This window comes from Enterobacter sp. CGMCC 5087, from assembly GCF_003144775.1.
Lineage (GTDB): Bacteria > Pseudomonadota > Gammaproteobacteria > Enterobacterales > Enterobacteriaceae > Enterobacter > Enterobacter cloacae_M.
Genome location: NZ_QFXN01000196.1, coordinates 1 through 57,500 on the forward strand (window position 1 = coordinate 1; position 57,500 = coordinate 57,500).

General features: G+C 56.4%; 52 protein-coding genes (1 of these 52 running past the window's edge). 35 read left to right on the top strand and 17 right to left on the bottom strand.

From position 1 onward, the window contains the following. Positions 1-268 precede the first annotated feature (268 nt). Positions 269-1,408, bottom strand: coding sequence for a tRNA epoxyqueuosine(34) reductase QueG (gene queG / locus DEO48_RS15905; RefSeq protein ID WP_109845701.1), 1,140 nt, complete (start codon positions 1,406-1,408; stop codon positions 269-271). Here queG and nnr point away from each other — a divergent pair. From nnr to rlmB, 14 genes are all read left to right on the top strand, one after another. After that, a complete protein-coding gene (gene nnr, locus DEO48_RS15910) occupies positions 1,407-2,930 on the top strand; it encodes a bifunctional ADP-dependent NAD(P)H-hydrate dehydratase/NAD(P)H-hydrate epimerase (protein WP_109845702.1) in 1,524 nt (507 codons plus the stop codon). The genes queG and nnr overlap by 2 nt on opposite strands. Continuing rightward, complete coding sequence (gene tsaE, locus DEO48_RS15915) at positions 2,923-3,384, top strand: tRNA (adenosine(37)-N6)-threonylcarbamoyltransferase complex ATPase subunit type 1 TsaE (RefSeq protein ID WP_013095283.1); 462 nt, start codon at positions 2,923-2,925, stop codon at positions 3,382-3,384. The genes nnr and tsaE overlap by 8 nt, the downstream gene beginning before the upstream one ends. Positions 3,385-3,400: 16 nt before the next feature. Next, complete coding sequence (amiB, locus tag DEO48_RS15920) at positions 3,401-4,741, top strand: N-acetylmuramoyl-L-alanine amidase AmiB (protein ID WP_048979085.1); 1,341 nt, start codon at positions 3,401-3,403, stop codon at positions 4,739-4,741. Between the two features lie 9 nt (positions 4,742-4,750). Next, the gene (gene mutL, locus DEO48_RS15925; RefSeq protein ID WP_109845703.1) at positions 4,751-6,595 is read left to right on the top strand and encodes a DNA mismatch repair endonuclease MutL; all 1,845 of its coding nucleotides are present in this window, start codon (positions 4,751-4,753) and stop codon (positions 6,593-6,595) included. Then, a complete protein-coding gene (gene miaA / locus DEO48_RS15930; RefSeq protein WP_023310135.1) occupies positions 6,588-7,538 on the top strand; it encodes a tRNA (adenosine(37)-N6)-dimethylallyltransferase MiaA in 951 nt (316 codons plus the stop codon). The genes mutL and miaA overlap by 8 nt, the downstream gene beginning before the upstream one ends. Positions 7,539-7,623: 85 nt before the next feature. Next, positions 7,624-7,935, top strand: a complete 312-nt coding sequence (hfq, locus tag DEO48_RS15935; protein WP_008502919.1) for an RNA chaperone Hfq — start codon at positions 7,624-7,626, stop codon at positions 7,933-7,935. 74 nt (positions 7,936-8,009) lie between these two features. Next, positions 8,010-9,290 (top strand): ribosome rescue GTPase HflX, encoded by a 1,281-nt coding sequence (gene hflX, locus DEO48_RS15940; RefSeq protein ID WP_109845704.1) that lies wholly within the window; start codon positions 8,010-8,012, stop codon positions 9,288-9,290. Between the two features lie 56 nt (positions 9,291-9,346). Continuing rightward, the gene (gene hflK, locus DEO48_RS15945) at positions 9,347-10,606 is read left to right on the top strand and encodes an FtsH protease activity modulator HflK (protein ID WP_048977329.1); all 1,260 of its coding nucleotides are present in this window, start codon (positions 9,347-9,349) and stop codon (positions 10,604-10,606) included. A 2-nt stretch (positions 10,607-10,608) separates the two neighbouring features. Further along, positions 10,609-11,613 (top strand): protease modulator HflC, encoded by a 1,005-nt coding sequence (gene hflC / locus DEO48_RS15950; RefSeq protein ID WP_023334250.1) that lies wholly within the window; start codon positions 10,609-10,611, stop codon positions 11,611-11,613. 71 nt (positions 11,614-11,684) lie between these two features. Beyond that, positions 11,685-11,882 carry a DUF2065 domain-containing protein gene (locus tag DEO48_RS15955; protein ID WP_003855996.1) on the top strand — a complete coding sequence of 66 codons (198 nt, stop codon included), beginning with the start codon at positions 11,685-11,687 and terminating at the stop codon, positions 11,880-11,882. Between the two features lie 104 nt (positions 11,883-11,986). Then, positions 11,987-13,285, top strand: a complete 1,299-nt coding sequence (locus tag DEO48_RS15960; protein ID WP_006178975.1) for an adenylosuccinate synthase — start codon at positions 11,987-11,989, stop codon at positions 13,283-13,285. A gap of 192 nt (positions 13,286-13,477) precedes the next feature. Further along, a complete protein-coding gene (nsrR, locus tag DEO48_RS15965; RefSeq protein ID WP_023310139.1) occupies positions 13,478-13,903 on the top strand; it encodes a nitric oxide-sensing transcriptional repressor NsrR in 426 nt (141 codons plus the stop codon). A gap of 38 nt (positions 13,904-13,941) precedes the next feature. Next, positions 13,942-16,386 (top strand): ribonuclease R, encoded by a 2,445-nt coding sequence (gene rnr, locus DEO48_RS15970; protein ID WP_109845705.1) that lies wholly within the window; start codon positions 13,942-13,944, stop codon positions 16,384-16,386. Between the two features lie 65 nt (positions 16,387-16,451). Next, a complete protein-coding gene (gene rlmB, locus DEO48_RS15975; protein ID WP_028015258.1) occupies positions 16,452-17,186 on the top strand; it encodes a 23S rRNA (guanosine(2251)-2'-O)-methyltransferase RlmB in 735 nt (244 codons plus the stop codon). A gap of 78 nt (positions 17,187-17,264) precedes the next feature. Here the strand turns inward: rlmB and DEO48_RS15980 are convergent, their stop codons facing one another. After that, positions 17,265-18,539, bottom strand: coding sequence for an MFS transporter (locus DEO48_RS15980; protein WP_109845706.1), 1,275 nt, complete (start codon positions 18,537-18,539; stop codon positions 17,265-17,267). A gap of 193 nt (positions 18,540-18,732) precedes the next feature. Here DEO48_RS15980 and DEO48_RS15985 point away from each other — a divergent pair, with 193 nt between their 5' ends. Beyond that, complete coding sequence (locus DEO48_RS15985) at positions 18,733-20,355, top strand: isovaleryl-CoA dehydrogenase (protein ID WP_109845707.1); 1,623 nt, start codon at positions 18,733-18,735, stop codon at positions 20,353-20,355. Here the strand turns inward: DEO48_RS15985 and DEO48_RS15990 are convergent. The 3 genes from DEO48_RS15990 to bsmA all read right to left on the bottom strand — a co-directional run bounded on the left by DEO48_RS15990 (position 20,352) and on the right by bsmA (position 23,209). Further along, positions 20,352-22,283: a methyl-accepting chemotaxis protein gene (locus DEO48_RS15990; RefSeq protein ID WP_109845708.1), complete on the bottom strand. Its 1,932-nt coding sequence runs from the start codon at positions 22,281-22,283 to the stop codon at positions 20,352-20,354. The two genes, DEO48_RS15985 and DEO48_RS15990, sit on opposite strands and share 4 nt — an antisense overlap. 172 nt (positions 22,284-22,455) lie before the next feature. Beyond that, positions 22,456-22,743, bottom strand: a complete 288-nt coding sequence (yjfN, locus tag DEO48_RS15995; RefSeq protein ID WP_032645202.1) for a DUF1471 family protease activator YjfN — start codon at positions 22,741-22,743, stop codon at positions 22,456-22,458. A gap of 136 nt (positions 22,744-22,879) precedes the next feature. Next, positions 22,880-23,209 (bottom strand): biofilm peroxide resistance protein BsmA, encoded by a 330-nt coding sequence (gene bsmA / locus DEO48_RS16000; RefSeq protein WP_109845709.1) that lies wholly within the window; start codon positions 23,207-23,209, stop codon positions 22,880-22,882. Between the two features lie 137 nt (positions 23,210-23,346). Between bsmA and yjfP the strand changes: the two genes are divergently transcribed. Then, a complete protein-coding gene (yjfP, locus tag DEO48_RS16005) occupies positions 23,347-24,069 on the top strand; it encodes an esterase (protein WP_109845710.1) in 723 nt (240 codons plus the stop codon). 169 nt (positions 24,070-24,238) lie between these two features. Here yjfP and yjfY read toward each other — a convergent pair whose 3' ends face one another. Then, positions 24,239-24,514, bottom strand: a complete 276-nt coding sequence (gene yjfY, locus DEO48_RS16010; RefSeq protein ID WP_029740378.1) for a DUF1471 family protein YjfY — start codon at positions 24,512-24,514, stop codon at positions 24,239-24,241. Between the two features lie 341 nt (positions 24,515-24,855). On the opposite strand from yjfY, the gene rpsF reads away from it, so the two are divergent. From rpsF to rplI, 4 genes are read left to right on the top strand one after another with little or no spacing between them, the layout of a single operon-like run. After that, positions 24,856-25,251, top strand: coding sequence for a 30S ribosomal protein S6 (gene rpsF, locus DEO48_RS16015; protein WP_014068637.1), 396 nt, complete (start codon positions 24,856-24,858; stop codon positions 25,249-25,251). Between the two features lie 6 nt (positions 25,252-25,257). Next, a complete protein-coding gene (gene priB, locus DEO48_RS16020; RefSeq protein ID WP_008502895.1) occupies positions 25,258-25,572 on the top strand; it encodes a primosomal replication protein N in 315 nt (104 codons plus the stop codon). A gap of 4 nt (positions 25,573-25,576) precedes the next feature. Then, complete coding sequence (gene rpsR / locus DEO48_RS16025; RefSeq protein ID WP_000135199.1) at positions 25,577-25,804, top strand: 30S ribosomal protein S18; 228 nt, start codon at positions 25,577-25,579, stop codon at positions 25,802-25,804. 41 nt (positions 25,805-25,845) lie between these two features. After that, positions 25,846-26,295, top strand: a complete 450-nt coding sequence (gene rplI, locus DEO48_RS16030) for a 50S ribosomal protein L9 (protein ID WP_023310148.1) — start codon at positions 25,846-25,848, stop codon at positions 26,293-26,295. A gap of 67 nt (positions 26,296-26,362) precedes the next feature. Here the strand turns inward: rplI and DEO48_RS16035 are convergent, their stop codons facing one another. Then, positions 26,363-27,007 (bottom strand): OapA family protein, encoded by a 645-nt coding sequence (locus DEO48_RS16035; RefSeq protein WP_109845711.1) that lies wholly within the window; start codon positions 27,005-27,007, stop codon positions 26,363-26,365. Between the two features lie 233 nt (positions 27,008-27,240). Here DEO48_RS16035 and fklB point away from each other — a divergent pair, with 233 nt between their 5' ends. Further along, the gene (fklB, locus tag DEO48_RS16040; protein ID WP_008502892.1) at positions 27,241-27,861 is read left to right on the top strand and encodes an FKBP-type peptidyl-prolyl cis-trans isomerase; all 621 of its coding nucleotides are present in this window, start codon (positions 27,241-27,243) and stop codon (positions 27,859-27,861) included. A gap of 311 nt (positions 27,862-28,172) precedes the next feature. After that, a complete protein-coding gene (gene cycA / locus DEO48_RS16045) occupies positions 28,173-29,582 on the top strand; it encodes a D-serine/D-alanine/glycine transporter (RefSeq protein WP_063440647.1) in 1,410 nt (469 codons plus the stop codon). A 96-nt stretch (positions 29,583-29,678) separates the two neighbouring features. Here the strand turns inward: cycA and ytfE are convergent, their stop codons facing one another. After that, on the bottom strand, positions 29,679-30,341 hold the full coding sequence (gene ytfE / locus DEO48_RS16050; RefSeq protein ID WP_109845712.1) for an iron-sulfur cluster repair protein YtfE: 663 nt from the start codon (positions 30,339-30,341) through the stop codon (positions 29,679-29,681). 243 nt (positions 30,342-30,584) lie between these two features. On the opposite strand from ytfE, the gene DEO48_RS16055 reads away from it, so the two are divergent. Further along, the gene (locus tag DEO48_RS16055) at positions 30,585-32,234 is read left to right on the top strand and encodes a methyl-accepting chemotaxis protein (protein WP_109845713.1); all 1,650 of its coding nucleotides are present in this window, start codon (positions 30,585-30,587) and stop codon (positions 32,232-32,234) included. Between the two features lie 79 nt (positions 32,235-32,313). Here DEO48_RS16055 and DEO48_RS16060 read toward each other — a convergent pair whose 3' ends face one another. The 3 genes from DEO48_RS16060 to DEO48_RS16070 all read right to left on the bottom strand — a co-directional run bounded on the left by DEO48_RS16060 (position 32,314) and on the right by DEO48_RS16070 (position 35,271). Then, complete coding sequence (locus DEO48_RS16060; protein WP_023310153.1) at positions 32,314-33,279, bottom strand: DMT family transporter; 966 nt, start codon at positions 33,277-33,279, stop codon at positions 32,314-32,316. A 75-nt stretch (positions 33,280-33,354) separates the two neighbouring features. Then, the gene (locus DEO48_RS16065; RefSeq protein WP_109845714.1) at positions 33,355-34,179 is read right to left on the bottom strand and encodes an AraC family transcriptional regulator; all 825 of its coding nucleotides are present in this window, start codon (positions 34,177-34,179) and stop codon (positions 33,355-33,357) included. Between the two features lie 48 nt (positions 34,180-34,227). Beyond that, complete coding sequence (locus DEO48_RS16070; protein WP_234651718.1) at positions 34,228-35,271, bottom strand: GlxA family transcriptional regulator; 1,044 nt, start codon at positions 35,269-35,271, stop codon at positions 34,228-34,230. A 413-nt stretch (positions 35,272-35,684) separates the two neighbouring features. On the opposite strand from DEO48_RS16070, the gene DEO48_RS16075 reads away from it, so the two are divergent. Further along, the gene (locus DEO48_RS16075) at positions 35,685-37,346 is read left to right on the top strand and encodes a beta-ketoacyl synthase (RefSeq protein ID WP_309136824.1); all 1,662 of its coding nucleotides are present in this window, start codon (positions 35,685-35,687) and stop codon (positions 37,344-37,346) included. An 85-nt stretch (positions 37,347-37,431) separates the two neighbouring features. Here DEO48_RS16075 and DEO48_RS16080 read toward each other — a convergent pair whose 3' ends face one another. Continuing rightward, positions 37,432-38,280, bottom strand: coding sequence for an SDR family oxidoreductase (locus tag DEO48_RS16080; protein WP_109845716.1), 849 nt, complete (start codon positions 38,278-38,280; stop codon positions 37,432-37,434). Between the two features lie 84 nt (positions 38,281-38,364). On the opposite strand from DEO48_RS16080, the gene DEO48_RS16085 reads away from it, so the two are divergent. Then, entirely contained in the window at positions 38,365-38,751 is a 387-nt protein-coding gene (locus tag DEO48_RS16085) for a helix-turn-helix domain-containing protein (RefSeq protein ID WP_023331869.1), read from the top strand. Between the two features lie 84 nt (positions 38,752-38,835). Here the strand turns inward: DEO48_RS16085 and DEO48_RS16090 are convergent, their stop codons facing one another. Beyond that, the gene (locus DEO48_RS16090; RefSeq protein WP_047749117.1) at positions 38,836-40,779 is read right to left on the bottom strand and encodes a bifunctional 2',3'-cyclic-nucleotide 2'-phosphodiesterase/3'-nucleotidase; all 1,944 of its coding nucleotides are present in this window, start codon (positions 40,777-40,779) and stop codon (positions 38,836-38,838) included. A gap of 190 nt (positions 40,780-40,969) precedes the next feature. On the opposite strand from DEO48_RS16090, the gene cysQ reads away from it, so the two are divergent. Further along, entirely contained in the window at positions 40,970-41,710 is a 741-nt protein-coding gene (gene cysQ / locus DEO48_RS16095) for a 3'(2'),5'-bisphosphate nucleotidase CysQ (protein ID WP_023310160.1), read from the top strand. Here the strand turns inward: cysQ and DEO48_RS16100 are convergent. Then, positions 41,704-42,261 (bottom strand): YtfJ family protein, encoded by a 558-nt coding sequence (locus tag DEO48_RS16100; RefSeq protein WP_109845717.1) that lies wholly within the window; start codon positions 42,259-42,261, stop codon positions 41,704-41,706. The genes cysQ and DEO48_RS16100 overlap by 7 nt on opposite strands. 324 nt (positions 42,262-42,585) lie before the next feature. On the opposite strand from DEO48_RS16100, the gene DEO48_RS16105 reads away from it, so the two are divergent. Further along, positions 42,586-42,792 (top strand): DUF1107 domain-containing protein, encoded by a 207-nt coding sequence (locus DEO48_RS16105; RefSeq protein ID WP_008501430.1) that lies wholly within the window; start codon positions 42,586-42,588, stop codon positions 42,790-42,792. Between the two features lie 71 nt (positions 42,793-42,863). On the opposite strand, the gene DEO48_RS16110 is transcribed toward DEO48_RS16105, so the two are convergent. Then, positions 42,864-44,201 carry a hemolysin family protein gene (locus tag DEO48_RS16110; protein WP_023310162.1) on the bottom strand — a complete coding sequence of 446 codons (1,338 nt, stop codon included), beginning with the start codon at positions 44,199-44,201 and terminating at the stop codon, positions 42,864-42,866. A 253-nt stretch (positions 44,202-44,454) separates the two neighbouring features. Beyond that, positions 44,455-45,096, bottom strand: coding sequence for a peptide-methionine (S)-S-oxide reductase MsrA (gene msrA, locus DEO48_RS16115; RefSeq protein ID WP_023310171.1), 642 nt, complete (start codon positions 45,094-45,096; stop codon positions 44,455-44,457). 223 nt (positions 45,097-45,319) lie between these two features. Between msrA and tamA the strand changes: the two genes are divergently transcribed. Genes tamA through DEO48_RS16130 form a run of 3 tightly spaced genes read left to right on the top strand, consistent with a single transcriptional unit; the run spans position 45,320 to position 51,173 of the window. Beyond that, complete coding sequence (gene tamA / locus DEO48_RS16120; RefSeq protein WP_109845718.1) at positions 45,320-47,053, top strand: autotransporter assembly complex protein TamA; 1,734 nt, start codon at positions 45,320-45,322, stop codon at positions 47,051-47,053. Beyond that, positions 47,050-50,826: an autotransporter assembly complex protein TamB gene (gene tamB, locus DEO48_RS16125; RefSeq protein WP_109845719.1), complete on the top strand. Its 3,777-nt coding sequence runs from the start codon at positions 47,050-47,052 to the stop codon at positions 50,824-50,826. Before tamA ends, tamB begins: the two co-directional genes overlap by 4 nt. A gap of 2 nt (positions 50,827-50,828) precedes the next feature. After that, positions 50,829-51,173 (top strand): gamma-glutamylcyclotransferase, encoded by a 345-nt coding sequence (locus DEO48_RS16130; RefSeq protein WP_014830431.1) that lies wholly within the window; start codon positions 50,829-50,831, stop codon positions 51,171-51,173. A 154-nt stretch (positions 51,174-51,327) separates the two neighbouring features. Here the strand turns inward: DEO48_RS16130 and ppa are convergent, their stop codons facing one another. Continuing rightward, positions 51,328-51,858 carry an inorganic diphosphatase gene (gene ppa, locus DEO48_RS16135; RefSeq protein WP_010427397.1) on the bottom strand — a complete coding sequence of 177 codons (531 nt, stop codon included), beginning with the start codon at positions 51,856-51,858 and terminating at the stop codon, positions 51,328-51,330. Between the two features lie 309 nt (positions 51,859-52,167). On the opposite strand from ppa, the gene ytfQ reads away from it, so the two are divergent. From ytfQ to DEO48_RS16165, 5 genes are all read left to right on the top strand, one after another. Then, entirely contained in the window at positions 52,168-53,124 is a 957-nt protein-coding gene (gene ytfQ, locus DEO48_RS16145; RefSeq protein ID WP_045402315.1) for a galactofuranose ABC transporter substrate-binding protein YtfQ, read from the top strand. Positions 53,125-53,254: 130 nt separating this feature from the next. Further along, positions 53,255-54,757 carry a galactofuranose ABC transporter, ATP-binding protein YtfR gene (gene ytfR, locus DEO48_RS16150; protein ID WP_109845720.1) on the top strand — a complete coding sequence of 501 codons (1,503 nt, stop codon included), beginning with the start codon at positions 53,255-53,257 and terminating at the stop codon, positions 54,755-54,757. Positions 54,758-54,767: 10 nt separating this feature from the next. Next, the gene (ytfT, locus tag DEO48_RS16155) at positions 54,768-55,793 is read left to right on the top strand and encodes a galactofuranose ABC transporter, ATP-binding protein YtfT (RefSeq protein WP_029741734.1); all 1,026 of its coding nucleotides are present in this window, start codon (positions 54,768-54,770) and stop codon (positions 55,791-55,793) included. Then, positions 55,780-56,781 (top strand): galactofuranose ABC transporter, permease protein YjfF, encoded by a 1,002-nt coding sequence (yjfF, locus tag DEO48_RS16160; protein ID WP_023310175.1) that lies wholly within the window; start codon positions 55,780-55,782, stop codon positions 56,779-56,781. The genes ytfT and yjfF overlap by 14 nt, the downstream gene beginning before the upstream one ends. Positions 56,782-56,874: 93 nt before the next feature. Beyond that, positions 56,875-57,500 carry part of the coding region annotated (locus DEO48_RS16165) for a Tar ligand binding domain-containing protein (RefSeq protein WP_181367025.1) on the top strand (this coding region is incomplete at its 3' end). The annotated region continues 125 nt past the right edge of the window, so 626 of the 751 annotated nt are shown.

Here is a 57,500-nt window from a genome sequence, read left to right on the forward strand (position 1 = left end):
TTCTTCTTAATCTCTAAAATATCCACAGCGAAAAGAGTCGTTGGGGACGTTTTCTATCGTCTCTGAAATACTATTGTGAACAGAGTTATCCACAGAAACTACGCTTAACCGTAACAGGGTTAAAGCTTAGCAGGGTGAATAATATCTTTGTAACGTGCTGTATTTAGTAAATAAATTTTCATTTCAAAATGTTATTGAGATCACTTGACCTCTTCTCCAGCCCAGATGGCGCTTGAGTTTGTAATTTTATTCACAGGCTGTGAATAGTTCAGGCATCCCGCGGAAGCCCTTTTTCAATCACCCTCACCAGACGCTGTTTCTTCGGTAGCTGTACCTCGATCGCGCAGGTATTACGCTTATCTATTTGCTGCGCAATCGCCCATTCTATGTGCTCATCAAGAAGTGGGTGCTCACCTCTACGGCTTTCAAGCGCCCGAATATTGGCTTCATCCCACGGGGCATTACCCAGCGCGACGGCAACATTACGCAGCCAGCGCAGATGACCGATACGGCGAATGGCCGAACCTTCCGTCACTTTCAGGAACCATGCTTCGGTCCAGGCGAATAGCTCAACGAGCTGCGGCGCATGCAGCGCCTTACGCGGGCTGAAATCCTCTTCGTCCGTGAGCTGCGAATAGCGGTTCCACGGGCAGATCAGCTGGCAGTCGTCGCAGCCGTAGATGCGGTTGCCGATAAGCGGTCGAAATTCCTCTGGAATGGCCCCTTCCAGTTCGATAGTGAGGTAGGAGATGCAGCGGCGCGCATCAACGGTGTAAGGCTCTACGATGGCACCCGTCGGGCAGATGGTCATGCAGGCCACGCAGCGTCCGCAGCCTTCCTCTACCGGGCCGTCTACCGGCAGCGGTAAATCAATCAGCAGTTCACCCAGGAAGAAGAACGAACCGGCGTCGCGGCTGAGGATAAGTGAGTGCTTACCTGTCCAGCCAAGTCCGGCTTTTTCTGCGATCGGGCGCTCAAGAATAGGCGCAGAATCGACAAAGGGTCTAAAATTCAGCGAAACACAGTGCTGCTGAATAGTTTCCCCGAGTTTTTTTAAACGGTTACGCAAGAGCTTATGGTAATCACGTCCCAGGGCGTACCGGCTGACGTAACCCAGAGAGGGATTTTTTAGCGTGCGCGCAAAGGCCGCGTTGGCGGGCAGATAGTTCATGCGCACGCTGATGACGCGTAATGTGCCCGGCAAAAGCTCGTGAGGGCGGGCGCGCATCATGCCATGACGCGCCATCCACTCCATTTCGCCGTGGTATTGTTTGTCCAGCCAGGCCTGCAGTTTTGGCTCGCTGGCGGAGAGGTCGGTATCGGTAATGCCCACCTTCTGGAAGCCAAGCTCAGCACCCCACTGTTTTATTTTTTGCGCTAATTCATTGAGATCGAGGGGCTGTGACATGACGGACCATACGGTGAAGAAAAACCCCGCAAGTATACCACATTCCATCTGGCATGCGGATGACCTCCGGCGCGCCGAAAAAGAGGCCGCAGACAGCCTCGGGATTACCCTTTATGAACTGATGCTGCGCGCGGGTGAGGCGGCGTTTAACGTTGCCCGCAGCGCGTACCCGCAGGCCGACCACTGGCTGATTCTGTGCGGTCACGGCAATAACGGCGGCGACGGCTACGTTGTCGCCCGTTTGGCGGTTGTGGCAGGTATCCGCGTGACGTTGCTGGCCCTGGAGAGTGATAAACCGCTGCCGGAAGAGGCCAGCGCGGCGCGGGAGGCGTGGCTTAACGCAGGCGGTGTGATTCATGCGCCTGATATCGTCTGGCCGGAAGAGGTGGATCTGATTGTTGACGGTCTGCTGGGTACCGGGCTACGCAGTGCGCCTCGCGAGAACATTGCCGCGCTTATTGAACACGCTAACAGACATTCCGCGCCGGTCGTCGCCCTGGATATTCCCTCAGGCCTGATTGCACAAACCGGCGCGACGCCGGGAGCGGTCATTGAGGCTGCACTTACGGTGACCTTCATCGCCCTCAAGCCGGGGCTACTGACCGGTAAAGCGCGGGATGTGGTCGGCATGTTGCACCACCATGCGCTGGGGCTGGAGAGCTGGCTGGCCGGGCAGGAAACGCACCTCGCGCGTTTTGATGCATCCCAGCTTGCGGCGTGGCTCCCGCCGCGCCGGCCAACGTCCCATAAGGGCGATCACGGCAGGCTGGTGATTATTGGCGGCGATCATGGTACGGCAGGTGCGATTCGCATGACCGGCGAGGCGGCTCTGCGCAGCGGTGCCGGATTAGTGCGAGTACTCACTCGCATTGAGAATATAGCGCCGATCGTTACAGCCCGACCGGAGCTGATGGTCCATGAGCTTACGCCTCAGTCGCTTGAAGAAAGCCTGGAATGGGCGGACGTGGTAGTGATTGGCCCCGGGCTTGGGCAGCAGGCATGGGGCAAACAGGCCCTGCAAAAGGTCGAGAATTTTCGTAAACCGATGCTGTGGGATGCCGACGCGCTTAACCTTCTGGCAATAAACCCCGATAAGCGTCACAATCGCATTCTGACGCCACACCCCGGCGAAGCCGCGCGACTGCTTAACTGCAGCGTGGCAGAAATTGAAAGCGATCGCTTACTTTCTGCTCAGCGTCTGGTAAAACGTTACGGAGGTGTTGCTGTTTTGAAAGGGGCAGGAACCGTTGTCGCCAGTGACGAGACGCAGGGCATTATCGATGCCGGAAATGCGGGCATGGCAAGCGGCGGCATGGGCGATGTGCTTTCCGGCATCATTGGCGCATTGCTTGGACAGAAACTTCCCCTTTATGATGCAGCCTGCGCGGGCTGCGTGGCCCACGGTGTCGCGGCGGATAAACTGGCCGCGCGTTACGGTACACGCGGCATGCTGGCCACCGATCTTTTTTGCACGCTGCGGCGTGTTGTTAACCCGGATGTGATTGACGTAGAAAATGACTAATCGAGCGATTCCTTTACCTGATGAACAAGCCACTTTAGAACTCGGCAAGCGTGTGGCGCAGGCCTGTCAGGGGGCAACCGTCATTTATCTGTATGGTGATTTAGGTGCGGGTAAAACCACCTTCAGCCGGGGTTTTTTGCAGGCGTTAGGGCATAACGGGAATGTGAAAAGCCCAACCTACACGCTGGTAGAACCGTACACCCTTGAAAATCTCATGGTGTATCACTTCGATTTATACCGCCTTGCGGATCCTGAGGAGCTGGAATTTATGGGGATCCGTGATTATTTTGCCAACGACGCCATTTGCCTGGTGGAGTGGCCGCAACAAGGTGCGGGTGTGCTGCCTGACCCGGATGTCGAAATTCACTTAGATTACCAGGCACAAGGGCGTGAGGCACGCATCAGTGCTGTTTCCTCATCAGGCAGTTCCTTACTGGCGCGACTGGCCGGTTAAGCGTAGGGATGACGGGATGATAAATCGCGTTAAAGGTTGGTTGTTGGCTGCCACCGTGCTGCTGTGCGCGCAGGCCGGGGCGGCAAACCTTTCAGATATTCAGGTATCAAACGGCGAAAGCCAGGCCCGGATCACGTTCAGCTTTATGGGCGATCCTGAATATGCGTTTTCACAGCCAGACAGCCACAGCGTGGCGCTGGATATCAAACAAACTGGCGTGATCCAGGGCCTACCGCTGCGGTTCAGCGGTAACAATCTGGTGAAAAGTATCCGTTCGGGAACGCCGCAGGATAGCCAGTCGTTACGCCTGGTGGTCGATCTGACCGAAAAGGGCAAAACGAAGGCGGTGAAGCAGCAAAACGGGGCGAACTATACGGTGGTGTTTACCATCAATGCCGACGCGCCGCCACCGCCTCCACCGCCGCCGGTCGTAGCGAAGCGCGTGGAAGAACCGGTGTATACGCCGCGTCCTTCTGAACCTGCGCGTAATCCGTTTAAATCGCAGAACGACCGCATTACCGCGGCAACCAGCAGCGATACGGTGACGCGCCCTGCGGCCAGCGCGCGACGCGCGACGGTCAGCGGTGACAAAGTGATTATCGCCATTGATGCGGGTCACGGCGGGGAAGACCCCGGGGCGATTGGCCCTGGCGGCACGCGAGAGAAAAACGTCACTATCGCAATCGCGCGTAAACTGCGTTCGCTGCTCAATGACGACCCTATGTTTAAAGGCGTGTTGACCCGCGACGGGGACTACTTTATTTCGGTAATGGGACGCTCGGACGTGGCGCGTAAGCAAAACGCGAACTTCCTGGTCTCCATTCATGCGGACGCCGCACCGAATCGTAGCGCGACCGGCGCCTCGGTTTGGGTGCTGTCGAACCGTCGCGCTAACAGCGAAATGGCCAACTGGCTGGAAGAGCATGAGAAGCAGTCTGAACTGTTAGGCGGCGCGGGCGACGTGCTGGCGAACAGCCAGTCCGATCCGTACCTCAGCCAGGCGGTGCTGGATTTACAGTTCGGTCATTCTCAGCGCGTCGGGTATGATGTCGCCACTAACGTATTGAACCAGCTGCAAAGCGTTGGCGTGCTGCATAAACGCCGTCCAGAACATGCCAGCCTCGGCGTTCTGCGCTCGCCAGATATCCCGTCCATCCTTGTGGAGACGGGCTTTATCAGTAACAACGGTGAAGAGCGTCTGTTGGGAAGCGACAGTTACCAGCAGCAAATTGCCGAAGCGATTTATAACGGTTTACGCAAATATTTTGAGGCGCATCCTCTGCAGTCTGCGCCACAGAGCGGCTCTGCCCAGACGGCCAGCGCAGCGCTGCCGGGTGAGATGACCGCGACCAACTAAGGAGAATTCATGCCGATTCAGGTTCTACCGCCGCAGCTCGCGAACCAAATCGCCGCCGGTGAGGTGGTGGAACGCCCTGCGTCGGTCGTGAAGGAGCTGGTGGAAAACAGCCTCGATGCGGGCGCGACCCGCATCGATATTGATATCGAGCGCGGTGGCGCAAAGCTTATCCGCATTCGCGACAACGGCTGCGGCATTAAAAAAGAGGAGCTGGCGCTGGCGCTGGCCCGTCACGCCACCAGTAAAATAGCTTCTCTGGATGACCTGGAAGCGATTATTAGCCTCGGCTTTCGCGGTGAGGCGCTGGCGAGTATCAGCTCGGTTTCGCGTTTAACGCTGACCTCCCGTACCGCTGAACAGCAGGAAGCCTGGCAGGCTTACGCCGAAGGGCGCGATATGGATGTGACGGTCAAACCCGCGGCGCACCCTGTCGGCACGACGCTTGAAGTATTAGATCTCTTCTACAATACCCCCGCCCGACGCAAGTTTATGCGTACCGAGAAGACCGAGTTCGGCCATATCGACGAGATCATTCGCCGTATTGCGCTGGCCCGCTTCGATGTCGCCATCAACCTCAGCCATAACGGTAAGGTGATGCGCCAGTACCGCGCGGTGGCGGAAGGTGGACAGAAAGAGCGTCGCCTGGGCGCTATCTGCGGGACGCCGTTTCTGGAACAGGCTCTGGCCATTGAGTGGCAGCACGGCGACCTGGCTTTACGCGGCTGGGTTGCCGATCCAAATGCGAGCAGTGCTGCGTTCTCTGAAATTCAGTATTGCTACGTAAACGGCCGCATGATGCGCGACCGCCTCATCAATCACGCGATTCGCCAGGCCTGCGAAGACAAACTCGGGGCCGAGCAGCAGCCTGCTTTCGTCCTTTATCTGGAAATCGCTCCCCATCAGGTGGATGTGAACGTTCATCCTGCCAAACATGAGGTGCGGTTCCACCAGTCGCGTCTGGTTCATGACTTCATTTATCAAGGAGTGGCCACCGTGTTGCAGCAGCAGGCAGAGCCAACGCTGCCGCTTGAAAACGACACTCCTGCGCCGCGTCCGCTGCCTGAAAACCGTGTAGCGGCAGGGCGCAACCATTTTGCGGAGCCTGCCGTCGCGCGTGAACCGGAAGCTCCGCGTTTCTCCCAGGCCGGGAGCGCACCGCGTCCAACGGGTGCGAACTACCCGAATGCCCAGCCTGGCTATCAGAAGCAGCAGGGCGCGTTGTACCGCAAGCTGCTGGAAACGCCAGCCGCGGAGCGTAAAGAGCACATTCCGGCCGCTCAGCCTTCTCTGGACGGGCATAGCCAAAGTTTTGGCCGGGTGCTGACGATTATCGCGCCGGATATGGCACTGCTTGAACGTGACGGCAAATTGATGCTTCTGGCACTGCCGGTCGCCGAACGCTGGCTCAAGCAGGTGCAGCTCACGCCAGGCGAAAATGCAGCCTGCGCGCAGCCGTTGTTAATTCCGGTTCGCCTGAAGATATCCCCTGAAGAAACAAGGGTATTACAGCGCGCCGAGCCGCAGCTGGCGCAAATGGGTATTGAAACTGTGCTCGAACCACAACATGTGACAATTCGTGCAGTGCCTTTACCCTTACGCCAACAAAATTTACAAAACTTGATTCCTGAACTGATAGGCTACCTGGCGCAGCAAACATCGTTTGATGCCGCCAACACCGCGCAGTGGATCGCCCGCCATCTGGCAAGCGAACACGCGCCGTGGAGTATGGCGCAGGCCATTAGCGTGCTGGCGGAGGTGGAACGCCTCTGTCCGCATCTGGTGAAAACGCCGCCGGGTGGGTTATTACAACCTGTTGATTTACAAACGGCGATGAACGCCCTGAAACATGATTGACGCAAGTAAGGCGAGCCTGCCTAAGGCAATTTTTTTAATGGGCCCAACGGCCTCCGGCAAAACGGCGCTAGCCATTGAGTTGCGTAAAGTTTTGCCTGTAGAGTTGATTAGCGTCGACTCCGCCCTCATCTACCGAGGGATGGACATCGGCACGGCGAAGCCTGACGCAGAAGAGCTGCGTGCGGCACCGCACCGTTTGCTGGATATTCTCGACCCGGCTCAGGCGTACTCCGCAGCGGATTTCCGTCGGGATGCCTTAGCCGAGATGGCCGAGATAACGGCGGCGGGACGTATACCGCTGTTGGTTGGCGGAACCATGCTCTATTTCAAGGCGTTGCTGGAGGGGTTGTCACCTCTGCCATCCGCGGATCCGGAAATAAGAGCGAAAATTGAGCAGCAGGCGGCAGAGCAGGGTTGGGACGTTTTGCATCAGCAACTGGCGGAGATTGACCCGGTTGCAGCAGCACGGATCCATCCAAATGATCCGCAAAGGCTTTCCCGGGCACTGGAAGTTTTTTTCATTTCGGGTAAAACTTTAACGGAACTGACGCAAACGTCAGGAGACGCTCTGCCGTATCAGGTGCATCAGTTCGCCATCGCCCCGGCGAGCCGTGAACTGCTCCATCAGCGAATTGAGCAGCGTTTTCATCAGATGTTAGCTTCAGATTTTGAAGCAGAAGTGCGGGCGCTATTTGCCCGTGGAGATTTGCATACGGACATGCCTTCCATTCGTTGTGTGGGATACCGCCAGATGTGGTCGTATCTTGAAGGTGAGATTTCATACGATGAAATGGTTTATAGAGGTGTTTGCGCCACGAGACAGTTAGCGAAGCGCCAGATCACCTGGTTGCGCGGTTGGGAGGGTGTTCACTGGTTAGACAGTGAAAAACCGCAACAGGCGTTAAACGAAGTGATTGAGGTTGTTGGTGATATCGCTCACTGAATGTGTACAATTGAGACGTATCGTGCGCAATTTTTCAGAATCGCAAGGTTCTAAGTACAAAACAAGCATATAAGGAAAAGATAGAATGGCTAAGGGGCAATCTTTACAAGATCCGTTCCTGAACGCATTGCGTCGGGAACGTGTTCCAGTTTCTATTTATTTGGTGAATGGTATTAAGCTGCAAGGTCAGATTGAGTCTTTCGATCAGTTTGTGATTCTGTTGAAAAACACGGTCAGTCAGATGGTCTACAAGCACGCTATTTCTACTGTTGTTCCGTCCCGTCCGGTATCTCATCACAGCAATAACGCTGGCGGCGGCACTGGTAGTAACTACCATCATGGCAGCAACGCGCAGGGTTCTTCAACGCCGGCGCAGGACAGCGACGAAACCGAATAAGGTTTCGCACTGTTATCCACACGGGGAGCCAGGGATCCTGCGTTCCCCGCTGATCTTTTTAGAGAGGTTTACGCTTGTTTGACCGTTATGATGCCGGTGAGCAGGCGGTGCTGGTACACATCTATTTTTCGCAAGACAAAGATATGGAAGACCTCCAGGAGTTTGAATCTCTGGTCTCTTCCGCCGGTGTCGAAGCAATGCAGGTGATTACCGGTAGCCGTAAAGCGCCGCACCCAAAGTATTTTGTTGGTGAAGGTAAAGCAGTCGAAATTGCGGATGCCGTAAAAGCAACCGGCGCGTCAGTCGTGTTGTTTGATCATGCGCTGTCTCCAGCCCAGGAGCGCAACCTGGAAGCCCTTTGCGAATGCCGTGTTATCGATCGCACGGGTTTGATTTTAGATATTTTTGCTCAGCGTGCACGTACCCACGAAGGGAAACTGCAGGTTGAGCTGGCGCAGCTGCGCCATCTGGCAACGCGTCTGGTGCGTGGCTGGACACACCTTGAAAGACAAAAAGGCGGGATTGGTTTGCGCGGCCCGGGTGAAACCCAGCTCGAAACCGACCGTCGTTTGCTGCGTGGCCGAATTACCCAGATCCTTTCACGTCTGGAACGTGTAGAGAAACAGCGCGAACAGGGGCGTCGGGCGCGAACCAAAGCCGACATCCCGACGGTGTCGCTGGTGGGCTATACCAACGCCGGTAAATCCACCCTGTTTAACCAGATAACCGAGGCCCAGGTTTATGCCGCAGACCAGCTGTTTGCGACCCTGGACCCTACGCTGCGCCGTATTGAAGTTGCAGACGTTGGTGAAACGGTGCTGGCGGATACCGTAGGGTTTATCCGCCACCTGCCGCATGACCTGGTGGCGGCGTTTAAAGCCACCCTGCAGGAGACGCGACAGGCGACTCTGCTGCTGCACGTGATTGATGCGGCAGACGTGCGCGTGCAGGAGAACATCGACGCGGTGAACGTGGTGCTCGAAGAGATCGACGCCCACGAGATCCCAACGCTGTTGGTCATGAATAAGATCGATATGCTGGACGATTTCGAACCGCGTATCGACAGAGATGAAGAAAACAAACCGATTCGGGTCTGGCTTTCTGCCCAGACCGGTATTGGTGTGCCACTGCTTTTCCAGGCTTTGACAGAACGTCTTTCCGGTGAGGTAGCTCAGCACACGCTGCGACTGCCGCCACAGGAAGGCAGGCTGCGCAGCCGGTTTTATCAGCTTCAGGCGATAGAAAAAGAGTGGATGGAGGATGACGGCAGCGTGGGGATGCAGGTGCGTATGCCGATCGTTGACTGGCGTCGCCTCTGTAAACAAGAACCTGCGCTGGTCGACTATATCGTCTGATCAGAAAGGGGATGCCTGAATAATTCGCCCTTGCATAACAAATATGGAGCATATACATGGCGTGGAATCAGCCCGGTAATAACGGACAAGACCGCGACCCGTGGGGAAGCAGCAAACCTGGCGGCAACTCTGAGGGAAATGGCAACAAAGGTGGTCGCGAGCAGGGGCCGCCGGATCTGGATGATATCTTCCGCAAACTGAGCAAGAAGCTTGGTGGCCTTGGCGGAGGAAAAGGTTCTGGCTCGGGTGGCAATTCCACTCAGAGTTCGCGCCCGCCAATGGGTGGCCGCGTAGTGGGCATCGTGGCCGCTGCGGTAGTCATCATCTGGGCAGCCAGCGGGTTCTACACCATTAAAGAAGCAGAACGCGGCGTGGTTACCCGTTTCGGTAAGTTCAGCCATCTGGTTGAGCCGGGTCTGAACTGGAAGCCGACCTTCATTGATGACGTGACCGCGGTAAACGTGGAATCCGTCCGTGAACTGGCCGCCTCTGGCGTGATGCTGACTTCTGACGAAAACGTGGTGCGCGTTGAGATGAACGTGCAGTACCGCGTGACCGATCCTGAGCGTTATCTGTTTAGCGTGACCAGCGCCGATGACAGCCTGCGTCAGGCGACCGACAGCGCCCTGCGCGGTGTGATCGGTAAATACACCATGGACCGTATTCTGACCGAAGGTCGTACCGTTATTCGTAGCGATACCCAGCGCGAGCTGGAAGAGACCATTCGTCCGTACAACATGGGTATTACCCTGCTGGACGTCAACTTCCAGGCTGCGCGTCCGCCGGAAGAGGTGAAAGCCGCATTTGACGATGCGATTGCTGCCCGTGAAAACGAACAGCAGTACATCCGTGAAGCAGAAGCGTACACCAACGAAGTTCAGCCACGCGCTAACGGTCAGGCGCAGCGTATTCTGGAAGAAGCGCGCGCGTATAAAACGCAGACCATCCTGGAAGCTCAGGGTGAAGTGGCCCGCTTCGCGAAGATCCTGCCGGAATATAAAGCGGCACCGGAAATTACCCGTGAGCGTCTCTATATCGAGACCATGGAAAAAGTGCTGAGCCACACCCGCAAAGTGTTGGTTAACGACAGTAAAGGCGGAAACCTGATGGTTCTGCCGCTGGATCAGATGCTGAAAGGCAGTTCTGCGCCAGCAGCGAAAGGCGACACCAGCGGCGCGAACAACCTGCTGCGTCTGCCGCCAGCCTCAACAGGCAGCGCCAGCACGAACACAACGCCTTCTTCGAACGATGGTGACATTATGGACCAACGCCGTGCTAACGCGCAGCGTAACGACTACCAGCGTCAGGGGGAATAAGGATGCGTAAGTCAGTTATTGCGATCATCGTCATCGTACTGGTCGCGCTTTATACCTCGATTTTTGTGGTGAAAGAAGGCGAGCGTGGGATTAAGTTCCAGTTCAGCAGCGTCGTGCGTGATGGCGACAAACGCCCGGTGATTTACGAGCCGGGTCTGCACTTCAAGGTGCCGTTCATTCAGTCCGTGAAAACGCTGGATGCACGTATCCAGACCATGGATAACCAGGCCGACCGTTTCGTGACCAAAGAGAAGAAAGACCTGATCGTTGATTCCTATATCAAATGGCGCATCAGCGATTTCAGCCGTTACTTCCTGGCAACGGGCGGCGGCGACGTTTCTCAGGCAGAAGTGCTGCTTAAACGTAAGTTCTCTGACCGTCTGCGTTCCGAGATTGGTCGTCTGGATGTGAAAGACATCGTGACCGACTCCCGTGGTCGTCTGACCCTGGAAGTTCGCGATGCGCTGAACTCCGGTACAGCGGGCACTGAAGATGAAGTTTCAACGCCGGCAGCAGATGATGCGATTGCCAAAGCGGCTGAACGCGTTCAGGCGGAGACTAACGGTAAAGTGCCGGTGATCAACCCGAACAGTATGGCTGCGCTGGGTATCGAAGTGGTTGACGTGCGTATCAAGCAGATCAACCTGCCAGTTGAAGTGTCCGAGGCGATTTACAACCGTATGCGCGCCGAGCGTGAAGCGGTAGCCCGTCGTCACCGTTCACAGGGCCAGGAAGAGGCTGAGAAGCTGCGTGCAGCAGCGGACTATGAAGTCACCAAGACGCTGGCGGAATCTGAGCGTCAGGGCCGTATCCTGCGCGGTGAAGGCGATGCCGAAGCGGCGAAGCTGTTTGCTGATGCTTTCAGCCAGGATCCTGACTTCTACGCCTTTATCCGTAGCCTGCGCGCTTACGAGAATAGCTTCCAGAGCAACCAGGATGTGATGGTGCTCAGCCCGGACAGCGATTTCTTCCGTTATATGAAGACGCCGACTAACGCAACGCGATAAACTCAGGCTCGTTTGAGTATTCAAACCACCGCTCTCAACGGAGCGGTGGTTTTCTTTTATAAGGAATAAAAATGAATTCAACGATCTGGCTCGCACTTGCCCTGGTCCTGGTGCTGGAAGGTCTTGGACCGATGCTTTATCCGCGCGCCTGGCGCCGAATGATCGCCACGATGAGCCAACTGCCGGATAATATTTTGCGTCGTTTTGGCGGCGGTCTTGTGGTTGCGGGCATCGTGATCTACTACATGTTGAGGAAAACGATTGGCTGATCAAAAAGTAGGCGCAATCGGCGTATTTTGAGGTCAAAAAGTGCTGTATATCTGAAAAAGCGATGGTAGAATCCATTTTTAAGCAAACGGTGATTTTGAAAAAAATGGGTAACAACGTCGTCGTACTGGGCACCCAATGGGGTGACGAAGGTAAAGGGAAGATTGTTGATCTTCTGACTGAACGGGCTAAATATGTTGTACGCTACCAGGGCGGTCACAACGCAGGCCATACTCTCGTAATCAACGGTGAAAAAACCGTCCTCCATCTTATTCCATCAGGCATTCTTCGCGAAAACGTCACCAGCATCATCGGTAACGGCGTTGTGCTGTCTCCTGCTGCGCTGATGAAAGAGATGAAAGGTCTGGAAGACCGTGGTATCCCTGTTCGTGAGCGTCTGCTGCTCTCCGAAGCCTGCCCGCTGATTCTGGACTATCACGTGGCGCTGGACGTAGCGCGTGAGAAAGCGCGCGGCGCGAAAGCGATCGGCACCACCGGTCGTGGTATCGGCCCGGCTTACGAAGATAAAGTTGCACGTCGCGGTCTGCGCGTGGGCGACCTCTTCGACAAAGCAACCTTCGCTGAAAAACTGAAAGAAGTGATGGAATATCACAACTTCCAGCTGGTGAACTTCTACAAAGCTGACGCTGTTGACTACCAGAAAGTGCTGGATGACGTCATGGCGATCGCTGACATTCTGACCGGTATGGTTGTTGACGTCTCCGATCTGCTGGACCAGGCGCGTAAGCGTGGCGATTTCGTCATGTTCGAAGGTGCGCAGGGTACGCTGCTGGACATCGACCACGGTACCTATCCGTACGTTACGTCCTCTAACACCACTGCAGGTGGCGTGGCGACCGGCTCTGGCCTGGGGCCACGTTATGTGGATTACGTGCTGGGCATCATCAAAGCGTACTCCACTCGCGTGGGTGCGGGTCCATTCCCGACCGAGCTGTTTGATGAAACCGGCGAGTTCCTGTGCAAGCAGGGTAACGAGTTTGGCGCGACCACCGGTCGTCGTCGTCGTACCGGCTGGCTGGATGCGGTTGCCGTGCGTCGTGCAGTGCAGATCAACTCCCTGTCTGGCTTCTGCCTGACCAAGCTGGACGTACTGGACGGCCTGAAAGAAGTGAAAATCTGCGTAGGCTACCGTATGCCAGATGGCCGCGAAGTGACCACCACTCCGCTGGCTGCTGACGACTGGGAAGGCATTGAGCCAATCTACGAAACCATGCCGGGCTGGTCTGAGACCACTTTTGGTGTGAAAGAGCGTAGCGGCCTGCCGCAGGCGGCGCTGGATTACATCAAGCGTATTGAAGAACTGACCGAAGTGCCGATCGATATTATTTCTACCGGCCCGGATCGTACTGAAACGATGATTCTGCGCGACCCGTTCGACGCATAATCTTCGTGACTGCTGGCCTGCGGGGAGACCCGTAGGCCGGATAAGCGTAGCGCCATCCGGCGACCGCTCCTGGATCTCCGCTTTTTCGCCCCGTCTGTCAAATAAATTAGCCGCTCACTATCTGGCTGGTTTATCATCATTAATGAATATCTCTGCGGTTTGACCGCGTTTTCCCTTTTTCCTGAGGTTGATGTGCAGTTAACAAGTTTCACCGATTACGGCTTACGTGCGCTGATTTACATGGCGTCGTTACCCGATGGGAAGATGACCAGTATCTCTGAAGTCACAGAGGTCTACGGCGTATCCCGTAATCATATGGTCAAAATAATCAATCAACTTAGTCGTGCCGGATACGTTGCTGCCGTCCGCGGGAAGAATGGTGGGATCCGTCTCGGTAAACCGGCACAGAGTATTCGTGTTGGCGATGTGGTACGTGAACTGGAGCCGCTGTCCCTGGTGAACTGCAGCAGCGAGTTCTGCCACATCACGCCCGCTTGCCGCCTGAAAAAGGCGCTTTCAAAGGCCGTGCAAAGTTTTCTCATGGAACTGGATAACTACACGCTGGCCGATTTGGTTGAAGAGAATCAACCGCTTTATAAATTATTGCTGGTGGAATGAAGAAAATTTCCACCGGAGCTGACAACGGAGGAACCGACATGTCACATGATCCTTTCCAGGAACGCGAAGCCGAAAAATACGCGAATCCTATTCCCAGCCGCGAGTTCATCATTGAACACTTAACAAAACGCGAAAAACCCGCCAATCGTGAAGAACTTGCCGTTGAATTAAACATTGAAGGTGAAGAGCAAATTGAAGCCCTTCGCCGCCGCCTGCGCGCGATGGAGCGCGACGGGCAACTGGTCTTTACCCGCCGCCAGTGCTACGCGCTGCCAGAACGTCTCGATCTGCTGAAAGGGACCGTCATTGGTCACCGCGATGGCTTCGGCTTCCTGCGCGTGGAAGGCCGTAAAGACGATCTGTACCTCTCATCTGAGCAGATGAAGATGTGTATCCACGGCGACCAGATCCTGGCGCAGCCGCTGGGCGCTGACCGTAAAGGCCGCCGCGAAGCGCGCGTCGTGCGCGTTCTGGTGCCAAAAACCAGCCAGATCGTCGGCCGCTACTTTACCGACGCCGGCGTGGGCTTCGTGGTGCCGGACGACAGCCGTCTGAGCTTCGACATCCTCATCCCACCTGAAGAGGTGATGGGTGCCCGCATGGGCTTTGTGGTGGTGGTGGAACTCACCCAGCGCCCAACCCGTCGCACCAAAGCGGTAGGTAAAATCGTCGAAGTGCTGGGCGATAACATGGGCACCACGATGGCCGTTGATATGGCATTGCGCACCCATGAAATTCCGTACATCTGGCCGAAAGCGGTTGAAGATCAGATCGAAAGCCTGCGCGAAGAAGTGCCGGAAGAGTCCAAAGTGGGCCGCGTGGATCTGCGCTCCCTGCCGCTGGTCACTATCGACGGTGAAGACGCCCGCGACTTTGATGACGCCGTCTACTGCGAGAAAAAGCGCGGCGGTGGCTGGCGCCTGTGGGTTGCTATCGCTGACGTAAGCTATTACGTCCGTCCGCACACCCCGCTGGATAACGAAGCGCGCAGCCGCGGTACCTCGGTCTACTTCCCGTCTCAGGTTGTACCGATGCTGCCGGAAGTGCTGTCTAACGGCCTATGCTCCCTGAACCCGCAGGTTGACCGCCTCTGTATGGTTTGCGAGATGACCATCTCCACCAAAGGGCGCTTAACCGGCTACAAGTTCTACGAAGCGGTAATGAGCTCGCACGCGCGTCTGACCTATACCAAGGTCTGGCATATGCTGCAGGGCGACCAGGATCTGCGCGAACAATACGCGCCGCTGGTCAAACATATCGAAGAGCTGCATAACCTCTACAAAACGCTGGATCAGGCGCGCGAAGAGCGCGGCGGGATCTCGTTTGAGAGTGAAGAGGCGAAATTCATCTTCAACGCCGAACGCCGCATTGAGCGTATCGAGCAGACCCAGCGTAACGACGCGCACAAGCTGATCGAAGAGTGTATGATCCTGGCGAATATCTCGGCGGCACGTTTCGTCGAGAAAGCCAAAGAGCCAGCGCTGTTCCGTATTCACGATAAGCCGACCACGGAAGCCATTACGTCGTTCCGCTCCGTGCTGGCTGAACTGGGTCTGGAACTGCCCGGAGGCAACAAGCCAGAGCCGCGCGATTACGCCGAGCTGCTGGAATCCATTAGCGATCGTCCGGATGCAGAAATGCTGCAGACGATGCTGCTGCGCTCTATGAAGCAGGCGATTTACGATCCGGAAAACCGCGGCCACTTCGGCCTGGCGCTGCAGTCTTACGCCCACTTCACCTCGCCGATCCGTCGTTATCCTGACCTCTCTCTGCACCGTGCGATCAAGTATCTGCTGGCGCAGGAGCAGGGCCATAAAGGGAACACCACCGAAACCGGTGGTTACCACTATTCGATGGAAGAGATGCTGCAGCTGGGTCAGCACTGCTCCATGGCCGAACGTCGTGCCGATGAAGCAACACGCGACGTGGCGGACTGGCTGAAGTGTGACTTTATGCTCGATCAGGTCGGTAACGTCTTCAAAGGCGTGATTGCCAGCGTGACCGGCTTTGGTTTCTTCGTTCGTCTGGACGAGCTGTTCATCGACGGTCTGGTGCACGTCTCCAGCCTGGATAACGACTACTACCGCTTCGACCAGGTCGGCCAGCGCCTGATTGGCGAATCTGGCGGCCAGACGTATCGTCTGGGGGACCGTGTGGAAGTGAAGGTCGAAGCCGTGAATATGGACGACCGTAAGATCGACTTCAGCCTGATCTCCAGCGAGCGCGCGCCGCGTAACGTCGGTAAAACCGAGCGTGAAAGGGCGAAAAAAACCGGTAACGGTAAACCGGGCGGCGGTAAACGTCGTCAGGCGGGCAAGAAGGTAAACTTCGAGCCGGACAGCGCGTTCCGCGGCGAGAAGAAACAGAAGCCGAAGGCGGCGAAGAAACAAGCCCGCTCAGCGAAAAAACCTTCCGCGAAAACGCAGAAAATCGCTGCCGCCACCAAAGCGAAGCGCGCGGCCAAGAAAAAGCAGGCGGAGTAAATTCTCCCCTCAACCTGACCCTCTCCCCAGCGGGGGAGGGGAAATACTTATTACGAGAACCATCAATGAGTGAAATGATTTACGGCATCCACGCGGTGCAGGCCCTTCTCGAGCGCGCACCGGAGCGTTTTCAGGAAGTGTTTATTCTGAAAGGGCGTGAAGATAAGCGTCTGATGCCGCTGATCCACGCGCTGGAAGCGCAGGGCGTGGTGATTCAGCTGGCGAACCGCCAGTTCCTGGATGAGAAAAGCGAAGGTGCGGTGCACCAGGGGATCATTGCCCGCGTGAAGCCGGGTCGTCAGTATCAGGAAAACGATCTGCCGGATCTGATCGCTGAGCTCGAGAATCCGTTCTTCCTGATCCTCGACGGCGTTACCGATCCGCACAACCTCGGCGCGTGCCTGCGCAGCGCCGATGCGGCGGGCGTGCACGCGGTGATCGTGCCGAAAGATCGCTCCGCGCAGCTGAACGCGACGGCGAAGAAGGTGGCCTGCGGCGCGGCGGAAAACGTTCCGCTGATCCGCGTGACCAACCTCGCGCGCACCATGCGTCTGCTGCAGGAAGAGAATATCTGGATCGTCGGTACCGCCGGTGAAGCGGATCATACTCTGTACCAGAGCAAAATGACCGGCCGTCTGGCGCTGGTGATGGGTGCGGAAGGCGAAGGCATGCGTCGTCTCACCCGCGAGCACTGCGACGAGCTGATCAGCATACCGATGGCGGGCAGCGTGTCGTCCCTGAACGTTTCCGTTGCGACGGGCATCTGCCTGTTTGAAGCGGTGCGTCAGCGCGGAGAATAAACAGCAAGGCCGTCCACAGGACGGCCTTTTGTGTTTTCTCCCTCTCCCCGTGGGAGAGGGTACCAGACGTTGACAACCTCACTCCTCTAACGACCGCAAATGGTCGTCCTTCCTCAGCGTCATCAGCGAGAAAATACTCACTACCGCCGTCGCCATCACGTAATACGCCGGAATATCCAGGTTGCCCGTCTGCTTAATCAGCCCGGTAATGATTAGCCCTGCGCATCCCGAGAAAATCGCGTTCGACAACGAGTAGGCCAGCCCCAGCCCCGTATAGCGCACGCGCGTCGGGAACATCTCAGACAGCATCGCCGGGCCCGGCCCCGCCAGCATGCCCACCAGACCGCCCGCAATCAACACCACACCAGCCTTCACCGCCAGCGTACTCGACTCCGCCTGCAGGATTTTCAGCAGCGGAAGGGCGAGGATCAGCAGCAGCGCGGTGGCGATAATCATCACCGTGCGGCGTCCGATCCGGTCGCTCAGGATCCCCGACGGAATAATGGTCAGCGCAAAACCAATATTCGAAATCACCGCTATCAACAGCGCCTGGTTAAACCCGGTGTGCAGCGCCGACTGCAGATAGGTCGGCATAATCACCAGGTAGGTGTACCCCGCCGCAGACCAGACCATTACGCGCCCAATCCCCATCACGATGGCCCGGAGCGTAGCGGCAGTATCCGCCTGAGCGACAGCCGGTTTATCCTGCTGCTGCACAAAGCTGGGCGTCTCTTCCATGCTGACGCGAAGCCACAGCGCCACAACGCCCATAGGCAGCGCCAGGAAGAACGGAATGCGCCAGCCCCAGTCGTGCAATGCCTCCGGCGTGAGAAGGGCGGAGAGCAGCGCCACGATGCCTGCGCCCGCCAGCAGCCCCAGCGCCACCGTAAAGGACTGCCACGCGCCATAGAGCCCACGCTTGCCGCGCGGGGCGAACTCCGTCATCAGCGAGACCGCACCGCCGTACTCGCCGCCCGCGAACAGCCCCTGCAGGATGCGCAGCAGCGTAATAATCAGCGGCGCGGCAATCCCGATGCTGGCGTAGACCGGCACGATGCCGATGGCGGCGGTAGCGAGCGTCATCAGTACCAGCACGATGATTAGCGTCGGCTTACGGCCAATCCGGTCGCCGATGCGGCCAAACACCACCGCACCCAGCGGGCGGAAGAAGAAGGCGATGGCAAACGAGGCGTAGGTGAGGATCAGGCTGGTCAGCCCCGCCTCTCCTTCAAGCTGGAAGAAGTTTTTCGCAATGACGGTCGCCAGAAAACCGTAGACCGCAAACTCATACCACTCGATAAAGTTACCAATGGAGCCTGCAATTAATGCTCGCTTGTGCGCGTCCGGTTGCATAACGATCCTCACTGAAAAGGGTAAGAATAAATTATTCAACAAAAACGAAGTCATGAAATAGTTTATTCTTATGTTCTGTGAGCTATTTCACGAATGATATCAGCGGGATCGTGAACGTGTGACTCCCCTCCCATGCAGCGCGTGCGCGGTCTGTCCATACTTATCGTCATTGCCACTGAAGGAGGGAGACAGCATGCACTGGCAGACCCACACCGTTTTCAATCAACCTGCACCGCTTTCCAACAGCAACCTTTTCCTCTCGGACTGCGCCCTGCGCGATGCGGTCGCGCGTGAAGGGGCCGAGTGGGATATTGAGCTGCTCGCCAGCATCGGCCAGCAGCTGGGTACGGCGGAATCACTGGAGCTGGGCAGGCTGGCAAACGTTAATCCGCCCGAGCTGTTACGCTATGACGCCACGGGCGAGCGGCTGGACGACGTGCGTTTTCATCCGGCCTGGCATCTGCTGATGCAGGGGCTTTGCGCCAACCGCGTGCATAACCTGGCGTGGGAAGAGGAGGCGCGTAAAGGGGCGTTTGTCGCTCGGGCCGCGCGCTTTGTGCTGCATGCGCAGGTGGAGGCGGGCACGCTGTGCCCTGTCACCATGACGTTTGCCGCCACGCCGCTGCTGCAGCAGGCGCTCCCCAAAATATTTCACGACTGGCTGACGCCGCTGCTCAGCGATCGCTACGATCCGCATCTGGCCCCCGGCGCGCAAAAGCGCGGCCTGCTGATCGGTATGGGGATGACGGAAAAGCAGGGCGGCTCGGACGTGCTCAGCAATACCACCAAAGCGGAAAAATGCAGCGACGGCAGCTACCGGCTGGTGGGGCATAAATGGTTTTTCTCCGTCCCGCAAAGCGATGCGCATCTGGTGCTGGCCCAGGCGAAGGGCGGGCTGTCCTGCTTTTTTGTGCCGCGCTTTTTGCCTGACGGACAGCGCAACGCCGTCCGGCTGGAGCGCCTCAAGGACAAGCTCGGGAACCGCTCCAACGCCAGCAGCGAGGTGGAGTTTCTTGATGCCTCCGGCTGGCTGCTGGGGGAAGAGGGCGAAGGGGTACGGCAGATCCTCAAAATGGGCGGTCTGACGCGATTTGACTGCGCGCTGGGCAGCCACGGACTGATGCGCCGTGCGCTGTCCGTGGCGCTGTACCATGCCCACCAGCGTCAGACCTTCGGCAAAAATCTTATCGATCAGCCGCTCATGCGCGAAGTGCTAAGCCGGATGGCGCTGGTGCTGGAGGGGCAAACGGCGCTGCTGTTCCGCCTGGCGCGGGCGTGGGATAAACGCGCGGATCCGCAGGAGGCGGCATGGGCGCGGCTGTTTACCCCGGCCGCGAAATTTAGCGTGTGCAAAGCGGGCATCCCGTTTGTCGCTGAGGCGATGGAGGTGCTGGGCGGGATCGGATATTGCGAAGAGAGCGAACTTCCCCGCCTGTACCGTGAGATGCCGGTGAACAGCATCTGGGAAGGGTCAGGAAATATCATGTGTCTGGACGTTCTGCGCGTGCTGGCGAAGCAGCCGGGTATTCACGACCTGCTTGCCGACGAGTTTGCGCAGGTGAAAGGGCAGGACAGACACTTCGATCGCAGCTGGCGACAGCTTCAGCAAAAACTGCGTAAACCGCAGGAGGCGCAGGGGCGGGAGATCGCGCAGCAGCTTTTCCTGCTGGGTGCCGGAAGCCAGATGCTGCGGCATGCGTCGCCCCCGGTGGCGCAGGCGTGGTGCCGCATGATGCTGGATACCCGTGGCGGCACGCTGATGAGCGAGCAGGTGCAAAGTGACCTGCTGCTGCGTGCGACGGGCAGAGTCGGTTAGCCTTTTAGCTGGAACAGACTCACCAGCTGGGCCAGATGTGATCCCTTCTCGCGCAGCGTTTGAGCCGTTTGTTCGCTGCGTGAGATACGATCGGCATTGATATGCGACGCTTCGCCAATGTGGGTCATGGCGAGATTAACCTGGCCAATTCCTGCGGACTGCTCGCGTGAGGCATGGTTAATCTCGGTGACCAGCTGGCTGATGTTATCGATATGAATGATGATGTCATCCATCGCCAGGCGGGTCTTTTCAGACAGCGCATGGCCCTCACTCACTTTTCTGAGCGTATCGCCAATCAGCTGTTCAATCTCCTTCACCGCGTTAGCGCTGCGTCCCGCCAGGGCGCGAACTTCCTGCGCGACTACCGCAAACCCTTTTCCGTGCTCACCCGCGCGGGCCGCTTCCACTGCCGCATTCAGCGCCAGAATATTGGTCTGGAAAGCGATGGATTCGATCACGCGCGTGATGTCTTCGATGCGTTTTGACGCTTCGCGAATATCGTCCATGGTCGATACCGCGTGGGTGACCGTCTCACCGCCCTGATGGACCGCGAGCGAGGTTTCACCGACCAGCTGCTGCGTTTGCTCCATGTTGGCGGCATTTTGCTGCACGGTGGCGGCCAGCTGCTCCATGCTGGCGGAGGTCTCTTCCACGCTGCTCGCCTGCTTGTTGATCTGCTCTGAAATCTCGCCGGTGTCGGCGGCCAGCGCGTTGGTGCCCAAATGGATCTCGCCAGCGGCCTCGCGGACCTGCAGCACAATTTTTTGCAGGCCGCCGCCGATGCCGTTGATAGCATCGATCAGCTGGCCGACTTCGTCCTGACGCGTCACGGGCAGGCTGGAACGGAGATCCCCTGCGGCATATTGTCTGGCAAGATGGATCACGTTGCGCAGCGGTCGGGTCAGCACGCGGCGAATAATGACCACGAACAGGCCAGCAAAAAGGATGGATAAGACCACGCCGGCCAGCAGGAAGCGATCGCGCATGGCGGTAACGCTTGAGAGCAGCACCGATTTATCCACTTCGCCCACGATAGTCCAGTTCCAGCCCGGCAGCGGGGTATAGGCCATTTTCAGCGTCCGACCGTCGTCGCTTGTACGCTCCAGCGTGCCGGGTTTGTCACTCTGAAGCTGTTGCTGCGTCGCTGCGTCCCACTTCGGCAGTTTTCCCTCTTCGCCGGCATGGAACAGGTATTGCCCGCGCGTTTTGCCGTTGCTGCGATCCAGCACGAAGAAGTGACCGCTCTCGCCCAGGCGGCGGTTTAGGATTTTCTCGCGCATGACGTTCCAGGAGTGGGTGATGTCCACCCCGACAAAGACGATCGCAATGACCTGCCCTTCGGCGTTTTTAACGGGCTGGTACTGGGTGATGTAGCGTTTGCCAAACAGCAGCGCCAGGCCGCGGTAGACTTCACCTTTGTTGACGGCGGCAAAGGCCGGGCTGGCGTTATCCAGAACGGTACCCATTGCCCGCTCGCCATTCTCTTTGCGCAGGGAAGTGGCTACGCGAACAAAGTCGTTACCGCTGCGTACAAACAGCGTCGAAATGGCTCCTGTACGGTTCAGGAACTCGTCCGAAAGGGTGTTATTTTCATGCAGCCCGGTGTCTCCGCCTTTCAGAAGCGGAACGCGAAGTCCGTTAATCGTCTGGGGTTGGGAATTATCAATGTTCAGGGGCTGCGGTAAAAAGGTGGTGAACAGACGGGTATAGCTCTCAACCTCTTCACTCAGGCTGGTATTAAACATCTGCACCATGTCGACCATGCCGGTGGACTGATTATGCAGATCTTCGACCGCAAGGGCTTCAAGCTGCTGGCTGGCTTTTTGGCTGAGCAGAAAAGTGAATAGCAGAAACAGTGTGGCGACACTGACGCCAGTTAGCAGCGAGAGTTTCGACCCCAGGCCCGCACGGCGGAAAAAGTTGATCATAAATTGCTCATCATTGAAAAGTTATGGTTCTTCAACGGCAGAGCGGGGATTACGTTTACTGTTTTAATGTAACAAAATGTTATTTAATTGTTCTTTATTGGTTTTATATAAGATAAAAAATTTGCAAAAACGAAAAGCCACTAAAAATAAGTGGCTTTTATCAGGAGGGAGTTTACACGTAGAGAATGGCCTGTACCCGCCAGTGGTCGATATGGTTATCTTCCTGCATCTGGATGATGCGATACCATGAAGCACCCTGCTCATCGGCCTTTAATGCCACGACACGTTCAACGTCTTGCGGGCTCCCCGAGATATTATTCACGGAGATCTGGCCAATTTCATTCAGGCCAGTCACACAATCAGCACTGGCGAATTCTGCTGACTGCGCGGTGGTGCTCAGCAGGCCTGCTGAGAGCAACAGTGAGGTCAAAGCAAGAGTTCGTTTCATCGTCAGCTCCATTTCACAAATATCCGGTATCCGCCGGGCAATCCTTCGCTAATAAACTCCCTTCCATTGATGCGGGCGTGGAGTTTATTGTGGACAGGAAAATGTCTATGGACGCAAAGCAGTGTAAATCTCGTTCAAAGGAAAACCATTATTTGCGGTACAAAATGGCCTGTGAGTACCACTGTCCCGTTATGATGGTTTCGTCGATCATAATGATGACGTAATAATCTGCTTTGACGGCGACGGCCTGTGCTTTTATTGCCGATTCTGCGTCATCCGGAGAGCCGCGAACCAGCGCGGAGATGGTGCCCATTCGTTGTAATCCTTCCGTCTGATTACGACGAATCTCCTGTGGATGATCGGCGACCGGTGGAGCGGGTTGCGGCGTTCCCTGCAGCGCGCTACAGCCACTCAGCAGAAACACCAGCAATAAAGCAGCAAACCTGCGCATAACCATATCTCGTTTCCTGATAGCCATAGTGTAGTTGTCTGTGAATTTAGTTTTGGGGGAATGTTCCCGAAGTGTTATCTGGGACGTATATTTCGAATGAAAATGACGCGAAAGCGTAACCCAGTTCTCAACATTATGAATCATAGATTCGCACAGGGTCGACAATGATTGAAATTGAAATACGCCACCTCGGCGACCATGAAGTTTTACACGCGATGCCAGAGGGTAAACGTGATAAACCGCTGCCTGTTGTGGTTTTTTATCATGGGTTTACCTCATCGAAGCTGGTTTACAGTTATTTTGCGGTAGCGCTGGCGCAGGCGGGTTTTCGCGTGGTGATGCCAGATGCACCCGACCACGGCGCACGCTTTACGGGTAATGAACAGGCGCGGCTGGGGCAGTTCTGGCACATTCTGCACGGGAGTCTGACCGAGTTTTCCGGGCTGCGCGATGCGCTTTATGAGGCAGGGCTGGTGGCCGACAATCGTCTGGCGGTAGCCGGGGCATCGATGGGCGGTATGACGGCGCTGGGGATTATGACGCATCATCCTGAAGTGAAGTCTGTCGCCTGTCTGATGGGCTCGGGCTACTTTACTTCGCTGGCGAAGACCCTTTTTCCCCCTCAGGATTTAACGGAAATGACCGCGACGCTGGCAGAGTGGGAAGTGACCCGGGCATTGCCGCGCGTGGCCGATCGCCCGCTGCTGCTGTGGCACGGTGACGCGGATGATGTGGTCCCGCCTGAGGGAACCTTCCGTCTGCAGCAGGCGTTAATGAATGAAGGGCTGGACGGTAATCTGACCTGCCTGTGGGAACCGGGCGTCCGCCACCGCATCACGCCAACGGCGCTCGACGCCACGGTGGCGTTTTTCCGCCAGCACCTGTAAACGCGCAGGACTTTGATGTCCATATCTTCCCGCTTATGGAGGATCTCTGAGGGGCTATTTTACCGGTAGTATTTCGGAGCCATTCACAAAAAAAAGCCCCCGGGCAGGGGGCAACGTCATCTATGGCTATGTTCTCGTTGTTGGCTTTCCTGGTGCTAGCGTTAAAGCGTTATCGGTAAATATCTGCACTGGCGTGCATGTTGCCGTTGCTGCCGGGCTCACGGGTTAACATCACGTGGTAATAGGTTGCGCCCTGCGCATCGGTTTCTGCGTTTAATGCCTGATCTGCTTCACTTTCCGTGGCGAAATTATGATTGATGTAAATTACGCCCAAGCTTTGCACATCATCCATGTTTCTGGCCTGTCGGCTGTCTATCTTAATGGCTGCCATCGCGTTTGCACTGAGCAAAAGCGCCGCCATTATGGCTAATGCGATTTTTTTCATGATATGCGCTCCACGACTACGTGCTGCGAGAGGGGGGATGCTCCTTCTTTAATTCAGGCGATCTCTGATTAAAGTGTAATCACTCATCCGGCGGGGATGCGTGACCATTTCTGATGCAGTTGTTCAAAAAAACAACGCTTCCGGGTGTGACCAATTTTAAATCACCCACTTAGACCCGCTTCGCGCTTTGTGCGAATTATTTGTGCAATCAGCTTGAGTTTCCAGGGGCGCGCAAGTATTATGACGCGTCAATTTTTCAGCCGACCTTTAACACGTTCCTTGCCTCCCCGGGCCTCGGCTGACCCAGACAGGAGGCTGAATAATCCGTAAGGAGCAATTCGATGCGTCATTACGAAATCGTTTTTATGGTCCATCCTGACCAGAGCGAACAGGTTCCGGGTATGATCGAGCGTTACTCTGCTGCCATCACTGGTGCAGAAGGTACGATCCACCGTCTGGAAGACTGGGGCCGCCGTCAGCTGGCTTACCCGATCAACAAACTGCACAAAGCACACTACGTTCTGATGAACGTTGAAGCGCCGCAGGAAGTGATCGATGAGCTGGAAACTACCTTCCGCTTCAACGATGCCGTTATCCGCAGCATGGTTATGCGTACCAAAAACGCAGTTACCGAAGCATCTCCGATGGTTAAAGCGAAAGACGAGCGCCGTGAGCGTCGCGATGATTTCGCAAACGAAACCGCAGATGATTCTGATGCTGGGGATTCTGAAGAGTAATTTCTGATGACCAACCGTCTGGCGTTGTCCGGCATCGTATGCAGGGCTCCCCTTCGAAAGGTCAGTCCATCAGGAATTCCGCATTGCCAGTTCGTGCTTGAGCATCGTTCTGTGCAAGAGGAAGCCGGGTTTCACCGGCAGGCGTGGTGCCAAATGCCCGTTATTATTAGCGGACACGAAAACCAGGCCATTACTCACAGTTTAACGGTCGGTAGCGCAGTAATCGTTCAGGGGTTCATCTCTTGCCACAAGGCAAAGAACGGCCTGAGCAAAATGGTTCTGCATGCCGAGCAGATTGATTTGATAGATTCTGGAGACTAGCCATATGGCACGTTATTTCCGTCGTCGCAAGTTCTGCCGTTTCACCGCGGAAGGCGTTCAAGAGATCGACTATAAAGATATCGCAACGCTGAAAAACTACATCACCGAAAGCGGTAAGATTGTCCCAAGCCGTATCACCGGTACTCGTGCAAAATACCAGCGTCAGCTGGCTCGCGCTATCAAACGCGCTCGCTACCTGTCCCTGCTGCCGTACACTGATCGTCATCAGTAATCGGGCACGGTCCATTAATACGACTTTAAGAGGATAAGGTAATGCAAGTTATTCTGCTTGATAAAGTAGCAAACCTGGGCAGCCTGGGTGATCAGGTTAACGTTAAAGCGGGTTACGCACGTAACTTCCTGGTTCCACAGGGTAAAGCTGTTCCAGCTACCAAGAAAAACGTAGAGTTTTTCGAAGCACGTCGCGCTGAACTGGAAGCCAAACTGGCTGACGTTCTGGCGGCTGCTAACGCTCGCGCTGAAGCAATCAACGCACTGGGCACCGTTACCATCGCGTCTAAATCAGGCGACGAAGGTAAACTGTTCGGTTCCATCGGTACCCGCGATATCGCTGATGCAGTTTCTGCAGCAGGCGTTAAAGTGGCTAAGAGCGAAGTTCGTCTGCCGAACGGCGTTCTGCGTACCACTGGTGAGCACGAAGTTGACTTCCAGGTTCACAGCGAAGTGTTCGCTAAACTGGTTGTTAACGTTGTAGCTGAGTAATTTTTTACTCTGCTCACGTTGAAACGCCGGCCTTGTGCCGGCGTTTTGCTTTTTACAGATCCGGGTCTTAACGCGCCCTGATGAAACTGCCGTCTGGCTGGCGGGTAAACAGTACCTGTTGCCCATTTCCCGTATCAATCGTTAACCCTGTCACCACCCCGCTGGCATTCTGGCGAATCTGTACCATCTGTCCATTCTGCAGGTTACTGAGCGGTTTACCCGCACCTTCCACCTTCGCCATGGCATACACGTCGGTTGGCGGCAGGTTGTGGTCGCGGAACAGCTGTGCCAGCGTTTTGCCCGGCTCTACGCGATAGGAACGCCACTGTTGCTCAATGCCGGTAGGCTGTTGCGTCTGAGGCTGAGACGGGGCGGCGGCTTGATCCTGCGGCTGTTCATCCTGAATGGGCTCTGGCTCAACCGGCGCGACCTGACCCGGATCGTTAGACGGGGTCACAAGCTGCGTTTGCATCGGCTGTGCGTCAGGCTGCGGCCGCGTCTGCGACTGAATGTCCAGTTGAGCATTGCGGGTCACGGGTGCGGTATCGACATCATCGCCCCCGGAAGGAAGCAGGAAGCCCACGATCATCATCAGCGCGCCGATGATGATCCCTCTGCGATGCAGAGGAGGCAGCGGGTCCATGATGCGAAAATTGTCCGGCGCCTGCCAGATTTTCGCCAGGGTAGGTTTCAGTTCAAATCGCCCGGGCATGGCACTCCTCCTGCTCCGCGTATTTTTTATCCTGTGCCCCGAAGTATAGTTTGCTAACTGCCTGAACGGCGTAGTAAACCCGACATCCGTGACATCAGTTCGGGATTAATCCTGGTTATCTCTATTGTTTCTGTTTCGTCGCGGTTTGTCACCTTAACTTCAGACAAAGTTTTACCCATAAGGGCATGGCTGATATGCTGCCCGCTACTTTAAATGTGATGGAAGGAAAACCCATGACCACCCCGACTTTTGACACTATCGAAGCGCAGGCAAGTTACGGTATCGGCTTGCAGGTAGGACAGCAGCTGAGCGAATCCGGCCTGGAAGGTCTGTTACCAGAAGCGCTGGTGGCGGGTATCGCTGACGCGCTGGAAGGCAAACAGCCTGCCGTTCCGGTAGACGTTGTGCACCGTGCGCTGCGTGAAATCCACGAACGTGCTGACGCCGTGCGTCGCGCGCGCTTCGAAGAGATGGCGGCCGAAGGTGTGAAATATCTGGAAGAGAACCGTGAGCGTGAAGGCGTGAACAGCACCGAATCCGGTCTGCAGTTCCGCGTGATCAATCAGGGTGACGGCGCAATCCCGGCGCGTACCGACCACGTTCGCGTGCATTACACCGGTAAACTGATCGACGGTACCGTGTTCGACAGCTCCGTGGCGCGCGGCGAACCGGCTGAGTTCCCGGTTAACGGCGTGATCGCTGGCTGGATTGAAGCGCTGACCCTGATGCCAGTGGGTTCCAAATGGGAACTGACTATCCCGCATAACCTGGCCTACGGCGAGCGCGGCGCTGGTGCGTCCATCCCGCCATTCAGCACCCTGGTCTTTGAAGTCGAGCTGCTGGAAATTCTGTAATCGAATTTTCTTATTTCCTCTCCCCGTTTGGGGAGAGGAAAATAGTGCATAAACCTATAGTTACGGTGTTATCAACATTTTATCTTGCAAAAGAAACTGTTGCGTGTATTTTTGTGAGCTGTTTCGCGCTGTATGAGTGATATGACACTCACTTTCAACATATTATTAACATAATATCTAAATCATAGTATTCATCCCGCCGATTCTTACCTAATATCGATAAACCCTTACAGAGGGACCGTCATTTTTTTGACGTTTTTAAAGGCCAGAAGAGCCTTAACAACACAGACAGGCATAAACAGGAAAATTACATGGTAGATCAGGTCAAAGTCGCCGCTACAGAAGAGGCGACGTCTGAACAGTCGCTACGGCGCAATCTCACAAACCGTCATATTCAGCTCATTGCGATTGGGGGTGCCATCGGTACCGGGTTGTTTATGGGGTCAGGCAAAACGATCAGCCTCGCCGGGCCGTCGATCATCTTCGTTTATATGATCATCGGCTTTATGCTCTTCTTCGTGATGCGTGCAATGGGTGAACTGCTACTCTCGAACCTCGAATACAAATCCTTTAGCGACTTCGCTTCTGACCTGCTCGGGCCGTGGGCGGGCTATTTCACCGGCTGGACCTACTGGTTCTGCTGGGTCGTCACCGGTATGGCTGACGTCGTGGCGATTACCGCCTACGCGCAGTTCTGGTTCCCGGGGCTGTCGGACTGGGTCGCCTCGCTGGCGGTCATTGTTCTGCTGCTGAGCCTGAACCTCGCCACCGTTAAAATGTTCGGTGAGATGGAGTTCTGGTTCGCGATGATCAAAATCGTGGCGATTGTCGGGCTTATCGTTGTGGGTCTGGTGATGGTGCTCACCCACTTCCAGTCGCCAACGGGCGTTCAGGCGTCGTTTACCCATCTGTGGAATGACGGCGGCTGGTTCCCGAAAGGCATTAGCGGCTTCTTTGCCGGCTTCCAGATCGCGGTATTTGCGTTCGTGGGCATTGAGCTGGTGGGCACGACGGCAGCGGAGACCAAAGATCCCGAGAAGTCTCTCCCGCGCGCGATTAACTCTATTCCGCTGCGTATCATCATGTTCTACGTCTTCGCGCTGATCGTCATTATGTCCGTGACGCCGTGGAGCTCCGTGGTGCCAACCAAGAGCCCGTTCGTTGAGCTGTTCGTGCTGGTAGGCCTGCCTGCTGCCGCGAGCCTGATTAACTTCGTGGTGCTGACCTCTGCGGCGTCTTCCGCGAACAGCGGCGTGTTCTCCACCAGCCGTATGCTGTTTGGCCTGGCGCAGGAAGGCGTGGCGCCGAGCGCGTTCGCCAAGCTGTCGAAGCGCGCGGTACCGGCAAAAGGGTTGACCTTCTCCTGCATGTGCCTGCTGGGCGGCGTGGTGATGCTCTACGTGAACCCAAGCGTGATTGGCGCGTTCACCATGATTACCACGGTCTCTGCGATCCTGTTTATGTTCGTCTGGACCATCATCCTCTGTTCATACCTGGTGTACCGCAAGAAGCGCCCGCACCTGCATGAAAAATCGATCTACAAGATGCCGCTGGGCAAGCTGATGTGCTGGGTGTGCATGGCGTTCTTCGTCTTCGTGCTGGTTCTGCTGACGCTGGAAGATGATACCCGTCAGGCACTCATCGTCACGCCGCTGTGGTTTATCGCGCTGGGGCTGGGCTGGGTGTTTATCGGTAAGAAACGTATGGCAGGCGTAAGGTAAAAGCAAAACGGCAACTTCGGTTGCCGTTTTTAGTTTTTACACCCTCTCCCCGTGGGAGCGGGCCGGGGTGAGGGCATCAGGCCGCAGCGGCCTTTTTTATTCCCCAGCTAATGCCCGCGGGAACAGAACGTTGTTCTCGAGACTGATGTGTTCCATCAGGTCGTCAATCATCTCGTTAATGCCGTTGTACATCGCTTTCCACGTTGTGCACGCTTCTGGCGGCGGCGTGACGTTGTGGGTGGTGTGTTTGATCACTTCCAGCAGTTCGCCCGCATCATCATGCTCGCTTTCCATCACGCTGATAGGCCCCATCGCCTGGCTTCCCATTCCCTGTTTAATCATCGGGAAGAGGATCTGCTCTTCTTTCATCATGTGGCTGGAAAGCTCTTCGTGCAGCAGGGTCAGGTATTTCGCGAGACCGCGCGGTACGGACGGTTTGTCGGCATGGACGCGCTCAACTTTGGTCGCCTGCAGGATCAGTTCCGGCAGCTGTTCACGGTGACGGTCATGGTATCGCACGATGATATGGTCGATGATTTCAGCGAGCGGGGCGGCTCGCCAGTCTTTGTCGACGGGCTGCTCGGCCAGCTGCGCCAGCTCTGCTTCAATCACCTCAACGTCCAGCTCCTTGCGTGAGGCCGCACGCGCCAGGGTTTGCTTACCGCCGCAGCAGTAATCCATATCGTATTTACGAAACAGCGCAGAAGCGCGAGGAATGGAGAGCGCCAGCTCGCCAAGGGGTTGGTCGCGAAAGGCCATAGCAGTTACCTCGTCATCAATAATATAAGATGTATATTAAATGCATCTTTAAGCCAGCGCTATAACCCTTTAGAGGGAAGGGGGGAAGTGAGATGCAGATCACAAAAAATACCCCGTTTAACTCTCTGAATGGGCTCAGGAAAGTGGTTTAGAAACTTTTTAAAGGTGTAGAAACAGTAAACAACCCGCTGCGCCTGCCGATATATCCACGTCAGACAAACCTGCATATAACAAAGGCAACGCATGTTTAAACGTATAAAAGTCATTACCCTTCTGATTTCGGTGCTGCTTGTGCTCGGCATCATGCAAGTGATTTCCGCGGGTATCTTTATCAACGCGCTGAATAACGATAAAGACAACTTCACCGTGTCGCAGCTCTCCAGCAAGAACGTGGCCGAGTTTACCGATGCGTGGATCAGCCTGAACCAGGCGCGCGTGACGCTGAACCGCGGAATGCTGCGTCTGCAAAGCAGCATGGCCTCTCAGATTAACGGTGGGCAGCTCAATGAGCTGGTCAACACGGCGAAAAATCTGCTCGCCGATGCGCAGGTCCATTTCGATAAATACTATGCCCTGCCAAATACGCCGGGCCTGGACGAGAACCTGGCCAAGCGTCTGGAGGAGCAGTACCGCATTTACTCCTCAACGCTGACGCAAATGAACGTCCTGCTGAGCCAGGGCAATCTGGAAGACATGTTCAAGCAGAACGCGGAGCAAAAGCAGACCGCAATGCAGGCTGTTTACCGTGAATGGCGCGAAGCGCAGGCAACGCTTACCGATAAAGGCATCCAGGACAATGAAAGCGACTACAAGCGCATCCTGTGGATCCTCTCTGCGGTTATGCTGCTGGTGATTGTGGTGATTATCTCCAGCTGGGTAGCCATGCGCCGCGTGCTGCTGCTGCCTCTGGAAGAGGTGATTAACCATATTCGCGCCATTGCGGCGGGGGATTTAACCCAGCCGATTCAGGCTGAAGGTAAGAACGAAATGGCTATCCTGGCGCGCAACGTTCAGGAGATGCAGACCTCGCTGGCGAACACCGTGGGCGTGGTGCGTGAAGGCGCGGATACGATTTACACCGGTGCCGGTGAAATTTCTGCCGGCAGCAACGACCTCTCTTCCCGTACCGAGCAGCAGGCCGCGTCTCTGGAAGAGACGGCAGCCAGCATGGAACAGCTGACGGCAACCGTGAAGCAGAACGCCGATAACGCGCGTCAGGCTTCCCGTCTGGCGCTGGACGCCTCCTCAACGGCGAAGAAGGGCGGTAACGTGGTGGAAGGCGTGGTGCGTACAATGGACGAAATCGCCACCAGCTCCAGTAAAATCGCGCAAATTACTAACGTGATCGACGGAATTGCCTTCCAGACTAACATCCTGGCGCTAAACGCGGCGGTGGAAGCGGCGCGCGCGGGCGAGCAGGGCCGTGGTTTTGCGGTTGTGGCTGGGGAAGTACGCACTCTCGCCCAGCGCAGCGCCCAGGCGGCGAAAGAGATCAAAGCGCTGATCGATGATTCCGGCGAGCGCGTGAACGCGGGCTCCCAGCTGGTTAACGAAGCCGGGGAGACGATGGCGGAGATCGTCAATGCGGTCACCCGCGTCACCGACATTATGGGCGAAATTGCCTCGGCCTCTGACGAGCAGAGCCGCGGTATCGATCAGGTGGGTCAGGCGGTAGCCGAGATGGACCGCGTGACCCAGCAGAACGCCTCGCTGGTAGAGGAGTCTGCGGCCGCGGCGGCGGCGCTGGAAGATCAGGCTGCACGCCTGAACGAAGCGGTGGCGGTGTTCAAAATCACCCGCAACCAGGCGGTCAAAGCGGCGCCGGTGAAAACCTATGTGCCCAAAGTGCAGCCCGTAGCGGCGGCGTCTGAAGGGAACTGGGAAACGTTTTAAGGACTTGCCCGGTGGCGGTTACGCCTTACCGGGCCTACGATTTTGTCGGCCCTGCAAGCGCAGCGCCGCTGGGCAATGCTTACACCTCCGACGCCGGAACGACCCTCGGTTTTTCCGGCTTCGCTCTTACCGCCATCACCACTCCCACCACCAGCAGCGCGATCCCGCAGGCCGTAAATAGCGGCGGCACGCTCTGACGCATCAGGAAGGTATAAAGCAGTCCGGCCAGGGTTTCGAAGACAATCAGCGGCCCTAAAATCACCGTTGGCAGCTTCTGGCTGGCAATGTTCCAGCACAGCGCGCCCACCCATGAGCACAGCACCGCAATCGCAATCATCAGGCCGATAAACACCCAGGGTCTTGGCCCGAAGGGCTGGGCGAAGTCTGGCAGTTGATGGCCTAACCAGATGCACGCCCCGGCATAGCCCACCAGCGAGACGGGCAGCGTGACCAGCGCCTGCGCCGTCGCCCACATCATCGGATGCTTGTCCGGGTTCTCCCGCAGCCAGCGCGCGTTGCGCAGGGCATACCATGCCCAGCACGCTACGGAAATGAACGCCAGCACAATGCCAGAGCCGTAACGCCACAGGTCAACATCCGCCTGCCCGTGACGCAGCTCGGCAATATTGACGCACACCAGCCCCACGGCGGTGCATACCAGCGCCGGCGCCATTTTTGACCACGCCAGTTTGCCATCGCGGTGGCTGTAGAGCAGGTTAGCAAAGACGGGGATGACGACCGGCAGCGTGCCGATAATCATGGTAGATACCGGCGCACCGGTACGCTGAATGGCGCTCGCGAGGCAAACATAATAGATAAGATTGCCCATCATGGTCAGCGCCAGCGCGGTGCCCCAGTCCTGACGGCTGAGCTGACGCAAGCGCGCGCGTCCCAGCCACGCCAGGGGCAGGGCAATCAGCCCCAGCGCCAGATAACGCCCGGTCGACTGCAGTATTGCCGGATACTCGGGCACAATCAGCGGGCCGACAAAAATCAGTCCCCACATCATCCCGGCCAGCAGGGCATACAACACTCCACTAATCATTTTTCCATCCACAGGTATTTACGCTGTATGCAGTGTAGGAGGGGAAAATGCGCGCGTATTGTATGAGGTTGCGCATTAGCGCCGGGTGACCTGCTTCTGGTAGCGCACGGGGGTAATGCCGTAGCGGTGGGTAAACGCGCGGGTTAAATGAGACTGGTCGGTCAGTCCGGTTGCGGCGGCGACCTCTGCCGCAGGCATGCCGTGGGTGAGGAACGCTTTGGCACGCCAGAGGCGAATGGCCATCAGCATCTGGTGCGGCGTAACGTGAAAATGGGCTTTGAACTGGCGCTGGAAATGGTACGGGCTGAGCGATACGACGCTTGCCAGCTCGTCCAGCGTCAGGGCGTGCATATAGTTGTCATGCAGATACTCGCGCACGCGTTCGAAGCGGTGCGCGCCCTCCTGAATCACCGGCGCGTGATGGGCCAGCGGCCGGAAGGTCTCAATCAGATCCAGCAGTAATCCTTTTTGCGCAAGCGGATCGTCCGTGTGCCACAGGCCGTAAATGAGCCTGCCGATTTGCTGCGAGCGAAGCGGGTCATGACGCGTGACATCGCTAAACCACCAGTGCCGGAGGCCGGTCACCTCTTCCAGCAGGTCGGGTTCGATATAGACCATCCGGTAGCGCCAGCCGCCTTCGGTGGCGGATTCACCGGTATGGATCTCGTCCGGGTTCATGGTGACGACGGATTTTTCCGCCGCGAGATGCTGAGTACCGCGATAGCGAAAGCGTTCGGCGCCGGTTTCAATCGTGCCGATCCCGAAGGCTTCATGGGTGTGAGGCTCAAAGGCGTAGTCAGAAATATGCGCGTGATAAAGCTCCAGGCCCGGCAGCTGCGCCAGATGGCGAAAGCGCGCGCTGTCTCTTTCATCATTAAACTGTTCCGGTACGCCTTGCACGTTGAGCCTCCTCGTGGTCATCTTTTCATTATCAGAGATGACCGGCGTTTATGCACTAAACATCTTTGCCCGGACGGTCTTACGGTAATCCCCCGGTGAAACCGTGGTTTTATGCTTGAACTGGCGATTAAAGTGCGCAATATCCTGATATCCAACCGCATTTGCAATCTCCTGAATACACAGGTTGGTGGATTGCAGCATTGTCATGGCGGATTCAATTCTGGCGGTTAATAAATACTGCAGAGGGGACATGTCGGTGGCATTTTTAAAGCGGCGATTAAAGTTGCGCAAACTCATGCCAGCCATATGTGCAAGATTCTGCATAGATATATCCGAGGAGCAGTTGGCTTTTATCCAGATTTGAATTTGAACAATATCTTCATCCGGATGGGGTTTGTTTTCTTCACTGTAACACTGGCGATCGAACTGACTCCGAATTTCATGGAAAAATGTCCGTTGAGTATGTGTGGCTACACGTTTCCCGTATATTGTTTCTATAAAATGGATCGTCAGATCTGACAGGGCCTTAACGCTTGCGGCGCAGAAAATATTATCGGCCTGAGTGAGAAAATGCTTTGTCTGTAATTTTACGCTGGGGTAATCGCGCGAGAATTGTTTGAAGTAGTGCCAGTGGGTGGTGGCGGGCTTTCCGTTGAGCAGTCCCGACTCCGCCAGAAAACAGCAGCCTGTTCCGACGGCGGCGATGCGGGTTCCGCGCGCGGCCTGCTCGGTCAGCCATTCCAGAAGTTCAGGCTGTTGTCTGACCACTGCGCGAGGATTGCGCCACAGGGCAGGAAGATAGATAACGTCATAGTATCTGTCTGCGGCAAGTGTAGTATCGGCGGTAATGCTAAAGCCACTGTGCGTCAGGATGGGCTCGCTGTTTATGCCAATGGTATTCACCTTCAGAATATTCTCCGGGCGACAGAGCCTGAAGGGTGACTTCTCCGGTTTGTGCGTGCCTGCGTGGGATGTTGTTTTTTGCTCAGCTAAATAGCTACTGGCTGCCGCTTTCCACATTTCAATCGGAAGACTGAGACCGGAACTTAGCATGCGTTCACATAACACAAATCCTATTTGTGTATTTGTCATTTTTGATTAATACCTGTTTTGACTATTATTTTTGGTAGCTCATCGTTGCCGTGGCCAAAAAAGTCAGCGTTTTGGCTGGATTTTCATATTAGCTTTTGTCGGTGATTTGTAAACTAATATCTGAAATTATCGCACTTACTTAATAAAATAAATCCACGACCACGAGAGAACAAATTATGGTGAAATTACCCGTAATAACGGCTTTTGGCGGCTATGGTCCAGCTGGTCGTAGTTCTTCACATCATGCATTTCGTCGAATGATTATTGAGTCATTATCGGAAAAGGAAAGGCAGGAAACATTATTATCGTTAGCCATTCTGATGGGCATGCTTAAATATGATGAAGGTGGGTATTGCGATATTTCTGGTAAAAGATTCACACTTGCTCAGGCCGCCGCGAGGATAAAAGACGAGGTGCTTGAGGGAACCCTTATCAGAAAAATTACGCGCGACTATTTTGATGTCGATGCTATTGCCAGCCATGCAAAATTGAATATGGCTTCAGGCGAAGAGGGATTAAGTTTTAATATATCTGCCAGGCAATTACCTCAACCCTTACCGGCGGGATGGCACGTTGAAGAATTAGCGGATCGGCGTGTCCGTATTACCGTTCAGGGAGAGATGGACTGCAAAATTGAGGCGCTGCTGCGCACGGAGGTTCAGGCTGCAGGGCTGTTGCCGCAGGGATTCCGTCCGGGCGACCATTACCATTCGCAGTTCCATCCGCGGGCGTTACAGATGGCGATTGTCGGGGCGTCAGACGCCATCAATGCCCTGGGGATCCCGTGGCGAGAGATACAGGCCAAAATCACGCCAGATCAGCTCGGCGTCTATTCGGGCAATATCATGGGGCAGCTCGACGATTATGGCTTTGGCGGAATGCTGCAGTCGCGCCTGAAAGGCCATCGCGTCAGCGCCAAACAGTGCCCGCTGGGCCTGAACAGCATGTGCGCCGATTTCCTCAATGCCTATGTGCTGGGTAGCGTCGGTCATACCAGCGCCACGCTGGGGGCGTGCGCCACGTTTCTGTATAACCTGAATGCGGCAGTCGAAGATATCAAAGCGGGGCGCATTCGCGTAGCCGTCGTTGGCAGCGCCGAAGCGCCGGTTACCTCAGAAGTGATTGAAGGCTTCGATGCCATGGGCGCCCTGGCAACGGAGAGCAAGCTTAAGCACATTGATGAAACGGAAACGGCCGACTGGCGCAGCAGCAGCCGCCCGTTTGGCAACAGCTGCGGTTTTGTTATCGCAGAATCCAGCCAGTATGTTGTGTTAATGGACGACGAGCTGGCGCTGCAGCTTGGCGCAGAGATCCACGGTTCGGTGGGGAATGTCTTCATCAACGCTGACGGCTTTAAACGTTCTATTGCGTCGCCGGGGCCGGGGAACTACCTCACCATGGCGAAAGCCGTAGCCTCTGCGGTATCGATGGCCGGGATAGAGACGGTGCAGAAGGGATCGTTTATTCAGGCGCACGGATCAAGCACGCCGAAGAATTGCGTCTCCGAGGCGGATATTTTTGACCGCGTTGCGCAAGCCTTTTCGATTCGCGACTGGCCGGTGACGGCGGTGAAATCGTATCTCGGCCACTCTCTGGGGCCCGCCAGCGGCGATCAGCTGATCGGCTGCCTCGGCGTATTCCGCTATGGTATTTTGCCGGGAATTAAAAGCGTGTCCCACATCGCGCCGCAGGTGAACAACGCGCGCTTAGCCATTCCTCTTCAGGACTGCAAATTAGAGGAAGACCAGGGGCAAATCGCCTTTATTAATTCAAAAGGCTTTGGCGGGAATAATGCCACGGGGGTGGTTTACTCGCCAAAGCTTACCCATCAATGGTTGCGCAAACGCTATGGGGAAGCGGTGTTTGCGGAATATCAGCAGCGTAACCGCCAGGTGCGACGTCAGGCTAACGCGTACGACCAGGCGGCGTCACAGGGGGAACTGAATGTCATTTATCTGTTCGGACAGCAGGGAATAAATGAGGAAGATATTAAGATTGATATGAATGGCATCACCATTCCCGGATTTGAAAAGCCGATAACGTACGCGACGGATAAACAATACCCGGACTTTTAGTCGTTATATCTGATTTTATTATTAATAAATATGAGCGGGCCGGGTAAGGGAAATTACCCGGCCGCAGGAAAGAACGGTGACACCGTTAAAGAATGGCTTTAATGCTCTGCGCCAGCGGCGTCGTTGCGCGCCCGATTAGTTTGCTCAGCGTATGGCTATCGTCAAAAAGTCCCCCTTTGGACGCGCCCACATCGGAGTCCGCCAGCATATCTGCCAGCCCGGCAGGCAGGCCGACGCTTTTCAGCGCGGCGGCAAAATCCGCTTCACTGAGATTCTGATAGGCTACCGGCTTCCCGCTCTGTTTGCTGAGTTCAGCCGCCAGTTCGCTCAGCGTCCAGCCTTGGTCGCCCGCCAGTTCATATATCTTGCCCGCGTGGCCCTCTTCTGCGATCACTTTCGCTGCCGCCGCGGCATAGTCTGCACGGGTGGCAGAGGCAATTTTGCCTTCGCCTGCCGCACCAATAAACACGCCGTGTTCCAGCGCAGGCGGCGCGCTCGCCAGGTAGTTTTCGGTATACCAGCCGTTGCGCAGCAGGGCATAAGGAATGCCGGACGCCGCCAGCGCTTTTTCAGTGGCAACGTGTTCAACGTGCAGGCCCAGTGGGGAGTTGTCCGCATGCAGCAGGCTGGTGTAGGCGATAAATTTCACGCCAGCCGATTTGGCGGCGTTAATGACGTTCTGGTGCTGGGTTGCGCGCTGGCCGACTTCGCTGGAAGAGATCAGCAGCAGCTTATCCACGCCGCTCAGCGCGGCGGTGAATGCGGCTTCATCCGTGTAGTCCGCCTGACGAACCACAATTCCCTGCTGGCTTAAGGCCTGCGCTTTCGCCGGGTTACGTACGATGGCCACAATCTGGCTGGCCGGTACGGTTTTCAGCAGCTGTTCGATAACGAGATGGCCAAGCTGGCCGGTAGCGCCGGTAATCGCGATCATGATGAATCTCCTTCGTGTTTGTCTGGTGTTGTGGCACACTAGCACCATAGCTAACTTTTAGTAAGTACGTACAAAAAGGTAAGTATGAAAACAACGATACCAACGCTCAGCGAACAAATGCGCGATGGCAATCTTTTCGCGGAGCAGTGCCCTTCACGCGAGGTGCTCAAACACGTCACCAGCCGCTGGGGTGTCCTGATTCTGCTGGCCCTGCGCCAGGGTACGCATCGCTTTAGCGATCTGCGCCGTAAAATGGGCGGGGTGAGCGAAAAGATGTTGTCCCAGTCACTCCAGGCGCTGGAGCAGGACGGGTTTGTCGATCGCGTGTCGTATCCGGTGGTGCCGCCGCACGTAGAGTATAGCCTGACGCCGATGGGGATTGAGGTCAGCGAGAAAGTCGCCGCGCTGGCGGACTGGATTGAGGTGAATACGCCGAAGGTGATGGCGAACAGGGACGATCGTGCGGCGTAAACGCCGGATATGTGCGGCCTGACCCTCTCCCACAGGGAGAGGGAACAAACACGGAAAACGGCAACGCATGTTGCCGTTTTGTTTTTACTTACTCAAATCCACCTGATAAATCGCGAACCCGATATCATCCGTTGCGACCTTCTTCATCGGATACTGGGCTTTATCCTTGATAAACGCGGCTGCCTTATCGGACGGCGACGTTTCAAAACGGATATCCAGTTTCGTATCGCTGTGGATCGGCGCGAGACGCCAGTTGTTGTCCACTGCCGGATGAATTTCGCCCGCCTTCTTCGACTCCGCGCTGATCCACGCCGCCAGCACCGAGCGGTTCTCGTCCGGCGAGGCAAAGGCGATGTGGCTATCTCCCGTACCGGCAAACTTACCGCCGTAGGCGCGGTAGTTGTTGGTCACCACCAGGAAGGTGGCATTCGGGTCGATCGCCTTGCCGTTGAAGGTCAGGTTTTTGATGCGCTCCGCCTGCGGGTTGATCGCCTGACACTCGCCGTCATATTTCGCCGGTTGGGTGACGTCAATCTGGTAGTTCACGCCGTCGATCACGTCGAAGTTATAGGTACGGAAACCGTCCCAGTTAATCAGCGACTGCGGCTTACTGCTGTGCGGGTCAATCTGGTTAAACTGTCCGGCAGAGCACTCCAGCCACTCTTTCACTTCCTGGCCCGTCGCTTTTACCACCACCAGCGTGTTCGGGTAGAGGTAGAGATCGGCGGCGTTACGGAAGGTCAGCTGGCCCTTTTCGACTTCAACATAGCTTGCCGGGTCGTTCTTACGTCCGCCCACCTTGAATGGCGCAGCGGCTGACAGAACCGGCAGTTTTGCCAGATCCGGATCGCCCTGCACAAAGTGTTCGGCATAGGCTTTCTGCGCCATGTTGACGACCTGAACGGTCGGGTCATCCTGCACCAGCGCCAGGAAGCTGTACATGTTGTCGGCGGATTTGCCGATCGGCTTGCTGACGAATTCGCGCGTGGCGTCGTGATCGTGCTTCAGCACGTCGACCAGTTTTTTATCTTCCGCCGCCAGAGATTTTTTAGCCGCAGCGTCGTAAATCGGGCGCGCTTCGGCTTTTGACTGCGTCACCTTCCAGCTGCCGCCGTCGTTATTCAGCACCAGATCCACCACGCCAAGATGGTCGCCCCACATGCCCGGCATCACCGACGGCACGCCGTTGAGCGTCCCTTTCTCAATGTCCGCCCCTTTGATGCTGGCGAAATCTTTGCCCGGGAAGACCGCGTGGGCGTGGCCGAACAGGATCGCGTCGACGCCCGGAACTTCACTCAGATAGTAAACGGAGTTTTCTGCCATGGCCTGATACGGATCGGCGGAGAGACCCGAGTGTGCGACAACGACTACCAGATCGGCGCCTTTTTCGCGCATTTCCGGCACGTATTTTCGCGCGGTTTCGGTGATGTCGTTAACGGTCACTTTGCCGTCGAGGTTGGCTTTATCCCACGTCATGATCTGCGGCGGCACAAAGCCGATATAGCCGATTTTCAGCGTCTGTTTTTTACCGTCCTGGTCGACGACGTTGGTCTCTTTAATCAGGTAAGGGGTAAAGAGCGGCTTTTGGGTCTTAACGTCGATGATATTGGCGTTAACGTACGGGAATTTCGCACCGGCGAGCGCATCGTGCAGGTATGTCAGACCGTAGTTGAATTCGTGGTTACCGAGGTTGCCGACGGTATAGTCCAGGGTGTTCATCGCTTTATAAACAGGATGGATCTCGCCTTTTTTCAGCCCCCTGGTCGCCATGTAATCCCCGAGCGGACTGCCCTGAATGAGATCGCCATTGTCGACCAGCACGCTGTTTTTCACTTCGCCACGCGCCGCATCGATCAGGCTTGCCGTGCGTACCAGGCCGAATTTTTCCGTCGGGGTATCTTTGTAGTAGTCGAAGTCCATCATGTTGCTGTGCAGATCGGTCGTTTCCAGAATACGCAGATCTACCGTCGCCGCCTGCGCGCTCGCTGCAATCAGCGTCGCCAGAAGCGTTGCACTAAACTTAATCATCAGAGGAGTCCTTTTTTCGATGCAGAGCACAAAAGAGTATGTATCTATAGCTTGTTGCTTACAGAAATGTGAATCCTGACAGAAAAAAGTAACCTGAAACCGGAATTGCTTCACAGATAGCGGAATTGTTCACATTACGATATAACTAAAACAAAGAGTTAACCTCACTGCGTTAACAAAGAGGTGGAAAATGCTAGATAAAATTTGTCAGCTCGCACGGGATGCGGGAGATGCCATCATGCAGGTCTATGACGGCAGTAAACCTATGGAGGTTGTCAGCAAGGCCGACGACTCTCCGGTCACGGCGGCGGATATCGCGGCGCATAAGGTGATCCTGAAAGGGTTACAGGCCTTAACGCCGGACATCCCCGTTCTGTCAGAAGAAGCGCCACAAAGCTGGGACGAGCGCCAGCACTGGCAGCGCTACTGGCTGGTCGATCCGCTGGACGGGACAAAAGAGTTCATCAAGCGCAACGGTGAATTCACCGTCAATATCGCCCTGATTGAGAAGGGCAAAGCGGTGCTGGGTGTGGTCTACGCGCCGGTAATGAAGGTGATGTACAGCGCTGCAGAAGGGAAGGCGTGGAAGGAAGAGTGCGGCGTGCGCAAGCAGATCCAGGTGCGCGATGCGCGTCCACCGCTGGTGGTAATTAGCCGCTCGCACAGCGACAGCGAACTGCAGGAGTACCTGCAGCAGCTGGGTGAACACCAGACCACCTCGATTGGCTCATCGCTGAAATTCTGCCTGGTGGCGGAAGGCCACGCGCAGCTCTACCCTCGCTTTGGGCCAACCAACGTCTGGGATACCGCGGCAGGTCATGCCGTTGCCGCTGCCGCCGGGGCGCATGTTCATGACTGGCAGGGCAAGCCGCTGGACTATACCCCGCGCGAATCCTTCCTCAACCCCGGCTTCCGCGTCTCTATTTACTGAGCCAGCAGCTTATGCAGCAGGTCGACAACCTGCTGCACCTCTTCCTGGGTTAACGCGCCGTCTTTCGCCCACTGTACGCGGCCCTCTTTATCCAGCACGATAATCGCGGAGCTTTCTTCCTCCAGCTGCCAGGCCTTACGGGTTACGCCGTTGCTGTCGACGATAAACTGCGACCACGGGTAGAGCTTTTTATTGCTCTCAAGGCTGGAGCGCACAAACATCCCGGAGCCCGGAATGGCGTCATCGGTGTTAACAATGGTGGTCGTCTGGTAGCGGTCGTGAGGGAATTTTGCGGCCTTGATCGCTTCCACCAGGGTAGCATTTTTCTCTTTTGCGGATGTACGACCGGCAATATGTTGTACAACTCTCACTTTGCCCGCGAGCTGCGCGCTATTCCAGGGTTTGTAGCTAAACTTATCATTGTCGAGAATCAATTCTCCCCGGTCAGCAATGCCGACTGGCGGTACACGTTGTCCTTTTTCAATGTTGTGAGCACAAGCCCACAGGGGCAGCAGCAGGCAGGCTGCTGCAAGGATATTACGTAGGGTCATGGCGTTTCCTTATTGTTTGCAGGTGATCCGACCACTTGGTCTTGCGCTTTTAATCATAAGTGCGATCAATGTGGTTTTCCCGCAATCCCGATGCCAGTTTGCGGGCGAACGCACATATCCATGAAAAAACGACGGCTTATACTGCGCCTGGTCACGCTTTGCAAAGATTATTCTGAATAATTGTAATCAAACGGTAAATAAACTTATGCACACTGGGTAACACCGTAGTTCTGGTCTATAGTCATTGGGCATTAAAATTTGCGCTCAGGACAGTCGGGCCGATTGTGGCACCGCAAGAGCGTATGATTCGCAGGAGATACAAGAATGAAAATTTTCCAACGCTACAACCCGCTTCAGGTGGCGAAGTACGTGAAGATCCTGTTCCGTGGACGGTTGTATATCAAGGATGTTGGCGCTTTTGAGTTTGATAAGGGCAAGATCCTTGTCCCAAAAGTGAAGGACAAACAGCACCTGTCTGTGATGTCCGAAGTCAACCGTCAGGTTATGCGTCTGCAAACTGAGATGGCTTAACCAACGTGCTATGCAGTAGTTAACAAAAACGGCTCCCGATGGGAGCCGTTGATGTTTGTGGGGCCAGAATCTTACGCCGACACCTTCTCTTCCGCGTCCGGCAGCTTTGGCACCAGTACGGTCGGTTTGTTGTCGATGCGCGTCACCAGCAGCTGGTCGATGCGGTAGTTATCAATATCCACCACCTCAAACTTGTAGCCGGAGAACTTCACCGAGTCGGTACGTTTCGGGATCTTACGCAGCATAAACATCATAAAGCCGCCGATGGTCTCGTAGTTACCGGACTGCGGGAACTCGTCGATATCCAGCACGCGCATCACGTCTTCAATCGGCGTGCCGCCATCAATCAGCCATGAATTATCGTCACGCTGAACAATCTGCTCTTCCAGCCCCTGGCCAACCAGGTCGCCCATCAGCGTGGTCATCACGTCGTTCAGGGTGATAATACCCACCACCAGCGCGTATTCGTTCATGATAACCGCGAAGTCTTCCCCGGCGGTTTTGAAACTTTCCAGCGCTTCTGAGAGCGTCAGGGTGTCCGGCACAATCAGGGTGTTGCGGATCTGCACGCCGCTGTTGAGCGCCAGACTCTGGTTTGCCAGCACGCGGTTGAGCAGGTCTTTGGAGTCGACGTAACCGATGATGTGGTCAATATCTTCATTGCAGACCAGGAACTTAGAGTGCGGATGCTGCGCCACTTTGTTCTTCAGGCTCTGCTCATCTTCATGTAAATCGAACCAGATAATGCTTTCACGGCCCGTCATGGAAGACGGCACGGTACGGGATTCCAGTTCGAATACGTTCTCAATCAGCTCGTGCTCTTGCTTGCGCAGCACCCCGGCCAGCGCGCCGGCTTCTACTACCGCATAGATGTCGTCAGAGGTGATGTCGTCTTTACGCACCATAGGCAGCTTAAAGATGCGGAAAATCACGTTCGCCAGGCCGTTGAAGAACCATACCAGCGGACGAAACACGTACAGACAGAAGCGCATCGGGTTGATGATACGCAAAGCCACAGCTTCTGGCGCAATCATACCGATGCGTTTCGGGGTCAGGTCTGCAAAGAGGATGAACAGGCCGGTTACCAGCGAGAAGGAGAGGATAAAGCTGAGCTGTTCGGCCAGTTCAACGGACATGTACTTAACAAACAGACTATAAAACGCCGGGGAAAACGCCGCATCACCCACGATACCGCCGAGAATGGCGACCGCGTTGAGGCCAATCTGCACCACGGTGAAGAACATCCCGGGGTTTTCCTGCATTTTCAGGATGCGGGTGGCATTGATGTTGCCTTCATCGGCAAGCAGCTTCAGTTTGATTTTACGGGACGCGGCCAGCGAGATCTCAGATATCGAGAAAAACGCGCTGACGGCAATCAGACAAAGTATTACTAAAATACTGTTTAACATAGTTTATCCGGCTTATCGCCAGATCCTCAGAAGGGGAGTTGATACCATTTGTGTGAAAACACATTGAAAATCAGCTCGTAGCGTTGAGCCGATTATTTCAGCGGGTAGTATAGCGTAAAGAGATGTAAATCTGCCAGAGGTCACAATTTGGCGAAGATGGCCGGCGGGGGCGGCTGGTGGATGGATGTTAAGCTATGAGACAACGCAGTCGCTTTCTTGAGCGCCACGCGGCTCGCGTGGCGCTGGGTAGGTATCAGGCCAGCTGTGGCGGCAGGCAGACGCCGATGCCCCCGATACCGCAGTAGCCGTACGGGTTTTTATGCAGATACTGCTGGTGATCGTCCTCGGCATAGTAGAACGGTTTCGCGGTGGTGATTTCGGTCGTCACCTCGCGCGTATCGCCCGCTTCACGCATGGCCTGCTGGAAACGCTCAAGGCTGGCGCGCGCGGCGGCATCCTGTTCGGGCGTGAGCGGATAAATAGCCGAACGGTACTGTGTGCCGTGGTCGTTGCCCTGACGCATGCCCTGCGCCGGGTCGTGGTTCTCCCAGAAGACCTGCAGCAGCTGTTCGTAGCTGATTACCGCAGGGTCATAGACCACGCGCACCGCTTCCGCATGCCCGGTTTCGCCGGAGCAGACTTCGCGATAGGTAGGGTTCGGCGTGTAACCGCCCGTGTAGCCAGCCGCCGTGCTGTAAACGCCGGGCAACTGCCAGAAGAGGCGCTCAACGCCCCAGAAGCAGCCCATGGCGAACAGTGCGATTTCCATTCCCTCCGGCACGTTGGTCATGGAATGGTTATTGACGGCGTGTAAGGTCGCCACAGGCATAGGGGTGTTGCGTCCCGGTAATGCATCAGCTTGTGAAACCAGATGCTTTTTGTCGAATAAACTCACGATGGGGCCTCCCGGGGTGCGATGTTTCAGTTAAGGTTGTCACGAAGCGTTTAATTGAACACAATAAATGCGCTGAATCAGTCTAGATTTAATCATAAGAAATATTTGGGTGTTACACCCATTTTCAACCCGCGATTCGGGTTTTTGGCTACAGGCCGTATTTTGCCGCGGAGCGGCACTTCATTTGCTTCCAGGGTGGAAACAGGGATATTCAGGAGAAAACGTGACAAAAATCCGCCAGTTATGTTTAGTCAGTGTGTTGCTGACAAGCGGGATTGCCAGCGCGGCGAATGTCCGTTTGCAGGTTGAGGGGTTATCCGGGGCGCTACAAAAAAACGTGCGTGCGCAGTTGTCGACCATCCAGAGTGATGAGGTGACGCCAGACCGGCGTTTTCGCGCGCGCGTGGATGACGCCATCCGTGAAGGGCTGAAAGCGCTGGGGTATTACGAACCCACCATTGATTTCGATCTCCGCCCGCCGCCAAAGAAGGGGCGCCAGGTCCTTATTGCCCGCGTTTCGCCGGGTGAGCCGGTACTGATTGGCGGCACGAACGTCATCCTGCGCGGCGGGGCGCGTACCGACCGGGATTACCTTGACCTGCTCGGCACGCGGCCGAAAATCGGTACCGTGCTTAACCACGGTGACTACGACCATTTCAAAAAAGAGCTGACGAACGTTTCCCTGCGTAAGGGCTACTTCGACAGCCAGTTCAATAAAAGCCAGCTGGGGATTGCGCTGGATCGGCGTCAGGCCTTCTGGGATATCGACTACGACAGCGGAGAACGCTACCGCTTTGGCGATGTGACGTTTGAAGGGTCGCAAATTCGTGAAGAGTACCTGCAAAACCTCGTGCCGTTCAAAAAAGGGGATTACTACCAGTCGAGGGACCTGGCGGAACTGAACCGTCGTCTTTCCGCTACCGGCTGGTTTAACTCCGTGGTTGTCGCACCGGAATTTGATAAGTCTCGCAAAACGAAGGTGTTGCCGCTGCATGGCGTTGTCTCGCCGCGCACCGAGAACACCATTGAGACCGGTATTGGCTACTCGACGGATGTTGGACCACGCGTGAGAACCTCGTGGAAAAAACCGTGGATGAACTCGTACGGTCACAGCCTGACCACCAGCCTGAGCCTCTCTGCGCCCGAGCAGCAGCTGGATTTCAGCTACAAAATGCCGCTGCTGAAAAATCCGCTTGAGCAATATTACCTTCTGCAGGGCGGTTTTAAGCGCACCGACTTGAACGATACCAAGCAGGACTCTACGACCCTTGCGGTCTCCCGCTTCTGGGATCTCTCCAGCGGCTGGCAGCGCGCCATTAACCTGCGCTGGAGCCTGGACCACTTTACCCAGGCCAACGTCACAAATACCACCATGCTGCTTTATCCAGGCGTGATGATCAGCCGTACCCGCTCGCGCGGGGGACTGATGCCGACCTGGGGCGACTCACAGCGCTACTCCATTGATTATTCCAACTCCGCCTGGGGCTCCGACGTGGATTTCTCGGTGATTCAGGCGCAAAACGTCTGGATCCGCACGCTGTACGACAAACACCGCTTTGTCATGCGCGGCAATCTCGGCTGGATTGAAACGGGAGACTTCGAGCGCGTTCCGCCGGATCTGCGCTTCTTCGCCGGGGGCGACCGCAGCATTCGTGGGTATAAGTACAAATCGATCTCACCTGAGAACGAAAAGGGCCAGCTGACTGGTGCTTCAAAACTGGCGACCGGATCGCTGGAGTATCAGTACAACGTCAGCGGAAAGTGGTGGGGCGCCATGTTTGTTGACGGTGGTGAGGCGGTGAACGATATCCGCCGCAGCGACTTCAAAACCGGCGCGGGCGTGGGCGTACGCTGGCAGTCACCCGTCGGGCCCATCAAGCTCGACTTCGCCGTGCCTGTCGGCGACAAAGATGAACACGGATTACAGTTTTACATCGGTCTGGGGCCTGAATTATGAGTTTATGGAAGAAAATAAGCCTCGGGGTGCTGATTTTTATCATGCTGCTGCTCGGTACGGTGGCGTTTCTGGTGGGAACGACGACCGGGCTGCATCTGCTGTTTAACGCTGCGAACCGATGGGTGCCGGGTCTGGAGATTGGCCAGGTAACGGGCGGCTGGCGCGATCTGCGTCTGAAGAACATCCGCTACGAGCAGCCGGGCGTGGCGGTTAACGCCGGGGAGTTCCACCTGGCGGTCAAGCTGGGCTGCCTGCGCGACAGCAAGCTCTGCGTCAACGATCTGTCGCTAAAAGACGTCAACGTGGCGATAGATTCGAAAAAAATGCCGAAGTCTGCGTCGGTCGAGGAAGAGGACAGCGGTCCGCTGAATCTCTCCACGCCGTACCCGATCGCGCTCTATCGGGTCGCGCTCGATAACGTCAATATCAAAATCGACGACACTACCGTGTCCGTGATGGATTTCACCTCCGGCCTGCGCTGGCAGGAGAAAAACCTCACCCTGACGCCGACGTCCCTGCAGGGCTTGCTGATCGCGCTGCCGAAAGTGGCCGACGTGGCGCAGGAAGAGATCGTCGAGCCGAAGATCCAGAATCCGCAGCCGGAAGAAAAACCGCTGGGCGAAACGCTGAAAGACCTCTTCTCGAAGCCTGTGCTGCCGGAAATGACCGACGTTCATCTGCCGCTGAATCTCAACATCGAGGAGTTCAAAGGCGAGCAGCTGCGCCTGACCGGCGATACCGATCTGACGGTCTATAACATGCTGCTGAAAGTCAGCAGCATTGACGGCAACATGAAGCTCGACGCGCTGGATATCGACACCAATCAGGGCTCGGTGAATGCGTCAGGGAATGCCCTGCTGCGCGACAACTGGCCGGTGGACATTACGCTTAACAGTGCCCTCAACATCGATCCGCTGAAAGGCGAAAAGGTGAAGGTCAAAGTGGGCGGGGCGCTGCGCGATAAGCTGGACGTCGGGGTGAATCTCTCCGGCCCGGTGGACATGGTCCTGCGCGCACAAACGCAGCTGGCGGAAGCCGGGCTGCCGCTCAATCTTGAGGTTGTCAGCAAGCAGCTTTACTGGCCCTTCACCGGCGAAAAGCAGTTCCAGGCCGATGACCTGAAGCTGAAGCTGAGCGGCAAGATGACCGACTACACGCTCTCGTTCCGCACCGCCGTGAAGGGGCAGGGTGTGCCGCCCGCGAACATCACGCTGGATGCGAAGGGCAACGAACAGCAGGTCTACCTCGACAAGCTGACCGTCGCGGCGCTGGAAGGTAAAACCGAGCTGACCGCGCTGCTTGACTGGCAGCAGGCGATCAGCTGGCGCGGCGAGCTGAAGCTGACGGGCATTAACACCGCCAAAGAGGTGCCGGACTGGCCGTCGAAACTGGATGGCCTGATTAAAACCCGCGGCAGCCTGTACGGCGGTACGTGGCAGATGGACGTGCCGGAAATCAAGCTCACCGGGAACGTGAAGCAGAACAAGGTTAACGTTGAAGGCTCGGTGAAAGGCAACAGCTATCTGCAGTGGGTAATCCCGGGGCTGCACGTGGCGCTGGGCCGCAACACGGCGGATATCAAAGGCGAGCTGGGGGTGAAAGATCTCAATCTGGATGCCACCATCGATGCGCCGAATCTCGACAATGCCCTGCCGGGGCTGGGCGGCACGGCGAAAGGTCTCGTGAAAGTGCGCGGTACGGTGGAGGCGCCGCAGCTGCTGGCGGACATTACCGCCAATAACCTGCGCTGGCAGGAGCTGAGCGTTGCCCGCGTCCGCGTGGAAGGGGATGTGAAATCTACCGATCAGATCGGCGGTAGCCTGAACCTGCGCGTGGAGCGCATTTCTCAGCCGGACGTGAACATTAACCTGGTCACCCTGGACGCCAAAGGGAACGAGAAGCAGCACGACCTCCAGCTGCGCGTGCAGGGCGAGCCGGTCTCCGGCCAGCTTCACCTCACCGGCAGCTTTGACCGCAAGGAAGAACGCTGGAAAGGGACGCTGGATAACACGCGTTTCAATACGCCGGTCGGGCCGCTGGCGCTCTCGCGATCCATTGCCCTCGACTACCGCAATGCCGAGCAGAAGATCAGCATTGGGCCACACTGCTGGACCAACCCGAATGCGGAGCTGTGCGTGCCGCAGACCATCGATGCGGGTGCGGAAGGGCGCGCGCAGATCAACCTCAATCGCTTCGATCTGGCGATGCTGAAGCCGTTTATGCCGGACACGACTCAGGCCAGCGGCGTCTTCAGCGGGAAAGCCGACGTCGCCTGGGACACCACCAAAGAGGGGCTGCCGCAGGGCAGCGTCATGCTGTCCGGGCGTAACGTGAAGGTGACGCAGGAGGTCAACGACGCGCCGCTGCCGGTGGCGTTCGACACCCTGAACCTGAGTGCCGATCTGCATAACAATCGCGCACAGCTCGGGTGGACAATCCGCCTCACCAACAACGGCCAGCTGGACGGGCAGGTCCAGATTACCGATCCGCAGGGACGGCGTAATCTGGGCGGCAACGTCAACATCCGTAACTTCAACCTGGCGATGGTGAACCCGATTTTCGCGCGCGGGGAAAAAGCGGAGGGCATGCTCAACGCTAACCTGCGGCTGGCCGGTAACGTGCAAAGCCCGCAGCTGTTCGGTCAGATGCGGCTCAGCGGCGTGGATATCGACGGCAACTTCATGCCGTTTGACATGCAGCCCAGCCAGATCGCGATGAACTTCAACGGCATGAGCTCGACGCTGAGCGGCTCGGTATTGACGCAGCAAGGGCAAATCAACCTGAGCGGCGACGCGGACTGGAGCCAGCTCGACAACTGGCGCGCCCGTATTGCCGCGAAGGGCAGCAAGGTGCGCATCACCGTACCGCCGATGGTGCGCCTCGACGTTTCGCCTGATGTGGTCTTTGAAGCCACGCCAAGCCTCTTCACGCTTGACGGACGCGTCGACGTGCCGTGGGCGCGCATCGTGGTTCACGACGTGCCGGAAAGTGCGGTCGGCGTCTCAAGTGATGAAGTTATGCTCAATGAAAATCTGAAACCTGTCGAACAGAAGAGCGCTGGCATACCGATTAATAGTAACCTTATCGTGCACGTGGGGAATAACGTGCGGTTGGATGCGTTTGGGCTGAAGGCGAGGCTTACGGGCGACCTGAAGGTGGCGCAGGATAAACAAGGGCTTGGCCTGAACGGGCAAATCAATATTCCTGAAGGGCGTTTCCACGCTTATGGTCAGGATTTGATTGTGCGCAAAGGCGAGCTGCTGTTCTCCGGTCCACCGGATCAGCCTCTGCTGAACATCGAAGCGATTCGTAACCCGGAAGCGACGGAAAACGACGTCATTGCTGGGGTACGCGTCACCGGTTCCGCCGACGAGCCGAAGGCGGAGATCTTCTCTGACCCGGCGATGTCCCAGCAGGAAGCCCTCTCTTACCTGCTGCGTGGACAAGGTCTCGACAGCGGTCAGAGCGACAGTGCGGCGATGACCTCGATGTTAGTGGGGCTGGGGGTTGCACAAAGTGGGCAGGTTGTGGGTAAAATCGGCGAGACGTTCGGCGTAAGCAATCTGGCGCTGGACACCCAGGGCGTGGGCGACTCCTCGCAGGTGGTGGTCAGCGGCTATGTACTGCCGGGTCTGCAGGTAAAATATGGTGTGGGGATCTTTGACTCACTGGCAACTCTCACGTTACGCTATCGCCTGATGCCCAAGCTATATCTGGAAGCAGTGTCCGGCGTAGACCAGGCACTTGATCTGCTCTATCAGTTTGAGTTTTAGCAATGCGAATATTTGTCTACGGCAGTTTACGAACCAAGCAAGGCAACAGTCACTGGATGACCAATGCCCTGCTGCTGGGAAATTACAATATCGAGAACTACCAGTTGTACAGCCTGGGCCACTATCCAGGCGCGGTTCCGGGCGAAGGAACAGTACAGGGTGAAGTCTATCGTATTGATAACGCGACGCTTGCCGAACTTGATGCCTTGCGCACCAGGGGCGGTGAATACGCACGCCAGTTGATCCAGACGCCGTACGGAAGCGCGTGGATGTATGTCTACCAGCGTCCGGTCGAAGGGTTAACGCGGATTGTAAGCGGTAACTGGTTAGACAGAGACCAGTACTGAAAAAAACAACGCCACCGTGAGGTGGCGTTGTTTTTTTACGCCTTTTGCCGGGTGGCGCTGCGCTTACCCGGCCTACATGTTCACTGTAGGCCCAGCGGCGCGCCGCCACAAAAAAGCCCCGACATGCGGGGCTTTCATCAATCAGCAGTAAGAATTACTTCTTAGCAGCGCGTTCGAAAGAGGCGATGATTTCTGCTTTCGCCGCTTCTGCGTTGTCCCAGCCGTCAACTTTAACCCACTTGCCTTTTTCGAGGTCTTTGTAGTGCTCGAAGAAGTGAGTGATCTGCGCTTTCAGCAGCTCTGGCAGGTCGTTCACATCTTTGATGTGATCGTATTCTTTGCTCAGCTTGGTGTGCGGTACCGCAACCAGCTTCGCATCTTCACCGGATTCGTCGGTCATTTTCAGCACGCCAACTGGACGGCAGCGAATGACGGAGCCTGGCTCCAGTGGGTATGGCGTTGGGACCAGCACGTCAACCGGGTCACCGTCCAGAGACAGGGTGTGGTTGATGTAACCGTAGTTGCACGGATAGAACATCGCGGTAGACATGAAACGGTCTACGAACAGGGCGCCGCTCTCTTTGTCCACTTCGTATTTGATAGGATCTGCGTTAGCCGGGATTTCGATAACTACGTAGATGTCTTCTGGCAGTTCTTTACCCGCTGGGACGTTGAGTAAGCTCATGTCGGTGTCCTTTAAAATGGATGGTAAACAAGTGGCAGGTATTATAGCCAACTCGCGCTGAATGTCTCCGCCTGTTTTCGCTTTCTCTCCCCGCTTTCTCCACTTTTCAGACCCTTTCCATGACAGAAAAATCCATAAACTCAGCCGCATTTTTCATGGTGAAATGAAAGCGATTACAAACTTGTGATTAACGTTTTATTCACTTTTCTGAAGTGTGATGTAACGCAATTCGTTACATATTTCATGGGCTATAGTCATTTCGCAGAACATCTTTTAACCAACAATAAACCCCCCTACGAGGACGCTCATATGTGGAAGCGCTTACTTCTTGTCACAGCAGTTTCGGCAGCCATGTCGTCTATGGCGATGGCCGCTCCCTTAACCGTAGGTTTTTCGCAGGTCGGCTCTGAATCTGGCTGGCGAGCGGCTGAAACCAACGTTGCCAAAAGCGAGGCTCAGAAACGCGGCATTACCCTGAAAATCGCCGATGGTCAGCAGAAACAAGAGAATCAGATCAAAGCCGTGCGCTCCTTTATCGCCCAGGGCGTGGATGCCATCTTTATTGCACCCGTCGTGGCGACCGGCTGGGAACCCGTCCTGAAGGAAGCGAAAGACGCTGAGATCCCTGTCTTCCTGCTTGACCGTTCCATCGACGTCAAAGACAAATCCCTCTATATGACCACCGTGACCGCTAACAACGTGCTGGAAGGGCAATTGATTGGCGACTGGCTGGTGAAACAGGTCGACGGCAAGCCGTGTAACGTCGTTGAGCTGCAGGGCACCGTCGGCGCGAGCGTGGCCATCGACCGTAAAAAAGGCTTTGCTGAGGCCATCGCTAAAGCGCCAAACATCAAGATTATCCGCTCTCAGTCCGGCGACTTTACGCGCAGTAAAGGTAAAGAGGTCATGGAGAGCTTCATCAAGGCTGAAAACAACGGCAAGAACATCTGCATGGTTTACGCCCACAACGATGACATGGCGATCGGTGCGATTCAGGCGATTAAAGAAGCGGGCCTGAAGCCGGGCAAAGATATCCTCACCGGCTCTATCGACGGCGTGCCGGACATCTACAAAGCAATGATCGACGGCGAAGCCAACGCCAGCGTGGAGCTGACGCCAAACATGGCGGGCCCGGCATTCGACGCGCTGGAGAAATTCAAGAAAGACGGCACGATGCCTGAGAAGGTGACGGTCACCAAGTCCACGCTCTACCTGCCTGATACGGCGAAAGAAGAGTTAGAGAAGAAGAAAAATATGGGCTACTGATGCCTTCACCCCTCACCCCAGCCCTCTCCCGGAGGGGAGAGGGAAAAGGGCGGTTTGGGCAGAAATTTATAGACTGGCACGAATAGTCCCCTCTCCCCTCCGGGGAGAGGGTCAGGGTGAGGGGGAAACCATGACCACTGAACAACACCAGGAAATCCTCCGCACAGAGGGCTTAAGCAAATTCTTCCCCGGCGTAAAGGCGCTGGATAACGTTGATTTCAGCCTTCGGCGCGGTGAGATCATGGCGCTGCTGGGCGAGAACGGCGCGGGAAAATCGACGCTGATTAAATCCCTCACCGGCGTTTATCACGCAGATCGCGGCACCATCTGGCTGGAAGGCAACGCCATTTCGCCGAAAAATACCGCCCATGCCCAGCAGCTGGGGATCGGGACGGTGTACCAGGAAGTGAACCTGCTGCCGAATATGTCGGTGGCGGATAATCTGTTTATTGGCCGTGAGCCGCGACGTTTTGGCCTGCTGCGCCGCAAAGAGATGGAGGCGCGGGCGACAAAGCTGATGGAATCGTACGGCTTCTCCCTCGACGTCCGCGAGCCGCTGAACCGCTTTTCCGTGGCGATGCAGCAGATCGTCGCCATCTGTCGCGCGATCGATCTCTCCGCGAAGGTACTCATCCTCGACGAACCCACCGCCAGCCTCGATACCCAGGAAGTGGAGATGCTCTTTACCCTGATGCGCCAGCTGCGCGATCAGGGCGTCAGCCTGATCTTCGTTACCCACTTCCTCGATCAGGTATATGAGGTAAGCGATCGCATCACGGTGCTGCGCAACGGCAGCTTTGTCGGCTGCCGCGAAACCTGCGAGCTGCCGCAGATCGAACTGGTGAAAATGATGCTGGGCCGCGAGCTGGAAACCAACGCCCTTCAGCGCGCCGGGCGCACGCTGCTCAGCGAGAAACCGGTCGCCGCGTTCAGCGATTACGGCAAGAAAGGCGTGATATCGCCGTTTAATCTGGAAGTCCGCCCGGGGGAAATTGTCGGGCTGGCGGGCCTGCTGGGCTCCGGCCGGACCGAAACTGCCGAGGTGATCTTCGGGATCAAGCCGGCCGACAGCGGCACCGCGCTGATCAAGGGTAAACCGCAAACCCTGCGATCGCCGCATCAGGCCTCCTGTCTCGGCGTCGGCTTCTGCCCGGAAGACCGGAAAACGGACGGCATTATTGCCGCAGCCTCGGTGCGGGAAAATATCATCCTGGCGCTGCAGGCCCAGCGCGGCTGGCTGCGCCCGATCCCCCGTAAAGAGCAAAACGCCATCGCCGAGCGCTTTATCCGCCAGCTCGGCATCCGCACGCCGAGCGCGGAACAGCCTATTGAGTTCCTCTCCGGCGGTAACCAGCAGAAGGTTCTCCTCTCCCGCTGGCTGCTGACCAAACCCCAGTTCCTGATCCTCGACGAACCGACCCGCGGCATTGACGTGGGGGCGCACGCCGAAATTATCCGGCTTATTGAAACCCTGTGCGCGGACGGTCTGGCGCTGCTGGTTATTTCGTCCGAGCTGGAAGAGCTGGTGGGCTATGCCGATCGCGTCATCATCATGCGCGATCGCAAACAGGTGGCAGAGATCCCGCTGGATAAGCTGTCCGTTCCGGCGATCATGAATGCCATCGCGGCATAAGGAGTAAATCGTGATGCCCCGTTCGCTTTCGCAAACCGGTGAGTCAAAGCGCCGATTCAGCTGGCCAACCGGCACGCCGCAAATCGCAGCGCTGCTGGTTGTTCTGCTGGTTGATAGCCTGGTCGCGCCGCATTTCTTCCAGATTATCGTGCAGGATGGTCGCCTGTTTGGCAGCCCGATAGACATTCTAAACCGTGCCGCGCCGGTGGCGCTGCTGGCCATCGGGATGACGCTGGTCATCGCCACCGGCGGGATTGATCTCTCCGTCGGCGCGGTGATGGCCATCGCCGGGGCCACGGCAGCTTCCATGACCGTGTCCGGACACAGCCTGCCGGTGGTACTGCTGGCGGCCTTAGGCACCGGCGTGCTGGCCGGATTATGGAACGGCATTCTGGTGGCGGTGCTGAAAATTCAGCCCTTTGTCGCCACCCTTATCTTAATGGTGGCCGGGCGCGGCGTGGCGCAGCTGATTACCTCCGGACAGATTGTCACCTTTAACTCGCCGAGCCTGGCGTGGATCGGGAGCGGCAACCTGCTGTTCTTCCCGACGCCGGTGATCGTTGCCCTGGTCACGCTCATTGTCTTCTGGCTTTTCACCCGCAAAACGGCGCTGGGCATGTTCATTGAAGCCGTCGGGATCAACATCCGCGCCGCGCGCAACGCCGGGGTCAACACCCGCCTGATGGTGATGCTGACCTACGTGCTGAGCGGCGTCTGCGCCGCCATCGCCGGGGTCATCGTCGCGGCGGATATTCGCGGGGCCGATGCAAACAACGCGGGGCTCTGGCTGGAGCTGGACGCGATCCTCGCGGTGGTGATCGGCGGCGGGTCTCTGATGGGCGGGCGCTTTAACCTGCTGCTCTCGGTGATTGGCGCGCTGATCATTCAGGGAATGAACACCGGGATCCTGCTTTCGGGGTTTCAGCCGGAACTCAACCAGGTGGTGAAAGCGGTGGTCGTGCTTTGCGTGCTGATCGTCCAGTCGCCGCGCTTTGTCAGCATCATTAAGGGGATCCGTGGCCATGATAAAACGTAATTTACCGTTGATGATCACGCTGGGCGTGTTTGTGCTGGGGTATCTCTACTGCCTCACCCAATTCCCCGGTTTTGCGTCGACGCGCGTGATTTGCAATATCCTGACCGATAACGCCTTTTTAGGCATTATCGCCGTCGGCATGACCTTTGTGATCCTCTCCGGCGGGATCGATCTCTCCGTCGGGTCGGTGATCGCGTTTACGGGCGTGTTCCTCGCGAAGGCGATCGGCTTCTGGGGGATCTCTCCGCTGGTGGCGTTTCCGCTGGTGCTGGCGATGGGCTGTGCGTTTGGCGCCTTTATGGGGCTGCTGATCGACGCGTTAAAAATCCCGGCGTTTATCATTACCCTCGCGGGAATGTTCTTCCTGCGCGGGGTGAGCTATCTGGTGTCGGAAGAATCGATTCCGATTAACCATCCGGTGTACGACACGCTCTCCAGCCTGGCGTGGAAAATTCCCGGCGGCGGCCGCCTGAGCGCGATGGGGCTGCTGATGCTGGGCGTGGTGGTGATTGGCATCTTCCTCGCCCATCGTACCCGGTTTGGCAATCAGGTTTACGCCATCGGCGGTAGCGCCACGTCGGCAAACCTGATGGGGATCTCCACCCGCAGCACCACCATCCGCATCTATATGCTCTCGACCGGCCTGGCGACGCTGGCGGGTATCGTCTTCTCGGTGTATACCCAGGCGGGCTATGCCCTTGCAGGCGTGGGCGTGGAGCTGGATGCGATTGCTTCTGTGGTCATCGGCGGCACGCTGCTGAGCGGCGGGGTGGGGACCGTGCTGGGAACGCTGTTCGGCGTGGCTATCCAGGGGCTGATACAAACCTATATCAACTTTGACGGCACGCTCAGCTCCTGGTGGACGAAAATCGCCATCGGCATATTGCTGTTTATTTTTATTGCCCTGCAGCGCGGTCTTACGGTGCTCTGGGAGAACCGCCAAAGCTCACCTGTTACCCGCGTAAACACATCGGTAACAGAGCGATAACACGCTGAATTTGCTTAAAGTCTAAACATTTTCCGGTAGCGGCCGATACTCTTTTTTTATGCCCAGAAATATCTCGCTACCGGAAATAATATCATGCTTAAAACGCTATCGATTCGTACCGGCTTGCTCTCTTTACTGGCCGTTATGACCCTTCTGCTGCTGATTGTCAGCGGCATTGGCATTTATGCCCTCACACAGAGTTCTTCTTCACTGCAGCGTATTAATCACCTTCAGGGTGAGCAGATGGTGCAGCTCAATTCAGGCTATACGCTGATCCTGCGCGCGCGCAATGAGGCGGGCCAGGCCGTCCGCATGATGGAAATCGGCATGCTGGACGATGCGGCCAAAGCGGTAAAAAACATCAATCAGGAAGTTGCCCTGGCCCAGAAAACGCTGAAAGGCGTGATCGACGGCGGCGTGGCTGACGAGCAGGGGCAACAGCTGCTCGATAAAGTGGCGGCCAGCCTGGCGACCTATAGCCAGCAGGGGATCAACCCGATGCTGAAAACCCTGAATGACCAGAGCGCGGACGGGTACTACGATCTTCTGGAGAAGACGCTGATTCCGGTGGCGAAGCAGTTTGATAACGATATGCAGGCGTTTCAGAAATGGAGCGAAGCGCGTGGTCAGGCGGAAGTGAGTGCCGTGCAGGCGAGTAAAACCCGCGTACTGATCCTGATTATCGTCGCAGCGCTGCTGACGGCGGGAATCATCGTGCT

Excerpts from the sequence above, each read along its gene's own strand:
- nnr (WP_109845702.1), top strand. The coding sequence starts at position 1,407 with ATGACGGACCATACGGTGAAGAAAAACCCCGCAAGTATACCACATTCC.
- queG (WP_109845701.1), bottom strand. The coding sequence starts at position 1,408 with ATGTCACAGCCCCTCGATCTCAATGAATTAGCGCAAAAAATAAAACAG.
- tsaE (WP_013095283.1), top strand. The coding sequence starts at position 2,923 with ATGACTAATCGAGCGATTCCTTTACCTGATGAACAAGCCACTTTAGAA.
- amiB (WP_048979085.1), top strand. The coding sequence starts at position 3,401 with ATGATAAATCGCGTTAAAGGTTGGTTGTTGGCTGCCACCGTGCTGCTG.
- mutL (WP_109845703.1), top strand. The coding sequence starts at position 4,751 with ATGCCGATTCAGGTTCTACCGCCGCAGCTCGCGAACCAAATCGCCGCC.
- miaA (WP_023310135.1), top strand. The coding sequence starts at position 6,588 with ATGATTGACGCAAGTAAGGCGAGCCTGCCTAAGGCAATTTTTTTAATG.
- hfq (WP_008502919.1), top strand. The coding sequence starts at position 7,624 with ATGGCTAAGGGGCAATCTTTACAAGATCCGTTCCTGAACGCATTGCGT.
- hflK (WP_048977329.1), top strand. The coding sequence starts at position 9,347 with ATGGCGTGGAATCAGCCCGGTAATAACGGACAAGACCGCGACCCGTGG.
- hflC (WP_023334250.1), top strand. The coding sequence starts at position 10,609 with ATGCGTAAGTCAGTTATTGCGATCATCGTCATCGTACTGGTCGCGCTT.
- DEO48_RS15955 (WP_003855996.1), top strand. The coding sequence starts at position 11,685 with ATGAATTCAACGATCTGGCTCGCACTTGCCCTGGTCCTGGTGCTGGAA.
- DEO48_RS15960 (WP_006178975.1), top strand. The coding sequence starts at position 11,987 with ATGGGTAACAACGTCGTCGTACTGGGCACCCAATGGGGTGACGAAGGT.
- rnr (WP_109845705.1), top strand. The coding sequence starts at position 13,942 with ATGTCACATGATCCTTTCCAGGAACGCGAAGCCGAAAAATACGCGAAT.
- rlmB (WP_028015258.1), top strand. The coding sequence starts at position 16,452 with ATGAGTGAAATGATTTACGGCATCCACGCGGTGCAGGCCCTTCTCGAG.
- DEO48_RS15980 (WP_109845706.1), bottom strand. The coding sequence starts at position 18,539 with ATGCAACCGGACGCGCACAAGCGAGCATTAATTGCAGGCTCCATTGGT.
- DEO48_RS15985 (WP_109845707.1), top strand. The coding sequence starts at position 18,733 with ATGCACTGGCAGACCCACACCGTTTTCAATCAACCTGCACCGCTTTCC.
- DEO48_RS15990 (WP_109845708.1), bottom strand. The coding sequence starts at position 22,283 with ATGATCAACTTTTTCCGCCGTGCGGGCCTGGGGTCGAAACTCTCGCTG.
- yjfN (WP_032645202.1), bottom strand. The coding sequence starts at position 22,743 with ATGGAGCTGACGATGAAACGAACTCTTGCTTTGACCTCACTGTTGCTC.
- bsmA (WP_109845709.1), bottom strand. The coding sequence starts at position 23,209 with ATGGCTATCAGGAAACGAGATATGGTTATGCGCAGGTTTGCTGCTTTA.
- yjfP (WP_109845710.1), top strand. The coding sequence starts at position 23,347 with ATGATTGAAATTGAAATACGCCACCTCGGCGACCATGAAGTTTTACAC.
- yjfY (WP_029740378.1), bottom strand. The coding sequence starts at position 24,514 with ATGAAAAAAATCGCATTAGCCATAATGGCGGCGCTTTTGCTCAGTGCA.
- rpsF (WP_014068637.1), top strand. The coding sequence starts at position 24,856 with ATGCGTCATTACGAAATCGTTTTTATGGTCCATCCTGACCAGAGCGAA.
- priB (WP_008502895.1), top strand. The coding sequence starts at position 25,258 with ATGACCAACCGTCTGGCGTTGTCCGGCATCGTATGCAGGGCTCCCCTT.
- rpsR (WP_000135199.1), top strand. The coding sequence starts at position 25,577 with ATGGCACGTTATTTCCGTCGTCGCAAGTTCTGCCGTTTCACCGCGGAA.
- rplI (WP_023310148.1), top strand. The coding sequence starts at position 25,846 with ATGCAAGTTATTCTGCTTGATAAAGTAGCAAACCTGGGCAGCCTGGGT.
- DEO48_RS16035 (WP_109845711.1), bottom strand. The coding sequence starts at position 27,007 with ATGCCCGGGCGATTTGAACTGAAACCTACCCTGGCGAAAATCTGGCAG.
- fklB (WP_008502892.1), top strand. The coding sequence starts at position 27,241 with ATGACCACCCCGACTTTTGACACTATCGAAGCGCAGGCAAGTTACGGT.
- cycA (WP_063440647.1), top strand. The coding sequence starts at position 28,173 with ATGGTAGATCAGGTCAAAGTCGCCGCTACAGAAGAGGCGACGTCTGAA.
- ytfE (WP_109845712.1), bottom strand. The coding sequence starts at position 30,341 with ATGGCCTTTCGCGACCAACCCCTTGGCGAGCTGGCGCTCTCCATTCCT.
- DEO48_RS16055 (WP_109845713.1), top strand. The coding sequence starts at position 30,585 with ATGTTTAAACGTATAAAAGTCATTACCCTTCTGATTTCGGTGCTGCTT.
- DEO48_RS16060 (WP_023310153.1), bottom strand. The coding sequence starts at position 33,279 with ATGATTAGTGGAGTGTTGTATGCCCTGCTGGCCGGGATGATGTGGGGA.
- DEO48_RS16070 (WP_234651718.1), bottom strand. The coding sequence starts at position 35,271 with ATGACAAATACACAAATAGGATTTGTGTTATGTGAACGCATGCTAAGT.
- DEO48_RS16080 (WP_109845716.1), bottom strand. The coding sequence starts at position 38,280 with ATGATCGCGATTACCGGCGCTACCGGCCAGCTTGGCCATCTCGTTATC.
- DEO48_RS16085 (WP_023331869.1), top strand. The coding sequence starts at position 38,365 with ATGAAAACAACGATACCAACGCTCAGCGAACAAATGCGCGATGGCAAT.
- DEO48_RS16090 (WP_047749117.1), bottom strand. The coding sequence starts at position 40,779 with ATGATTAAGTTTAGTGCAACGCTTCTGGCGACGCTGATTGCAGCGAGC.
- cysQ (WP_023310160.1), top strand. The coding sequence starts at position 40,970 with ATGCTAGATAAAATTTGTCAGCTCGCACGGGATGCGGGAGATGCCATC.
- DEO48_RS16100 (WP_109845717.1), bottom strand. The coding sequence starts at position 42,261 with ATGACCCTACGTAATATCCTTGCAGCAGCCTGCCTGCTGCTGCCCCTG.
- DEO48_RS16105 (WP_008501430.1), top strand. The coding sequence starts at position 42,586 with ATGAAAATTTTCCAACGCTACAACCCGCTTCAGGTGGCGAAGTACGTG.
- DEO48_RS16110 (WP_023310162.1), bottom strand. The coding sequence starts at position 44,201 with ATGTTAAACAGTATTTTAGTAATACTTTGTCTGATTGCCGTCAGCGCG.
- tamB (WP_109845719.1), top strand. The coding sequence starts at position 47,050 with ATGAGTTTATGGAAGAAAATAAGCCTCGGGGTGCTGATTTTTATCATG.
- DEO48_RS16130 (WP_014830431.1), top strand. The coding sequence starts at position 50,829 with ATGCGAATATTTGTCTACGGCAGTTTACGAACCAAGCAAGGCAACAGT.
- ppa (WP_010427397.1), bottom strand. The coding sequence starts at position 51,858 with ATGAGCTTACTCAACGTCCCAGCGGGTAAAGAACTGCCAGAAGACATC.
- ytfQ (WP_045402315.1), top strand. The coding sequence starts at position 52,168 with ATGTGGAAGCGCTTACTTCTTGTCACAGCAGTTTCGGCAGCCATGTCG.
- ytfR (WP_109845720.1), top strand. The coding sequence starts at position 53,255 with ATGACCACTGAACAACACCAGGAAATCCTCCGCACAGAGGGCTTAAGC.
- yjfF (WP_023310175.1), top strand. The coding sequence starts at position 55,780 with ATGATAAAACGTAATTTACCGTTGATGATCACGCTGGGCGTGTTTGTG.